This is a genomic window from Hydrogenophaga sp. SL48 (assembly GCF_021729865.1).
Taxonomy (GTDB): Bacteria; Pseudomonadota; Gammaproteobacteria; order Burkholderiales; family Burkholderiaceae_C; genus Hydrogenophaga.
Window position 1 is genome coordinate 619,825 of the sequence record NZ_CP063400.1, and the last position, 55,992, is coordinate 675,816.

The following is a 55,992-nucleotide window of genomic DNA, read 5'->3' on the forward strand; positions in this document are numbered from 1 at the left end:
GGGCGCGCAGGTGGTGAAGATCTCCAGATCGAAGGGCTCGGTGCCTTCGGGCAGGTTTTCCAGCACCAGGGTCTGGCCGTCCATCTTGAACGAGCAGCCGCCACCGTTGAGCATCACGCGGGCCAGATTGAGGTCTTCACCGTCCAGGCGCAGCGCCTGCGCGGGCACGTCGGGGTTGCGGCGCAAGCGCATCTTGTTGAGCACGCGCGTCTTGAGCGGGTCGAGGTCGAAACTGAGATCGACGGTATCGATCCAGAAAGCCGGCGGCGCGTAGTCTTCTCGGCGGACCACCGTGGTTGGGCCATTGGCCTCACGCAGAAGGTTCATAGCTTCTCCAGGAAACGGGATGTGATCAGGGCATGAAAATCGGGAACCCGGGCGAGCACGTGCGGCCCACCGAGTTCGTCGGCTGGGTGCGAGCTGCAGATGGCGACGGCGCGCATGCCGGCGCGCCGAGCGGCCTCGATGCCCAGCGGAGCGTCTTCGAACACGATGCAGTGTTCGGGCGACACGCCGAGGCGGCGTGCCACCTCCAGAAAAATGGCGGGTTCGGGTTTGCCCGGCAGGCCCTCGTCGCCGCCCACCGTGGGCAGCGTCTGTCCCAGCGCCAGGTGCTGGTACGCGAACGCCTGGTTGTGGCGGTCGCCCGCCGTGCCCACGCCGACCGCCAGGCCACGTTGTTGCGCGGCCCCGAGGAAGGTCTTGAAGCCTGCGACCTCGCTGAAAACGGGGGCAAACAGCTCGCGGTAGACGGCTTCCTTTTCATCGACGTGGGCCTGGGCCTGTTCGTGCGAGATGTCGCCGAACAGCGCCTGCATGCACTCGACGCCGGTGCGACCGGTGGTGCGGCGCATCAGGTCGGCCACATCAATCTCCAGGCCACGTCGTCGCGTGAACTCGACCCAGCTGCGCTGGTGCGACGGCATGGAATCGATCATGGTGCCGTCCATGTCGAAGATCAGGGCCTGGACCATTTACACGCCTTGCTTCAGCGAGGCTTCGATGAAGGCGTCGAGGTCGCCGTCCAGCACCTTCTGCGTGGCCGAGATCTCGACGTTGGTGCGCAGGTCCTTGATGCGGCTGTTGTCCAGCACGTAGCTGCGGATCTGATGACCCCAACCCACATCGGTCTTGGTGTCTTCGAGCTTCTGCTGCTCTTCCTGCTGCTTGCGCAGCTCGTGGTCGTACAGGCGCGAACGCAGTCGTTTCCACGCCACGTCGCGGTTGCTGTGCTGGCTGCGACCGTCCTGGCACTGCACCACGATGCCGGTGGGGATGTGCGTCAGGCGCACGGCCGAGTCGGTCTTGTTGATGTGCTGGCCACCCGCGCCCGATGCGCGGAAGGTGTCGGTGCGCACGTCGGCCGGGTTGATGTTGATCTCGATCGAGTCGTCGATTTCGGGGTACACGAACACCGACGCAAACGAGGTGTGGCGCCCACCCGAGCTGTCGAACGGGCTCTTGCGCACCAGGCGGTGCACGCCGGTTTCGGTGCGCAACAGACCAAAGGCGTAGTCGCCCTCGATCTTGATCGTGGCGCCCTTGATGCCGGCGGTGTCGCCCGCGGTCTCGTCTTCGATCGTGGTCGTGAAGCCCTTGCGCTCGCAGTACTTCAGGTACTGGCGCAGCAGCATGCTGGCCCAGTCGCAGGCCTCGGTGCCGCCGGCGCCGGCCTGGATGTCCAGGAAGCAGTTCAGCGGATCGGCCGGGTTGTTGAACATGCGGCGGAATTCGAGCTTCTCCACCTCGACCGCGACCTTGGCGGCCTCGCCTTCGATGGTGATCAGCCCGGCGTCGTCGCCGTCTTCGCTCGACATCTCGAACAGTTCGCTGTTGTCCGAAAGCTCACCGGTGAGGCGGTCGAGCACCAGCACCACGTCTTCGAGCGATTTCTTTTCTCGCCCCAGGTCCTGGGCGCGCTTGGGGTCGTTCCAGACCGTCGGGTCTTCCAGCGCGGACTCGACTTCCTTCAGTTTCGATGCTTTGGCATCGTAGTCAAAGATACCTCCGTAACTCGACCACGCGGGTGGTCAGGTCGGCGAGTTGGCTACGGATGGTGTTGACGCGTTCTGCTTCCATGATGGGACCTTGATTCGATTTGGGGGGAGGGCACGCCCTTGGACACCGTGGTGGCCATGGGTGGGTAAACCGCGATTTTCTCACGCGAACGGTGAGAAGCGGCCGGTGCCCGCCGATCCCGCCGGGAGGACGCGTGTTCAGAAGCGCAAAGCGGTGCCCAGCATGATGCCGGCGGTGCCCAGCAGTTGCAGCTCCACACTGACCGCTGGCGTCAACCGGTACCCCAGGGCGGGGATCAATCCCGGGGAAAAACCGTGGTTGTTGGCCGGGACTTTGCCCTCGTAGCGATCCACATAGCCGAACAGCACGCCCGCGCTGACCGAACCGTACAGCTTGGGCAGGCTCGGCACGAACGCGTTCCAGGTTTTCCCCAGATAGACATAGCCCGAAGGTTGACCGAAGGAGTTGCGGAACAGGCTGAAGCCGCAGAACCGGTCGTCGGGCAGCCGCTGCGTGAAACCCAGCGCGTACACGGGCTTGTGTTCGTCAGACAGCGTCCAGTGCCGGGTGAAGGGCGAGATGAACAGCTCGTGGTGCCGGTCCTTGGCGTCTGGCGGGTTCCAGCCCGGGCACGGCGCGTAGTCCTGGGCGCCTGCGCGGGCGGCGAGCATGGAAACCAGGAGAAAAGCGAAAAAGGCTCGCATGCAGTGCCAAGGAGGGGGTGAGGGGTGCTGCAAAATTGTGCCATTGATGCTTTGACTGACCCCATGACCGTTTTCAGCGCCTCCGTGTCGCCCGCCCAGCGACGCATTCACCTGGCCCTGTGGGTCCTTGGACTGGTTCTTCTGCTCCCGGCTTGTGCCGGGGTGGACACCTGGCAGCGCGAAAAGATCTACCGTCCCACCGCGCTGCAGAACGACGCCGAGAAGCAGGTCCTTCAGGCGGCGAATCCCGACGTCAGCGTGTTGCGCGTCCCTTCCGGCTCGTCCGGGGAGTGGGTGGAGGTGCTGCAGGTGCCCGCCCTCGGCAGCCCGTCGCGGGACATCCGGGTGTTGTACCTGCACGGCACCTTTCGCCATGCGTACCAGAACCTGCCCAAGACCCTGCCCATGCGGCGCGCGGGAATGGCTGTGTGGCTGCCCGACTACCGGGGCTGGGGCGGCTCCAGCCCGCGCTTGCCCGATGAGCCGGGCATCCACGACGACGCGTGGGTGGTGTGGCAGTTCCTGCAAGCTCAAGGGCCGCGGGACCCTTCGGTGCGTTGGGTGATTTACGGACACTCCATGGGCACGGCCGTCGCCACCCGGCTGGCGGCGCGCCTGAAGGGAACGAACGGCTATTGCGCCCTGGTGCTGGAGAGCGGATTCACCAGCTTCTCCGACCTGGCGCAGGCCAGCGTGGGCTGGGTGGGGCGCGCGCTGGTGGGCATGGGCTCGCAGCGCATGGCGGCCAGCGAGGACATCACCGGGGTCCACGGGCCGGTTTGGTTCCTGCACGGATCGCAGGACACCACGGTGCCGATGGCGCAGGGGCGGCGCCTGTACGACATGGCACCACCGCCGAAGTTCTGGCGGGACTGGCCGCTGGGCCACAGCAACCTGCACACCGACACCACCGGCTCTTACGATCAGGCCTGGCGAGACATCGCTACGAGCTGCTTGTGACCCACCCCTGCGCCGCCTGCAGCGTCACCCCCTCAAGGAGGTGATGCGCGCGGCCCGGCGGAGCCGGTTCCACCGCATCCTGGGTCGGGCAGCCGCTCAAGCTGTGTCGGCGAGGAAGCCTTCGATCAGTTGGGCCAGCCGCTCCGGCTGGTCGTGGTGCAGCATGTGAGCCGCGTCTTCGATCACGGCGTTGTGCAGGTTCGGCACGGCCTTCAGGCGCTCGTGGTACTGCTCCAGCGTGAAGCGGCCCTTCCACCACTGTGAGAGGCTGTCATCGCTGGCGGTGACACTGAGCACCGGCGCCGCGATGCGCTCGTAGATGGCCAGTGTCTCGGGCAGCTGGTAGAGATGGGCGTTCACCACCTTGTGTGCCGCGTCGCCGAGGATCGCCCATCGGCCCTCTGCGTCGGGTGCGGCCCACTGGCGCGCCAGCCAGCCGGCCTTGTCGGCGCCCAGGCGGGGGTTGGTCTTCATCAGGCGACGCGCCACGCCCTCGACCGAGTCGTAGGTCTTGAGGTCCATCTCGCCGCGGCGCAGGGCCTTGAGCTCGTCCAGCCACTGCGCGTATCGCCCGGGCGCCTGCGCGGGTCGCGTTTCGGGCATGCCGAAGCCTTCGAGGTTGACCAGGCGTCGGATGCGCTCGGGCCGCACGCCCGCGTACATCATGGCCACGTTGCCACCCATGCTGTGGCCCACCAGGTTCACCGCCGCGCCGGGCGCGAAGTGGTCGAGCAGGGCGTCGAGGTCGGCCAGGTAGTCGGCGAACCAGTAGTTGTCGGGTTCAGGCCCGGACCCTTTCGTCAGCCCATACCCCCGCCAGTCGGGCGCGATGATCCATTGGTCATCGGTCAGCGCGTCCACCATGAACTGCCAGGACGCAGCCACGTCCATCCAGCCGTGCACGAGCACCAGTGGTGCCTGACCGGCTTGGGGTTCACCCCACTGTCGCACGTGGTACTCGAGGTGGCGGATGGGCACAAACGTGCTGCGCGAGGCTTTGAGTGCTTGGTACATTCGATTCATCATAAAGACGAGCAGGAGACACCGCATGCCCCAGCGTCAAGGCCGTGACACCCCCGCGTCCGCCGTGGACCATTACGACCAGCTGCACCGCCGCTTTGGCTGGCAGGTGCCCAGGCACTTCAACATGGCCGAGGTCTGCTCGCGCCGCTGGGCAACCGATCCCGAGGTCGCGGCCCGCACCGCCGTGATCGCCTGTGCCGCCGACCGCCCCGACCAGCGCCACAGCTACGCCGAACTGCAGCAGCAAGCCAACCGCCTGTCCAACGCGCTCTCCGCGCTCGGCGTGCGGCGCGGCGACCGCGTGGCCATCGTGATGCCGCAGCGTTTCGAGACCGCCGTGGCCTACATGGCGGTGCTGCAGATGGGCGCGGTCGGTGTGCCGCTCTCGCAACTCTTCGGCCCCGAGGCGCTGGAGTTCCGCCTGCGCGACAGCGAAGCCCTGGTGGCGATCTGCGACGCGAGCACGCTGGCGGCCGTGCAGTCCGTGAGCGCGCAATGTCCTCAACTGCACAGCGTGATCGCGGTGGATGCGCCAGAGAGCAGCGTGCTGCACTGGGCGCCGGTGCTGGCGCAGGAGCCGGCCGCGTTCGACGCGGTGAACACACTGGCCGACGAGGCGGCGGTGCTGATCTACACCAGCGGCACCACCGGCAACCCCAAGGGCGCGCTGATTCCCCATCGCGCGCTGATCGGCAACCTCACCGGTTTCGTGTGCAGCCAGAACTGGTTCGGCTTCGACCCTTGGGACGCGTCGGTGCCGAGCGAGGCGGTGTTCTGGTCGCCGGCCGACTGGGCCTGGACCGGTGGCCTGATGGACGCGCTGCTGCCCACGCTTTACTTCGGCCGCACCATCGTCGGCTTCAACGGCCGCTTCACCCCGCAGACCGCGTTCGAGCTGATGCAGCGCCACGGCGTGACCCACACCTTCCTGTTCCCGACCGCGCTCAAGGCCATGATGAAAGCCTTCCCCGAGCCGCGCCAGCAATACCGGCTGAACCTGCAGGCCATCATGAGCGCGGGCGAGGCCGTGGGCGACGCGGTGTTCGCCTACTGCCGCGAGCAACTGGGCGTGACGGTCAACGAGATGTTCGGCCAGACCGAGATCAACTACATCGTGGGCAACTGCGCGCGGCTCTACCCCGCGCGAGCGGGTTCCATGGGCAAGGGCTATCCGGGCCATCGCGTGGCGGTGATCGACGACGACGGCAACGAGTGCCCCGTCGGCGTGCCAGGCGATGTCGCGGTGCACCGGCTCGACGTGCACGGCGACCCCGACCCGATCTTCTTCCTCGGCTACTGGAAAAACGAGGCCTCGACCCGCGCCAAGTTCACCGGCGACATGGCCGACAGCTGGTGCCGCACCGGCGACCTCGCCACCCGCGACGCCGACGGCTACCTCTGGTACCAGGGCCGCAGCGACGACGTGTTCAAGGCCGCGGGCTACCGCATCGGCCCGAGCGAGATCGAGAACTGCCTGGTCAAGCACCCGGCGGTCGCCAACGCGGCCGTGGTGCCCAAGCCCGACGCCGAGCGTGGCGCGGTGGTCAAGGCCTATGTGGTGCTGGCCCAGGAGTACCTCGCGGCGCCGGGAAGGCGTGTGGGCGACGCGGATTTCGAAGCACGGCTGGTGAAGGAGTTGCAGGCGCATGTGAAGGGCAAACTCGCGCCGTATGAATACCCCAAGGACATCGAGTTCGTCGAATCGCTGCCGATGACCACCACCGGCAAGGTGCAACGCCGCGTGTTGCGGCTGCAGGAAGAGTCGAGGGCGCGACCGAGCGCCTGATGCGCTGCGGGGGTTTTCACTTCCCTTCGCTGATGCGAAGTTCCAGCTGTCGGCCTCCGGCCTTGCCTTCGGTGGTGAGGCGGGTGACGTCGGCGCCGCGCGCGAGCAGGTAGTCGCGCACGCTCAGGGCGCGGTCCTGCGCGAGCAGGCGGTTGGCCGCGTCGCTGCGGCCTTCGTCGCCGTTGCCCACGATGTGCACGCGAAACGTGGGCCGGCTTTCGAGCCGTTTGCCGAGCTCGTTGAGCTGGCGTGCCAGACCAGGCTTGACCGCCGAACGGCCTTTGTCGAAGGCCGATGCGGCGGGCAGAACCATGGACGAGGGCGGGGCGGAGGCGCGTGGCGCGGCCGGTGCGCCGCTGCCACGCGGCGGGGTCGAACAGGCCGCCAGTGCCAGGAGCAACAAGGGCGGAATGGCGCGGAGGGCGGGCGACAAGCGGGGCATACCTGGACTCCTGGTGGGGGCGCCGCCGGTGGCGACAGGGCCGGCGCGGGCACGGCCCTAAACTTATAGATCGGTTTTTCCTCCGATTGTCCTTTCATACGCATTTGCACACCCCTCCATGAACTCTGTTGCACTCGGCGCCAGCGGCCTGCAAGTCACCCCCATCTGCCTGGGCACCATGACCTTCGGTGAACAGGTCAACGAAGCCAGCGCCCACACCATCCTCGACCGTTCGCTGGAACGCGGGGTCAACTTCATCGACGCCGCCGAGATGTACTCGGTGCCGGCCAAGGCCGAGACCTGCGGCGCCACCGAAACCATCATTGGCAACTGGTTCGCGAAACACCCCGGCGCGCGCGAGAAGCTGGTGGTGGCGACCAAGGTCGCCGGTCCCGCGCGCGGCATGCCCTGGATGCGCCCCGAGGTCAGCAAGGCCGGCATCATCGAAGCCTGCGAAGGCAGCCTCAGGCGCCTGCAGACCGATGTGATCGACCTGTACCAGATCCACTGGCCCGCGCGCAACGTGCCGGTCTTTGGTGCGGTCTATTTCGACCCCGCCAAGGACAAGCCCATGCCCTCGGTGCTGGAACAGCTGGAAGCGCTGTCCGGGCTGGTCCAGGCCGGCAAGGTGCGCGCCGTCGGCCTCTCGAACGAATCGCCCTACGGCGTGCACGAGTTCGTGCGCCTGGCCGAACAGCACGGCCTGCCTCGCGTGGCGACGGTGCAGAACCCTTACTGCCTGATCAACCGGACCTACGAGAACGGGCTGGACGAAACCTGCCACCGCCTGGGCGTTTCGCTGCTCGCCTACTCGCCGCTGGGCTTCGGCCTGCTGAGCGGCAAGTACGACGAGACGGGTCTGGTCGGCGACCACGGCCGCATGGCGATCTACGACAGCATGAAGGCCCAGCGCTGGGGCCGGCCCGAGGCGCTGGCCGCGGCGAAGCGCTACAACACGCTGGCGCGCGACCACGGCATGACGCCCTCACAACTGGCGCTGGCCTTCTGCTACCGCAACCCCAAGGTCGCCAGCACCATCATCGGCGTGACCTCGCTGGCGCAGCTGGATGAATGCCTGGATGCGTGGGACACCCAGCTCTCCCCCGAACTGCTCAAGGCCATCGACGCCATCCGCTGGGAACTGCGCGACCCCGCGCAGTGAGGGCGCCACCCCCGTCGCGCTGCGCGCGACCCCCTCCAGGGGGCGATGCGCGTGGCCCGACGGAGCCGGTTCCACCGCATCCTGAGTCAGACACTGTCCTCGTTGCATCTGTTCATGGCGAAAAAAACGCACATCTCCGAGACGCCTGCCACCGCCTGGCTCAAGGCGCATGGCGTGGCTTTCACCGAGCATCCCTACGAATATTTGGAGCATGGGGGCGCCCAGCACAGCGCGGCCGTGTTGGGCTTTGACCCCTTCGCCGTGATCAAGACCCTGATCATGCAGGACGAGGCGGCCAAGCCGCTGGCCATCCTCATGCACGGCAACCGCACGGTGTCCACCAAGAATCTCGCGCGGCAGATCGGCGCCAAATCGGTCGAGCCCTGCAAGCCCGAGGTGGCCAACCGCCACAGCGGCTACCTGGTGGGTGGCACCTCGCCGTTCGGGCTGAAGCGCGAGATGCCGGTGTACGTGGAGTCCACGGTGCTGGCGCTGCCGAAGATTTGGATCAACGGTGGACGCCGCGGTTTTCTCGTCGGCATCGATCCGGCGGTGCTGGCCGCCCCGCTGGGGGCGAAGCCGGTGCAGTGCGCGCTGGCAGAATAAGTGCCAGTGTCGCGCCGCGTGCGCGGCCTCAGAACCACAACGAGGGCATCGCCTTGGCATTCATCACCCCCATTCTCGCCACCGTCCTGGCCTACCTGATCGGCTCGCTCTCGTTCGCGGTGCTGGTCAGCAAGCTCATGGGCCTGAACGACCCGCGCACCTACGGCAGCAAAAACCCCGGCGCCACCAACGTGCTGCGCTCGGGCAGCAAGAAGGCGGCCATCCTCACGCTGCTGCTCGACGCCCTCAAAGGCTGGGTGCCCGTGGTGGCGGTGAAGTGGTGGGGGGAGTCCTGGGGCCTGGGCGACGGCACGGTGGCGCTGGTCGGGCTGGCCGCGTTTCTCGGTCACCTCTGGCCGGTCTTCTTCCGCTTCCAGGGCGGCAAGGGCGTGGCCACGGCGGCGGGCGTGATCATCGGCTTCGAGCCCTGGCTCGGGCTGGCCGTGTTGCTGACCTGGGTGATCGTGGCCTACGCGTTCCGTTATTCGTCGCTGGCGTCCATCGTCACGGCGGTGTTTGCGCCGGTCTTCTTTCTGTTTGGCAACCACGTGGCCTGGCGCGCGCCTGGCATGCTGGTGCTGAGTCTGGCGGTCATGGGCCTGCTGCTGGTGTGGCGCCACGCCGAGAACATCAACCGCCTGGTGGCGGGCAAAGAGAGCAAGCTGGGAGCGAAAAAACCATGAACCAAGAAATCCACCGCATCGGCATGGCCTCACGCTACAGCGAGGCCGCCGTGTTCAACGGCGTGGTGTACCTCGCCGGCATGGTGCCCGAGCGCGGCGACACGGACATCGCCGGTCAGACGGCCGATGTGCTGGCGCAGGTCGAGCAGCGGCTCAGGGAAGCGGGCAGCGACAAGTCGCGCATCCTGCGCGCGCAGATCTATCTGACGGACATCCGGGAGATCGGTTTGATGAATGCCGTGTGGGACGCGTGGGTGGTGCCGGGCACCGCACCACCCAGGGCCACGATGCAGGCCGCGCTGGCCGACCCGGCCTGGAAGATCGAGATCGTCGTCACCGCCGCGCAGGCGAACTGACGGCAGCTTCCGGTGCGAATCTCCCCACCCAGGAGGCGGTGGAACCGCCCTTCGACAAGCTCAGGACGGGCCGCTCGCATCGCCCCCTTAAGGGGGTGACGCGCGCAGCGCGGCGCAGGGGTGGGCAGTTTCAGAACCGCTTCTCCAGCGTCAGCTGGTCGTTCGTCTTCTGCATCTGGAAGCGGTTGAGGAAGCTGTTGCCCAACAGCACAAAGGGCATGGGCTGGGGCGACACCACGGCTTCCACGTCGTAGGCCACCACGTCACCGACGCGCACCGAATCCAGGCGGATCAGGTAACCCGTGGAGGTGCCGTTGGCGGTGTTCATGCGGACCTTCTGGCCGTGTTCGTACTTCAGGTTGATGCGTCTGGCATCGGCTGCACCGAGAGCGACCGTGGTGGCGCCCGTGTCGAGCAGGAACTGGACCGCCTTGCCGTTGATCTGCCCTTGCGGCACGAAGTGGCCACTGGGATCGGCGGTCAGCACGATGCGCTGCCCACCGCCACCAGAGCGCGCTTTGCCCACGCTCACCGGCGCGCCGCCCACCTGCAGCGTCTGGCGCTTGCCGTCCGTTTCAACGGTGGCGGTGTCACCCTCCACCGACAACAGCTTCACACCGCCCACGGCCTGCCCGATGGACAGGAACTTGGGGGGCGCGCCATCGACGATGAGCAATGCCTTGCCTCCCGCCACACCCGAGAGCGCGACCTGGGGCCCGGTCTGCGCATGGGCGGCCAGACCGGCTGTCGTCAGACACAGGATCAGCGACAAGGTCGGCCAGCGGATTGGTTTCAAGGGGTCTCCCCGTGTGTCGGATGGGACGGTCAGCGACCGCCGACGACCGTGGTGTAGTCACCGGCGTACCGCTTTTCCATGAACTGGCGCATCTTGAGCGCCGCGTTCTTGCAGTTGTTGGCGTTGACGGCGGGGTCGCTGTTGATGCTCATCTCGATGGGGCTGCTCAAGGCGCGGTCGAACTGGGCCAGGGCGTCGACCCGTTCTGTCGCGGTCAGGTACTTTTCCATCAGGCGCTCGCTGGCCGCGATGGCGGCAGCGCGTTCGCTGCGCCAGCCGTCGAGCAGGCTCTGCATCACCGGCACCTGTTCGGGCGCGTGTTTCTGGCAATGTTCGATGCGCTTGCGCAGCCCCGATTGCAGCCCGGTGATGTGGACGGCGGCGTCGAGGCGGCGCTTGTCGTGTGGGTTCTTGACGCGCTGATCCAGGGGCAGCGACAGGTTGACGTGAGGGCCGTCGTTCGCCGCAGCGGGGTGCAGCGCTTGGGTGCTGGGGCCACAGGCGCGGTCCTGGAGCACCAGGGTGCCGTCGGCGCCTTTGCATTTGAAGACCGCAGCATGGGCCGCGCCGGTCACCGCGACGGCCCCGACGGCGATCACCAGCCAGCGGCGCATGAAGAAACGCGATCGCATGGAAACGGCGCGCAGGGTCAGTCGCGGAAGTTGTTGAAGCTCAAAGGCAGGTCTTTCAGCTCGCTCTTGATCAGGGCCATGGCGGCCTGCAGATCGTCGCGTTTGCCGCCGGTCACGCGCACCGCGTCGCCCTGGATGGCGCCTTGCACCTTGAGCTTGCTGCCCTTGAGCACCTGCTGGATCTTTTTGCCATCTTCGGTGCTGACGCCGTTTTTCACCTTGACCACCTGCTTGACCTTGTCGCCGCCGATTTTCTCGACCTTGCCGGCGTCGAGGAAACGCACGTCCACGCCGCGCTTGACGAGTTTGCCCAGCAACACGTCGTTGACCTGGGTGAGCTGGAAATCGGCGTCACCGAACAGGGTGATTTCTTTTTCCTTGTCTTTGAGTTCGATGGCGGCGCTGGTGCCTTTGAAATCGAAGCGCGTGCCGATTTCGCGCGCCACCTGCTCGACGGCGTTTTTCACTTCCACGAGATCGGCTTCCAGAACGGTGTCAAAAGAGGGCATGGTGCGGGCTCCACAGAGCGTGAATGAGACAATCGACAGATGTTAGTCGAGAACAACGTGGCGCTACAGGCGCTCAACACCTTTGGCATTGCCGCGCGCGCACAACGTTTCGCGCGGCTGCGCTCTGAAGCCGATCTGGCCGATCTCATGGCCAATGCCGAGTGGAGCGTGCCGTCGCCCACGGCGCCGGTGTTCGTGCTGGGGGGCGGCAGCAACCTGGTGATCACCGGCGACATCAAGGCGCTGGTGCTGAAGGTGGACATTCCCGGCAAACGCCTGTTGGAAGAAACGCCCAAGGGCTGGCTGGTGGAGGCGGGCGCGGGCGAAAACTGGCACGATTTCGTGGCCTGGACGCTGGCGCAGGGCTGGCCGGGGCTGGAAAACATGGCGCTGATTCCCGGCTCGGTGGGCGCCTCGCCGGTGCAGAACATCGGGGCTTATGGGGTGGAATTGCAGGACCGTTTCCATTCGCTGGACGCCATCGACCTGCACACCGGGAAAGGCTTCACGCTGGACGCCGCGCAGTGCGGCTTTGGCTACCGCGACTCGGTGTTCAAGCACACGCCGTCGGACCAGCGCAGCTTCGGGCTGGCAGGCCGCGCGCTGATCACCCGCGTGCGCTTCTTGCTGCCCAAGCCCTGGAAGCCGGTGCTGGGTTACCTGGACCTGGAGCGCAAGATGGCCGAGACCGGCATCCACTCGCCCGATGCGCAGCAGATCTTTGACTGGGTGGTGGCGATCCGCCGCGCCAAGCTGCCCGACCCGGCGGTCATCGGCAATGCCGGCAGCTTCTTCAAGAACCCGACCGTGACGCCCGATCAGTGCGCCGACATCATCGCGCGCGAACCGAAGGTGGTGCATTACCCGATGGCCGACGGCAGCATCAAGCTGGCCGCGGGTTGGCTGATCGACGCCTGCGGATGGAAGGGCAAAAGCGTGGGCAACGCCGCTGTGTACGAGAAGCAGGCGCTGGTGCTGGTGAACCGCGGCGGGCCCGCCCACCCCTGCACGGGGGGAGAGGTGATGACGCTCGCCAAGGCCATCCAGACCAGCGTGTACGAGCGCTTTGGCATCCGACTGGAGCCTGAGCCTGTGGTGGTCTGAGGCAACACTGTCCCCTTCTTCGGACATGAAAAAGCCGCTCCAAGGAGCGGCTTTTTTGTGGGAGACCCGCGAGAGGCTTACTCCCCTTTGTCGCCTTCCAGCCGCAGCATCTGGGCGCCTTCGCCCAGCGACAGCAGGCCGCTCTTGGCGTAGATGCCGAGCTTGGCGCGCGTGTCCACGATGTCGAGGTTGCGCATGGTCAGCTGGCCGATGCGGTCCAGCGGCGTGAACGGCGCGTCTTCCACCTTCTCCATTGACAGGCGCTCGGGCGCATACGTCAGGTTCGGGCTCTCGGTGTTCATGATCGAGTAGTCGTTGCCGCGGCGCAGTTCGACGGTGACCTCGCCGGTGATGGCGCGCGCCACCCAGCGCTGGGCGGTCTCGCGCAGCATGATGGACTGCGGGTCGAACCAGCGGCCCTGGTAGAGCAGACGGCCGAGTTTGAGGCCGTTGATGCGGTACTGCTCGATCGTGTCTTCGTTGTGGATGCCGGTCACCAGGCGCTCGTAGGCGATGTGCAGCAGGGCCAGGCCCGGGGCTTCGTAGATGCCGCGGCTCTTGGCTTCGATGATGCGGTTCTCGATCTGGTCACTCATGCCCAGGCCGTGGCGACCGCCGATGCGGTTGGCTTCCAGGATCAGGTCCACCGGGCTGTCAAAGGTCTTGCCATTCAGGGCGACCGGCTGGCCTTCTTCGAAGCGCACCGTCACGGTTTCGCGCTTGACCTCGACCTCGTCTTTCCAGAACGCCACGCCCATGATGGGGTTGACGATGGTGATGCCGCTGTTCAAGTGCTCCAGGTCTTTCGCTTCGTGCGTGGCGCCCAGCATGTTGCTGTCGGTGGAGTAGGCCTTTTCGGCGCTCATCTTGTAGCCAAAGCCGTTGGCCGTCATGAACGCGCTCATCTCAGCCCGACCGCCCAGCTCGTCGATGAACAGCTGGTCGAGCCAGGGCTTGTAGATCTTCAGGCTGGGGTTGGTTAGCAGACCGTAGCGGTAGAAGCGCTCGATGTCGTTGCCCTTGTAGGTGCTGCCGTCGCCCCAGATGTGGACGTCGTCTTCCTTCATCGCGGCCACCAGCATGGTGCCGGTCACGGCACGACCCAGCGGCGTGGTGTTGAAGTAGGTCACGCCCGCGGTGCTGATGTGGAAAGCGCCGCACTGCAGCGCGGCAATGCCTTCGTGCGCCAGCTGGGTGCGGCAGTCGATCAGGCGTGCCTGCTCGGCGCCGTACTGCATGGCCTTGCGTGGGATTTCGTCGTAGTCCGGCTCGTCGGGCTGGCCGAGGTTGGCGGTGTAGGCGTAGGGGATCGCGCCCTTCTGCTTCATCCACAGCAGGGCGGCGGAGGTGTCCAGGCCGCCGGAAAAGGCAATGCCGACTTTCTGCTGGGTGGGCAGGTTCTGAAGAATGGTGGCCATGTTGTGGGTAACCGTGGATTTAGCCGAAATGGCAGATGTAGTGGTAGGGCTCGGTCACGCGGATGTCGAAACTGCTGTTGCCGGGGATGCTGAACTTCTCGCCCGGGCCGGACTTGATCCAGGCGTCCGTGCCGGCCAGCTTGTATTCACAGCCGCCGGCCACGCACTCCATGATCTCGGGCGCACCGGTGTTGAAGGTGAGCGTGGCGGGCAGCACCACACCGACCGACTTCTTGGTGCCGTCGGGGTACGTGATGCCGTGGCTGACGCATTTGCCGTCGAAATAAACGCTGGCCTGGGTGTTGACGGCGACGCCGTCGATGCGGGAGGTGGTCATGGTGCGGTCGAGGAAGGGGATGCCCCGGTGGGGCGCTGGCAAATTCTCTATTTTAGGCCGCGGCTGTGACGGGTCTCATGGCGGGAGGTTGGTCCAGTAGATCCCGGACAGCGAGGAAATATAAAGACGGTCACCCCTGATGGCTAGTGCATTTACGCTGCTTAGACCAGCGGGTAGTGCCCCAAAAAACACGCCGGCGTTGTAGCAGGTTCCCAAAACGGTGGTCACATCCCCAGTTGGGGTAATGCGCCTGACCGTATAGGAATTGAGATCCGACATATAAACATCGCCTGTCGGCCTGTGCACGGTGATCGCATATGGATTGTCGAATTTCGCACTCATCCCCGACCCATCAGCACAACCACGGGTTGCCTGTCCCGCAAGTGTCGTCACCAAGCCGCTTGGTGAAATTTTTCGCACTCTATGGTTGAACTGGTCCGTCACATACAGATGATCGCTTGCGTCAATAGCCAACTGCCCCGGACTATTGAACCGGGCTGTTGTGCCTTGACCATCTACAAACCCGGATGCTGCAGCAGATGCACCGCCGGCAAATGTGCTTACAACTCCAGTAGGAGATATTTTGCGAATGGCATGATTGTGATATTCACTGACGTAGAGATTTCCAAAGCTGTCTTTGACTATTCCTCGAATTCGATTGAATCGGGCGGATTGAGGCTGGCCATTTGCGTTTCCAGCTTCTGTCATGCTGCCGGCGATTGTTGTAACCAATCCGTGTGGTGATACTTGTCGAACAGTTCTATAGTCACCTATGTGCATGACTCCAGTTGAGTCAATTGTCATAGACGTCAATGCGCCAAATTGAGCTTCGCTTCCCACACCATCCTTGTATCCGCTGTTCTGTATGTTTCCTGCAAAGCTTGAGACGACTCCGCTCGGTGAAACAACGCGAATTTCAGATGGAACGGTTGCATCACCGCCATACCAGTTGAAGTACCGGTCGACCAAGTACAGGTTTCCTGAGGAGTCAAAATTCATTCCCGCCAGGTTGCCGAAACGTGCGCTTTCCCCTTGTGCATTGACATATCCCGGTGAATTCGCTCTTCCAGCAAAAGAAGCCAGCGCTCTGTTGTAATTGCCAATGGAGCTCTTGACGTAGTAACCGATTCCCTCGTACTGATACACCGCCCCCAGGTTGGCAATGATCGAATCCCGTTCAGCGGCGCTGGCAGTGTAGAAGTGGAATCCCCGCTGCAGGTTGTAGAAGCGGAAGAGCGGTATCGTGCCGGTCAGTGCGGTTTTGCTCGCGTAATAGGCGGGGCCTTCGAGCTGAAAGTTTGGCTGTGTGGCGACGATGCTGTTTTTCTCGGCTTCGCTGATGGTGAAGAAGTGGGTGCCTGTGGAAACGTTGTAGAAGCGGTAGACCGGTGAAAGCCCAGTGTCGGTGCTGCTCCAGGCCGAGAATACCGCGCCCTCGTAGCGGAATTGCGGCAGGGTGTTGAGGGTGCGGTCGCGCTCGGTGAGGTCGCGGGTAAACAGGTGCGCACCGGTCTGGATGTTGTAGAAGCGGTAGAGAGGGGCGCTCGGCGCGGTGATGGCTTTTGGGCTGATCCGAACTGCCGACGGAGTGGCATCTCCCTCGACCGGTTCCTGCTGCACTTCGGCGCGGTTGAGCGAGGCCGACTCGGCCCAGGCCTGAGACGTTGCCGCAGACACCGGTGGGGTTGCGCTGGCGCGAGACGCTGGAGGTATGGTTTCCTCAGTGACCGCTGTGGTGGCTGTGCGTTCGGTGGCAGTGGACGACGCGGGGTCCTGTCCGCCGCCGCAAGCGGCAAGGATGGCGCTCAGGCACAGCAGTGCCAGCGCCCGTGTGGTTTGACGGGTCATGTTTTCCCTCCCTGGGATTGGTTGAAATCAGGGGAGGATTTTATCGTTGATAAAACTTACGAATTAAACTGAAAGCGTTTTTCGCGGGAAAATGAGGTCCAAATGGACGGCCTTCCCCAATGGGGGTGGCTGTTGCGTGTTCAAGCTTGCCTAAGCACCGAGGGGCTGACGTCTTTCAACGTCAGCCCCTCAGGTGGGTGGTTCAATGACCGGTTGGCTTCAGTTCATTGGCCAAGCCAGGTAGGCCACGCCTTCATAGTTGTAGTACTGGCCCAGTGTGTTGATGATGTTGTCGCGCTCGGCCACGCTGGTGGTGTAGAGGTGGGTGCCGGCCGACTTTCTGAAGAATCGGTAGACCTCGACGGTCCCGGCGGCCGGTGCGTTGGCCTTGCGCGCGTACCAGCCAATGCCTTCGAAGTTGTAGGTGGCGGTGTTGGCCTGAACGACGGCTTTTTCACCCTCATCGATGGTGTAGAAGTGAACGCCGGTCCGCCTGTTGTAGAAGCGGTAGACCGGGCTCAGGCCTGCGCCCGTCGCAGGCGAAACCATGAACATCGGCGCTTCGTAGGTCAGGGCGGTGTTGGTGGCGCGCACACTGTCGCGTTCATCCACGCTGGCGCTGAAGAAGTGGGCCCCGCTACCGGTGTTGTAGAACCGGAACACCATGCGGTAGCCGGGGTTGAGCCAGTTGATCAGGCCGTCTTCATAGGCGAGATCGAAACGGCCATAGAGGTCGGGGGCGGTGGGGGCGGAGCAACTGCTGGATCCTCCCCACAATTGACCGATGATTTTGGGGTTGGAGCTCAAGCCATCGGCAAAAAGAGCCGAGCCACTGCTGCCGCCTTCTGTGATGCCCGAGTTGAAAGTCACTTGGTACATGGGGTAGCTGGCGTTGGCTCCCGACGCACTGGTGAAGTAACCCTGTGAATCAATCGCGAGCAGGATCCCGTAGTTGGTCAAACGACCATCGCTTCGCCGCAAAGAGTCGCTGAGATCCGTGGCTTCATCAAAGGGATGATGCAAGCCGATGTAGTTGGTGCCGGTGTTGATGGCGTGCCGCTGAAAGCTCCAGCCCGCATACACCGCACCCGCCGGTGGCAGTGAGTTCAATTTCAAGAGCGTCGTGTCCGTGCCGATCGGTGTCCTGGCGGAACCGGACAGTTCCGGGCGGTTGAAAAGCAACGTGCTTCCATTGGAGTCTGCGGTGTAGGAAGACGCGGCTGCGCCGCATGCGTTGCTGCGGTAAAACCACCAGGTGGTCAACGAACTCGCAGCCGCCTGGGTGTTGATGCAATGGTTGGCCGTCAGGAAGTAACCTTGTTGGGTCGCACCGCGGTTGGCGATGAGGGTGCCTGTGCACACATAGCTATATCCGCCTTCAACGATGTCCATTGCCGCCACTGCATTGGCTGCGGGCGGCAATGGCGTCGTGCAGGTGGCTTGCGGAGTCAGGGCGCAGGTGGCCTTTTCCCTGATGGTTGAAAGCTCGGCTTCCACAGCGGTCTCAGCCAGATGGGTCAGTGTCGGAATGGAGAAGACCACTGCGGAGGTGTCGCCTCCTTTGGGAACTTCCACTTCGAGCACGGAGGTCTCGCCCAGCGTCGTTGGCGTCCAGTAGGTGCGCGCGGCCGGAGAGTCGCCGTCCGTTTTGATATTGGCCTGGATAATCGAATTGATGTGCTCGCCGGTGGTCTGAACGGCCTCTGAACTGCCGCTGGCATAGAAGCGCAATATGGCCTCGCTTGGAATCTGCTGAACCAGCAGCCCCAGGCGAATGCCCTTGGCGCCCTCGGACCGCAGACTCATTGAGGTTCTCTGAGCGCCCGTCTCGGTCGTGCTCCAGTTCAGCAGCGTTCGAAGGCTCTTGCTGGTACTTGCAGAGTGGACGGGCCGGGGAAACCCGGTCTGGTATGCCTTGGCAGAAAACTGGGCTCCGGTTCGTTGGTTTTTCCTGGCCCGCTGTTCTTGTTGGGCCGCAGAGGGTGCGCCCAGATCAATGCTGGCGCCGACCTTGCGGGCCGAGGTGGTGTCGAGTGTGACCGGCTTGACGGGACCCGCTTCTCCCTCAGCCGCAGCCTTTGCCGGCTGGGTCACTGCGTTCGCACTGTTGGAACCCACCGGTTCAGCAGCGGTTTCTGCGGCGGACTCCGCTACCGTGTTGCTGGAGGCTGACTTCGACTGGGCGGATTGCGCCGATTCACCGGCGCCCCCGCAAGCCGCAAGCCCCAGCACGGCTGTGAAAGCCAGCCATCGCATGTGTTTTCCTGACATGGGTACCCCGGGATTGAACAAGCACGCTATTGTCACGCCCCGTGATCGTTCGATTCCCTGTCGCCGGCCTGATGAACACTTTGTATCGATTGTTTCCTTCGCATCCACCTCCCGGTTCTGGGTGGCCCTGTGGAGGTCTTTTCAAAGCCGATCTCGCCAGTCGGCGGCGTCGAAGCCGACGCTGATGCTGCCGTCTGCCCACTCCACCACCGGGCGTTTGATCACGCTCGCGTGGGCCAGCAGCAGGGAGTGTGCGCTGGCGTTATCCACCACCGCGCTACGTGTGGCCTCGTCCAGTCCGCGCCAGGTCGTGCCCTTGCGGTTGACGAGCTGTTCCCAACCCGCCGCAGCGAGCCAGCGGTCGAGTTCACGCTCGGGAACGCCCTGTTTTTTTAAGTCGTGGAACGTGTGCGTGACGCTGTGTTCCGTCAGCCAGGTGCGGGCCTTCTTGACGGTGTCGCAGTTGGGGATGCCGTAGAGTGTGGTCATCCCCGAATTCTGGCACGCTGCCCTCTGGCTGCGTGCCCTCTACCCCAGGTTTCAAGATGACGCTGCGCGACTTTTACCCACCCATCGAGCCGTTCAGAACCGGTGTGCTCGACACTGGCGACGGCCACCAGGTCTTCTGGGAGCTGTGCGGCAATCCGGCGGGCAAGCCCGCGGTGTTTTTGCATGGCGGCCCGGGCTCGGGCTGTTCGCCCGACCACCGCCGCCTGTTCGACCCGGAGCGTTACTGTGTGTTGTTCTTCGACCAGAGAGGTTGCGGGCGCTCCCAGCCCGCGGCCTCGCTGGAAAACAACACGACCTGGCACTTGGTGGCGGACATGGAGCGGCTGCGCACGATGCTGGGTGTGGAGCAGTGGCTGGTGTTCGGCGGTTCCTGGGGCAGCACATTGGCGTTGGCCTATGCGCAGACGCACACCGAACGCGTGTCGGCGCTGATCGTGCGTGGCATCTTCACGCTGCGGCGCGAGGAGGTGCGCTGGTACTACCAGGAGGGGGCGTCCTGGCTGTTCCCGGATTTGTGGGAAGGTTTCGTTGCGCCGATTCCCGTGGCCGAGCGGGGCGATCTGCTCTCCGCATATCGGAAACGCCTGACGGGTGACGACCCGGCCGAGCAGCTCGCCTGCGCCCGCGCCTGGAGCCTGTGGGAAGGCCAGACCATCCGCCTGCTGCCCGACGCGGCCAACACCGCCAAACATTCGAACGACGCGTTCTCGCTCGCTTTCGCCCGCATTGAAAACCACTACTTCGTGCACGACGGGTGGATGGACGAAGGCCAGCTCATCCGCGACGCGGGCCAGCTGGCCCACATTCCCGGCGTGATCGTGCAGGGGCGCTACGACGCCTGCACCCCCGCCCATACGGCCTGGGCGCTGCACCGCGCCTGGCCGCAGGCCGAGTTCCACCTGGTGCCGGACGCCGGGCACGCGTTCAACGAGCCCGGCATCCTCACGAAGCTGATCGAGGCGACCGACCGATTCGCCCTCTGAACCTGCGGGCAGCGGGTGGTGCGAGACAATCCGGGGTGTATGAACACCCTTTCTGAATGGCTCGCCCACTGCGAGCGTCTGCACCCTCAAGGCATCAGCGGCATCGAACTCGGGTTAGACCGCGTGCAACGTGTCGCGCAGCGCATGCAGCTGAACCTGGCCTGCCCCGTGATCACGGTGGCCGGCACCAACGGCAAAGGCTCCACCTGCGCCATGCTGGAAGCGATTTACGGTGAGGCGGGCTACCGCACCGGCGTGTACACCTCGCCGCACCTGGTGCGCTTCGAAGAGCGCTGCCGCGTCGCGGGCGAGGCGGTGGACGCGCAGGCCCTGGTGCCCGCCTTTGCCGAGGTCGAGGCCGCGCGGCTGGGGGTGGCGAGCGACGACGGTCTGGGCGAGGTGCAGCTCACTTACTTCGAATTCACCACCCTGGCCATCCTGCGCACACTCGCGGCCAGCGGGATCGATGTGGCCATCCTGGAAGTGGGCCTGGGCGGGCGGCTGGATGCGGTGAACATCGTCGATTCCGATTGCGCCGTCATCACCTGCATCGCGCTGGACCACATGGCCCTGCTGGGGCCGGACCGCGAAGCGATTGGCTACGAGAAGGCCGGCGTCATGCGCACCGGCCGCCCGGTGGTGGTGAGCGACCCGGTGCCGCCGCAAAGCGTGCTCGACCGCGCGCTCGAAGTGGGTGCCAACCTGTGGCGCCTGGGCAGGGACTTTCACTTCGCTGGGGACCAGCAGCAATGGGGCTGGGCCATGCACCCTTCGCACGGCGGGCGGCGCTACAGTGGGCTGGCCTACCCGGCGCTGCGGGGCGCCAACCAGCTGGTCAACGCGTCGGGGGTGCTCGCGGCCATCGAGGCCCTGCGCCCGCGTCTGCCGGTGACCGCGCAGGCGGTGCGCAACGGGCTGGCCATGGTGGAGCTGCCCGGGCGCTTCCAGATCGTGCCCGGCACGCCCACCCTGGTGCTGGACGTGGCGCACAACCCGCACTCGGTGGCCGCGCTGGCGGAAAACCTCGATGCCATGGGCTATTACCCCACCACCCATGCGGTGTTCGGTGCCATGGCCGACAAGGACCTGGGCGCCATGCTGGAGCGCATCGGTCCCCTGATCGACCGCTGGCACCTCACCGATCTGCCGCTCCCGCGCGCGAGCACGGCCGAGGCGCTGGCCGAGCAGCTGGACGCCCACGCAGCCACCGCGCCCGGCGGCAAGAGCCGGGTGGCCGGCCGCCATGCCACGCCCATGGAGGCGCTGCGCGCGGCGGTGTCGCTGGCGGACCCCGCTGATAGAATCGTGGTCTTTGGTTCCTTCTTCACCGTGGGTGGTGTTTTGCAGAACGGGGTGCCCCGTCTGTCGGCCAAACACCTCGCTGCCTGACCGCTCCCGCAGCCCTTTGCCAGGGTCCGACCCCGAATGCTCACATCCCGCTCCGGTACCCAGGGCCACCCGGCCCCTCAGCCGCCCCAAAGCATTGAGGCTGTGCGCCGCAGGGCGCGCCACCGCCTGATCGGGGCGGCGGTGCTGGTGCTGGTGGGCGTGCTCGGTTTCCCTTTGCTGTTCGACACGCAGCCTCGCCCGATCGCGGTGGACATTCCGATCGAAATCCCCTCGCGCAACCCGGCGTCTTCCGCTTCGTCTGCCAAACCTGCCGCCTCAGCCGCCTCTGACAGCGCCAAGGCGTCCGTAGGTGGCGTGTCCACCGGCGACAGCCTCAGCGCGCGCGAGGAGGAGGTGGAGACCAGACCCACGCTCGTGGCCAAGGCAGACAAGGTGGAAACGGCCAAACCAGACGCGACGGATACCGCCGTCCCTGCTGCCAAACCTGCGCCGAAAGCCAGCGACAAGGTCGCGGGCGATGCCGACGACAAGCCCGCCACAGGCAATGAACGCATCGTGGTGCAGGTGGGGGCCTTTGCCGAAGCCGAGCGTGCTCGCGAGGCACGTCTCAAGCTGGAGCGCGCCGGGCTCAAGACTTACACCCACGTGGCCGAAACCTCTCAGGGCAAGCGCATCCGGGTGCGCATGGGGCCGTTTGCCACCCGCGCCGAGGCCGACAAGGCAGCGGCCCGCGCCAAGGCGCTGGGCCTGCCGGCGGCCTTGTTGTGGCTGTGATGCCTGACCGCGTGACCCGGATCGGCTGGGCATGAACGGGGTCGACGGCGTTCTGCTGGCGGTCCTGTTGCTGTCGGCCGTGGTGGGCCTGTGGCGTGGACTGGTCTACGAGGTGCTGTCGGTCGCTGCCTGGGTGGCTGCGTTTGTGGTGGCCCAGGCGTACGCGGGCGTGGTGGCCGGGCTGCTGCCCATGGGGGATGCATCGCCCGCCCTGCGACTGGCGGCGGGGTTTGCGCTGGTCTTCATTGCCACGGTCTTTGCCGGAGGGCTGGCGGCTTGGGTGGTGAAGCGCATGGTGTCGGCCGTGGGCTTGCGACCGATCGATCGGGTACTGGGTGGCGCGTTTGGTCTCTTGCGGGGCGTGGTGATTTTGCTGGCCCTGGCGGTGGTGGTGGGCATGACGCCGCTGAAGTCCAACCAGCAGTGGGAGGCGTCGATGGTGGCGCAGGTGTTGGCCGACGGGCTGCACACACTCAAGCCGTTGCTGCCGCCGTCGGTGGCGGGATATCTGTCCTGAAATTTTTGTCAATGTTTCGCTGAGGATCCAATCATGTGTGGAATTGTGGGCGTGGTGAGCCAGACGCCGGTCAACCAGTTGATCTATGACGCGCTGCTGCTGTTGCAGCACCGCGGCCAGGATGCGGCCGGTATCGTGACCGAGCAAGGTCGCAAGTTCTTCATGCACAAGGCCAAGGGCATGGTGCGGGACGTGTTTCGCACCCGCAACATGCGAGCCCTGCCGGGGAACAGCGGCCTCGGGCAGGTGCGTTACCCGACCGCCGGCAACGCCTTCAGCGAGGAAGAGGCGCAGCCGTTCTACGTGAACGCCCCGTTCGGCCTGGTTCTGGTGCACAACGGCAACCTGACCAACGCCCAGGCGCTGAAGCAGGAGCTGTTTCAGACGGACCACCGCCACATCAACACCGACAGCGACTCCGAGGTCTTGCTCAACGTGCTGGCGCACGAGCTGGAGAAGGTGTCGCGCGGCATCAAGCTCAAGCCCGCCGACGTGTTTGCCGCCGTGCGCGGCGTGCACCAGCGGGTGCGCGGCTCTTACGCCGTGGTGGCTCTGATCGCAGGGCACGGGTTGCTCGCGTTCCGTGATCCCTATGGCATCCGCCCGCTGTGCGTCGGCCGCCATGGCGACAGTGTGATGGTGGCCAGCGAGTCGGTGACGCTCGAGGGCAACGGCTTCGAGCTGGACCGCGACATCCAGCCCGGCGAGGCGCTGTTTGTGGACCTGGCCGGCAACATGCAGTTCCAGCAGTGCGCTGAGAAGACCAGCCACAACCCCTGCATCTTCGAGTTTGTCTACCTGGCGCGGCCCGACTCGGTGCTCGATGGCATCTCGGTGTACCAGGCGCGCCTGAACCTGGGCAAGACGCTGGCCAAGCGGCTGGTGTCCACCGTGCCGCCGAACGAGATCGACGTGGTGATCCCAATCCCCGAGTCGTCGCGCCCCAGCGCCATGGAGCTGGCCCAGTTGCTGGGCTTGCCGTACCGCGAGGGCTTCGTGAAGAACCGCTACGTTGGCCGCACCTTCATCATGCCGGGGCAGGGGGTGCGCAAGAAGTCGGTGCGCCAGAAGCTCAACGTGATCGCCAGCGAGTTCAAGGGCCGCAACGTGCTGCTGGTGGACGACTCCATCGTGCGTGGCACCACCAGCCGCGAGATCGTGCAGATGGCGCGCGACGCCGGTGCCCGCAAGGTGTACCTGGCCAGCGCTGCGCCGCCGGTGCGTTTTCCCAACGTCTACGGCATCGACATGCCCACGCCCGACGAGCTCGTGGCGCACGACCGCACGGTCGAGCAGGTGCGCGAGAGCATCGGTTGTGATGCCCTGATCTACCAGGACGTGGACGCGATGAAGCAGGCCATCGGCTCGCTCAATCCGTCGCTGGCCGGTTTTGACGCTTCGTGTTTCGACGGCGTGTACGTCACTGGCGACATCACGCTGGAAACCATTGCGCGCATGAACGCCGGACGTGGCTCGGCCGAAGAGGGCGAGGAAGACAGCTCCCGCCTGGCCTTGCCCAATGCGCAGACCGCCTGATCGAGGAGTGCGCGATGAGCCATGACAACGTCTCCCCCGGGACCCGCCTGCATCGCGAAACGCTGGCGGTGCGCCAGGCCGTCGAGCGCAGCCAATACGGCGAAAACTCGGAGGCCCTGTACCTGAGCACCGGTTTCGTGCAGCCTTCGGCCGAGGCCTCGGCGCGCCGCTTTGCCGGCGACGAAGACGGCTACACCTACGGCCGTTCCGGCAACCCCACGGTCACCAGCTTCGAGCAGCGCCTGGCGGCGATGGAAGGCGCCGAGGCCTGCATGGCCACCGCCTCGGGCATGGCGGCCGTGATGCTGATGTGCTTCAGCCTGCTGAAGTCGGGCGACCACGTGATCATTTCTCAGTCGATGTTTGGCTCGACCCTGAAACTCATCGGATCCGAATTCGGGCGCTTCGGAGTTGAGACCTCCGTGGTGCCGCAGACCGATCTGGCGGCGTGGCAAGCGGCCATGCGGCCCACCACCCGGCTGCTGTTCGCCGAAACGCCGACCAACCCGCTGGGCGAGGTGTGCGACATCCGGGCCCTGGCCGAGCTCGCCCACCAGGCCGGCGCGCTGCTGGCGGTGGACAACTGTTTTGCCACGCCCGCGCTGCAACGCCCCATCGAACTGGGGGCCGACATCGTCATGCACTCCGGCACCAAGTACCTCGACGGACAGGGGCGCGTGATGGCCGGCGCCCTGTGCGGCACCGAAGCCATGGTGCGTGAGAAGTTCCTGCCGGTGCAGAAAAACTCGGGCATGGTGCTTTCGCCCTTCAACGCCTGGGTGGTGCTCAAGGGCCTGGAAACGCTGGACCTGCGCATGAAGGCGCAAAGCGCGCAGACGCTGAAGCTGGCGCAGTGGCTGGAATCGCACCGCGCCGTGGGACGCGTGTATTACCCCGGTCTGCCCAGCCATCCTCAGCACGAACTCGCCATGCGGCAGATGGGCGGCATCGGTGGGGCGGTGGTGTCCTTCGACGTGCGCGCCGACAACGCGGAACAGGCACGCCAGCGCGCTTTTCATGTGCTTGACCAGCTCCAGGTGCTGTCCCTGTGCACGAACCTGGGCGACACCAAGACCTTGTGCACCCATCCAGCGAGCACCTCGCACGGCAAGCTCTCCGAAGCGCAGCGCCAAGCGGCCGGCATCGGGCAGGGCCTGATCCGCGTGGCGGTGGGGCTCGAACACCTGGACGACATCTGCAAGGACCTCGACCGCGGTCTGTCCAGCCTCTGACTTTTCTGAACCCTTCCATGACCGTCCGCACCCGCTTCGCTCCATCGCCCACCGGCTTTATCCACCTGGGCAACATCCGCTCGGCGCTGTATCCCTGGGCTTTCGCCCGCGCCACCGGCGGCACCTTCATCCTGCGCATCGAAGACACCGACCTGGAGCGCTCGTCGCAGGCGGCGGTGGATGTGATCATCGAAGGCATGAAGTGGCTGGGCCTGGATCACGATGAAGGCCCGTTCTACCAGATGCAGCGCATGGACCGATACAAGGCGGTGCTGGCCGAGATGGTCGCCGGGGGCCATGTGTACCCGTGCTACATGAGCATGGCCGAACTCGACGCGCTGCGCGAGCGCCAGATGGCCAACAAGGAAAAGCCGCGTTACGACGGCACCTGGCGTCCTGAACCCGGCAAGGTGCTGCCGCCCGTGCCCGAAGGCGTCAAGCCCGTTCTGCGTTTCAAGAATCCGCAGGGCGGTGTCGTGGCCTGGGACGACAAGGTCAAGGGCCTGATCGAGATCCGCAACGACGAACTCGATGACCTCGTGATCGCGCGCCCCGACGGCACACCCACCTACAACTTCTGCGTCGTGGTGGACGACATCGACATGGCCATCACGCACGTGATCCGCGGCGATGACCACGTGAACAACACGCCGCGCCAGATCAATATCTTCCGTGCCCTCGGCAAAGAGCCGCCGGTCTATGCCCACCTGCCTACCGTGCTCAACGAGCAGGGCGAGAAGATGAGCAAACGCAACGGCGCCAAGCCCGTCACGCAGTACCGCGACGAAGGCTACCTGCCCGATGCGATGGTGAACTACCTCGCGCGCCTGGGCTGGAGCCATGGCGATGACGAGATATTCAGCCGTGCGCAGTTCCTGGAGTGGTTCAACCTCGACCACCTGGGCCGCAGCGCCGCGCAGTTTGACGAAGCCAAGCTGCGCTGGGTCAACGCCCAGCACCTGAAGGCCATGGACGACGCCGCGCTCGCCCCCCTCGTGGCGGAGCAGCTGCAAAAGCGAGGCATCACCGCCGATGAGCGCTTGCCGCGCATCTGCGGTCTGTTCAAGGACCGCTGCGACACGACGGTGGCGCTGGCCGGTTGGGCCGCGGCGTTTTACGCTGATGTGACCCCTGGTGCCGAAGAGCTCGCACAACATGTCACGGACGCGATCAAGCCTGCGCTGGCGACCCTGGCGCAGAAGCTGGCCGCGTGTGCCTGGGACAAGCCCGGCATTTCGGGTGCCATCAAGGAAACCATTGCCGCCCATGGCATCAAGATGCCGCAACTGGCCATGCCGGTGCGTGTGCTGGTGATGGGAACGGCCCAGACGCCGTCGCTCGATGCGGTGCTCGAACTGCAAAATCAACAAACAGTTTTGGCGAGACTTCAAAACGCCTGAAAAATGTCCTATAATTTGAGGCTTGCTGATTCGCACCAAGCAGTGACATGCAAAGCGTGAATCGACAAACCCTGTGGGGGTATAGCTCAGCTGGGAGAGCGCTTGCATGGCATGCAAGAGGTCAGCGGTTCGATCCCGCTTACCTCCACCAAATTGAAGAATTGGGCATTGTGGTTTTGCTATAATGCACAGTTCGGTTCCAAAGGCTACGACCCTATCGTCTAGAGGCCTAGGACATCACCCTTTCACGGTGAGTACCGGGGTTCGAATCCCCGTAGGGTCGCCAAGTTTGTGGCACTTGGCCTGAAGCTTCAGAGCATCAGGCAAAAGCTGCACCACTGCGGAGTGGTAGTTCAGTTGGTTAGAATACCGGCCTGTCACGCCGGGGGTCGCGGGTTCGAGCCCCGTCCACTCCGCCACAAAATGAAACACCGCCCCGGTCGCAAGGCTTGGGCGGTTTTTTCATGTCTGCGTCGCGTGCGACGCCCGCTGGATGCGCGAACGCTGTGTCGCAAGCGACAGACAAGACGGACAGCCGCCGGTTCAGGTTGTGCGTTCCAGTCTGGCCCAACGCACCAGTCCGGTGGACAGCGCGGTCCCGCACATGATCACCAGTCCACAGAACACCATCCAGGGTGTGATGGTTTCGTTCAGGAACAGGGCTCCGTACATCAGCGCAAAGACGGGCACCAGAAAGGTGACGGTGAGGGCCTTGCTTGGACCGGCTTTTTCGATGATGCGGAAGAACAGGATGTAGGCCAGCGCGGTGCACAAGAGGGCGACGGCCGCCATGGCACCCCAGGCGCCGGTGCTGACCGCGTGATCGGGCCAGAGCCACAGCGTGGGCAGGGCCAGTCCGAGCGTGGCGCCCATCTGGCTGCCCGCCGCGGTGGCGAGCGGGTGTGCGCCGGTGAGGTGGCGTTTGGTGAAACTGGCGGCGATGCCGTAGCACATCGTCGCGAGCAGGCAGGCACCCATGGCCAGCAGCGTCATGCCCGTTGACGAGGCGCCGGGCATCGGGCTGAACCCCGACTTGCCGATCACCAGCAGCGTCACCCCGATGAATCCGATCGCGAGACCCAGCATGCGGGAGCCGCCCGGGCGGTCATGGAGCCAAACCCAGGCGACCAATGCCCCAGTCAGCGGCACCGTGGCGTTGAGGATCGAGGTGAGGCCTGTCGTGATGTGCGCCACCGCGAACGCGAACAACACAAACGGGATGCCGGAATTGAGCAGGCCGACGAACAGGATCGGTCGCGCGCGCTGCTTGAAATCAGCCCACACCCCTTTGACCAGGAACACCGGCATGAGGAACAGGGCGGCCAGCGCGACGCGCACGCCTGCAGTGGGGAGTGCACCGAGCTCGGCGACGCCCAGGCGCATGAACAGGAAGGACGCACCCCAGAGGGCAGCCAGCAACAGGAATTCGGCGATCAGCGAAGGAGGCATGGGGTGACTCAGAATGGCTGTGGGATGACACCTTCGAGCCGCAACAACGCCGCCTTGCGGTCAAGCCCACCAGCATAGCCGGTCAACGCGCCGCTCGCACCGACCACGCGGTGGCAAGGGACGATGACGCTCAAGGGGTTGCGTCCGATGGCCGTGCCGACGGCGCGGACGGCGGCGGGGCGGTCCATGCGGCGCGCCAGTTCGCCATAACTCAGCGTGTGACCCGAAGAAATGCCCAGCAAGGCGTTCCACACCGACTGCTGGAAGGGTGTACCACCCGTGAGATCCAGTGGCAGGTCGAATGCTTGACGCTCTGACCGGAAGTACATGGACAGTTGCTCGATGGCAGCGAGCAACAGTGGGTGCTCGGGCACGAGCGGCCAGCTGGCCATGTGATCGTCTGGGGGCAGGTGGCGCTGCCCCGTGACGAACCAGGCGCCGGTGAGGCCAGCGGCGCTGGCCGCCAGTCGCATGTCGCCCAGCGGCGTGGGCAGGGTGGTCTGGACCCATTGTGTGTGGTTTTTCATATAGGAGCTTTTGGTGATGTGGGATGGTGGGTGCCCGCCCAGGCACGAACCACGGCGTAGCTGCGCCAGGGTTGCCAGTGGCTCGCTTGAAGGGCGGCCTCGCGCACGGCGGCGTTCCCTTTGAGGTGACCCAGCCCCAGCGCATGGTGCAGCGCCACGTCGCCGGTGGGCCAGGCGTCAGGCCAGCGCAGGGCGCGCATGGCGATGTACTGCGCGGTCCAGGGACCGATGCCGGGGAGGGCCTGCAGCGTTTGCACGGTCTTCTCCACAGGGGCGCGGCCATCCAGCTCCAGGCCATCGACCACCGCGCGGGACAGCGCCTGCAGAGCGGCCTGGCGCTGGCGCACGATGCCAAGCTCGCCCAGGCTGGCCGGGTCGGCTGTGGCCAAGGTGTGGGGGTCGGGAAACAGGCGGCTCAGCGCGCCCGCAGGCGTCACCAGAGGGGTGCCAAAGCGGTCCAGCAGGCGGGTGGCCAGGGTGCGGGCGGCGGCCACGGTGATCTGCTGTCCCAGCACGGCGCGCACGGCCAGCTCGAACCCGTCGAAACACCCCGGAACCCGCAAACCATCGCCTTCGGGGAAGTCGGTGTGCAGGGTCGCATTGATGGTCGCGGGATCGGCGTCCAGATCGAACACCTCGCGCACCCGCCAGATCACGCTCGGCAACACCGGGAGCAGCCCGTCGCTCACACGCAGGATGAGGTGGTGGGCGTCGGGCACCAGCCGCACCGACAGCCATCCCGTGTGCACCCGCTGGGCGACCGTCAGTTGAAGGGTTCGCTGAAGACTGAGCGCATCGGGGTTCACCTGCTCCACGCCCGGCAATTGCCGGGTGGCCAGGAAGTTCAGCATGGCCTTGGCATCGAAGGGTGGGCGCCACGCGAGCCGCACGTCGCCGGTGCAACCATCGGCGCCTCCGGGGGGCGTGGTGGTTTGACCGCGCCGCATCTGCGTGGGGTTGAGGCCGTAGTGCTCAAGGAACGCCGCGTTGAACCGGCGCAGGCTGGCGAAGCCGCTGGCCAGGGCGATCTGGGACACCGGCATCGCGGTGTCCGTCAGCAACTGTTTGGCGGCGAGCAGCTTGCGCGTCAGCAGGTACTGCAGCGGCGACACGCCGAGCTGGCTGCCAAAGACCCGGCGCAGGTGGCGGTCGCTCACGCCGAGCCGGGCCGCCAGCATGCCCATGGCGGCACCTTCGGTCGCCGGGTCGAGCCAGGAGGGCGGTGCGTCGAGCAGGCGGCTGGCCTGCTGCACCAGGATGGCGCTGGCGTCTTCGTTGGACCAGTGGCGGTCCAGCGGCGCCAGCTCCGGCCGGCAGCGCAGGCAGGGCCGGAAGCCGGCCTGCTCCGCCTGCGTCGCGTGCTCAAAAAACCGGCAGTTCTCCCGTCGCGGCGTGCGCACGCGGCAGATCGGCCGGCAGTAGATGCCGGTGGAAGTGACCGCGGTGAAGAAGCGTCCGTCGAACCGCGCGTCGTGGGCGCACAAGGCCCGGTAGCGGGCTTCGTCGTCCATGAGGGCTGTGCTGTTCATGGCCGTCATGGTAGGCCTTCGGGAGGGTGCCGGCTGGCCGTTTCCGGACATGTGCAGCTTCGGGGCTGCCCGCCCCGCCACCTACAATGCAGGGTTTGCGTCCACAGAGAGCCCCCATGCAGTTGACCGCGTCCATCTTCAAGGCCTATGACATCCGCGGCATCGTGCCCGGCGCCCTCAATGAATCCGTCGCGGAAGCACTGGGACTGGCCTTTGGCACCGTGGCGCGGCAGCAGGGCGAGCAGACGGTGGCCGTCGGGCGCGACGGGCGTCTGAGCGGGCCGGGCCTGTCGGCGGCGCTGATTCGCGGGCTGGTGGCGGCGGGGATCGACGTGATCGACATCGGCCTGGCCACCACGCCCATGTTGTATTTCGCGGCCCACACGCTGTGCCACAGCGGCATCCAGGTCACCGGCAGCCACAACCCCAGGGACTACAACGGTTTCAAGATGGTGCTCGGGGGCCGGGCGATCTACGGCGAGGACATCCAGGCCCTGCGACGCATGATGGAGACCGAAAGCCACCAGACATCGGACGGTGGCCGCGTGCGCCACGTGAACGTGCTGGAGCCCTACACCGACCGCATCGTCGGTGATGTGAAGCTGGCGCGCCCGATGAAGGTGGTGGTGGACTGCGGCAATGGTGTGGCCGGGGCTTCGGCGCCCGCGTTGTTCCGGGCACTGGGTTGCGAGGTGATCGAGCTCTTCAGCGAGGTGGACGGCAACTTTCCGAACCACCACCCGGACCCGAGCAAGCCGGAAAACCTGCAGGACGTGATGCGAGCCCTGCGCGAGACCGATGCCGAACTGGGCCTGGCCTTCGACGGCGACGGTGACCGCCTGGGCATCGTCACCAAGGACGGCCACAACATCTTCCCCGACCGCCAGATGATCCTGTTCTCGCAGGACGTGCTGTCGCGCGTGCCGGGCGGCAACATCATCTTCGACGTGAAATGCTCGCAGCGCCTGGCCCCGGCCATCGAGGACGCGGGTGGCGTGGCGCACATTTACAAAACCGGTCACTCGCTGATCAAGGCCCGAATGAAGGAGCTGGACAGCCCGCTGGGCGGCGAGATGAGCGGCCACATCTTCTTCAAGGAACGCTGGTTCGGCTTCGACGACGGCAGCTACGCAGGCGCCCGCCTGCTGGAGATCCTCAGCCGCAGCCCCGACGCGAACGCCGTGCTCCATGCCTTGCCCACCAGCCACAGCACGCCGGAGCTCAACGTGGCTTGCGCCGAGGGTGAGCCCCACGCGGTGGTGGACCGCCTGATGGCGCTCGCGCGTTTTGACGCCCCCGCCAAAACCTCGACCATCGATGGCGTGCGGGTGGACTGGCCCGATGGCTTCGGTCTGATCCGGGCATCGAACACCACGCCGGTGCTGGTGCTGCGCTTCGAAGGCCACACGGCCGAGGCCCTGCACCGCATCGAAACCGCCATGCTGGCGCTGCTGCGGCAGGCCAAGCCCGACGCCGTGGTGGGCGCGAGCGCGCACTGAGGCGCCGGTTTTGCCCATGAGCATTCCCGTTCCAGAGGAAGCCGATCGCCTGTGCGGCGGCGCCATGGACACCGTCACCGTGGTGGTGGTCACCCACGAGAGCGCGCACTGCCTGCGCGCCCTGGACACCTTGTTGTCCCGTTGCCCCAACGTGATCATTTCCGACAACGGCAGCGGCGACGGCACGTCGGCGATGGCGCGCCAGTTCTGGGCGCACGCGATCGTGCTGGACCATGGCCGCAACCTGGGTTTTGGCGCGGCCAACAACCGGGCCCTCGCGCGCGTCCAGACACCCTTTGCCTTCCTGCTCAACCCCGACTGCGAAATCAGCGTCGAAGGCTTGCGGGGGCTGCTGCAGGCCGCCGAGACTTTTCCGCAGGCCGCCGTGCTCGCGCCGCAACTGGTCAGCCCGTCCGGCAAACCTGAGGTGAACTACCGCTGGCCTCAGAACGTGTGGGCCTCCCGCGGGCCAGCGGCCGAAGGCCCGCTGTGCGTGGGCTTCGTCTGTGGTGCCGCGATGTTGTTTCGCATGGCCGCGTTCCGGGACGTCGGGTTCTTCGACGAGCAGTTTTTCCTGTACTACGAGGACGACGACCTGTGCCTGCGGCTGTTCAGGGCCGGTCAGAACATCGTGGTCGTGCCGTCGGTGCAGGCCGTGCACCACTCGCGCGGCTCGGTGCGGGGGGCGAACCCCTGGCGCCATGAATACGGTCGGGGTTACCACCACGCACAGTCGAAACTGCTGTTTGCGAGCAAGTACCGCTCGCGCGAAGAAGCGATGCGGCTGCGCCGCTGGCTGGTGCTGACGACCACCCTCGGGTTGCCATTGCGGGCCATTGTGTTTTCACCCAAGCTGCTGGCCCGGATGTTCGGACGCTGGCGCGGGCTCATCAACTGGAGGGCGCGTGGCTGAAACCCGAACCCCTTTGCCGACGCTGTGCATCGGCATTCTCACGCTCAACGAGGCGCACCGGATCGCACAGTGCATCCAGAGCGCTTCGTTCGCCGACCAGGTGCTGGTGATCGACAGCGGCAGCAGCGACCGCACCCGCGAGATCGCCGAAGAGCTGGGCGCGCAGGTGCATGCCTACCCCGCTTGGCAAGGGTTTGCCGAACAGCGCAACCGCCTGTTGTCCCACGTGAAGACCGACTACGTGTTCTTTCTCGATGCGGACGAGGTCATTCCCGAGGGGCTGCAGAAAGAGATCCGGGCGGCGGTGGGCACGGGCGACAACGCGGTCTGGAAGATTTACTGGGACCAGGTGGCCTTTGGGCGCACTCTGCACCTGATGGCCAAGACCGAGGGCGGCGTGTGGCGCCTGTTCCGCACCGACCAGCTGCTGCGGTACGAAGGCGTCGTGCACGAGCACGCCGTGTTGCGCGATCCGCTGACGCCGGTCAGGACCTTCCAGACCCGCCTGCTGCACCATTCCCGGGAGACGGTGTATGGCGGCTTGCTCAAGATGGCGCAGTACGCGCAGCTGGGTGCCGTGCGGCGGGTGCAGATGGGGCGTCGCGGGGGTGTGTGGCGTGGGCTCGCGTCGGCCCTGAGCAACTTCATTCGCCTGTATGTGTTCCGCAGGGGTTTTCTCTGTGGCGCCCAGGGGTTCCTGTTTTGCCTGCTGGTGGCGATGGAGTGCTTTTTCCGCTACGTGATCATCAAGTACGACCGGCCGGTGCCCGGTCCAACCATGGTGAAGCGGTGAATGCAAGGTATGGCGTTGCTCGGAAGACCGACCGATGAAGTCGGCACAGAACACAAGGCACAGATGAGTTTCCGTCAATTGACCCGCAGGGCCGCGATCTACAGCCTGGCGCTGATGTTTGGCGCCTTTCCGATCTCGGTGGCGCTGGCCAACAGCCTGATGTTCCTCTCGGTCGTGCTCGGGTTGCTCAGCTTCACTGGTGCGGATGTGCGGGAGTTTGTCGCCCGCTCCTGGAGCAACCCGGTGGTCAGGCCCGCGTTGGCGCTGGTGGCCCTGATCGTGGTCGCTTCGTTCTGGTCGCCGGCCTCGTGGGCGGAGATCGCCGGCTACTACAAGAAATACGCGAAGTTTCTCGCGCTGCCGGTGTTCATCTACCTGCTCGCGCGTCGCGAGGACCGTGTCCACTGCTGGCGAGCTTTTGGCCTGGCCATGTTGTTCACGCTGATTTCCACCTGGCTCAACGTCTGGTTGAAGCTGCCCTGGTCGCGCACCATGAACCAGGGTTTTGGCGTGGACCACACCGTGTTCAAGGACCACATCTCGCAGGGCATCATGATGGCCTTCTTTGTGTGCCTGTGCGCGCACTGGGCCTCCAAGTCGGCGTCGCGCCTGCAGGCCTTGCTCTGCTGGAGCGTGGCCACGCTGGGCGCGATCAGCATCCTGTTTCTGTCGCAAGGGCGGACCGGCTACCTCAGCCTGTTGTTCTCGGCCCTGGTGTTTGCGCTGGTGGCCCTGGGCGGGCGGCTCAAGGCCCTGCTGGGCACGGTCACCGTCACGGCCATGTTGCTGGTGATGGTGTACGCCTTGTCGCCGCAGTTCCAGCAGCGCACCGACCTGGCCCTGAAGGAGGCGCGCACCAGCAGCCTGAAGTCGGTGACCTCGGTCGGCGCGCGGGTGGAGGTCTGGCGTTTCATGGCCAGCAAATCGACCCGGACGACGGTGTTCGGGGAGGGCACGGCCTCGTACCCGGTGCTGGCGCAGTCGTACTTCAAGGACCCGGAGTTCTGTTCGGTGGTGTGTCCGCACCCCCACAACCAGTTCCTGCTGTTCTACTTTGAACTGGGCCTGGCCGGGCTCGCGCTGATGTTCTGGTTCATGTTGTCCATCGTGCGCCAGGCGTTTGAGCACCGTGCGACCCACCGCGCGTTGATGCTGGCCTTCGTGGTGATCATGGTGATCTCGAACATGACCCACAGCTCGTTGTGGCTGTCCACCGAGAGCCACTTCTTCATCATGGTCACCGCGCTGCTGATGGCCTCGGCCAGCCGGGCGGTGCCCAGGCCGCCGCCGGCACCGGCTCCCACACCGGCGTGACACCGCCGCCGCGGCGGCCCGGCTGTCAGGCCGTGCCGGGTCCGTCCAGGCGGTAGCCTTCCAGCAGCACCGCCCAGTGGGCTTCGTCCCACTGGAACCCTGGGCGCCGTGCCTGTTCCTTGCGCAGCGAACGCTGCAGGCGTGCCAGGTTCTGCGCTTTCCAGCTGTCACCCGCACGCCGTTCGCATTTGTCGAAATCGACGATCCAGGCCTGCCCCTGTGCATCGAGCAGCAGGTTGTGGCAGTTCAGGTCGGCGTGGAACACCTGGCGTTCGTGCATGGCGCGGATCGCCGCCCCCAGGGCCTTCCAGGCGTCGCTGGGCAAGGGGGCTTCGGAGAGCCGTTGGGCCACGTTGCGCGTCTGCGGAATCATCGCGACCACGATGTCGGCCTTGTAGCTCCAGCCGGCGCGCTGCTGGCGCGCCGCCACCGGTGCCGGCACCGGCAGGCCCCAGGCGCGCAGGCGCCTGAGCAGCGTGAACTCGGCCATGGCGCGGCTGTCCCGTGGGCTGCGGCCCAGGTAGCGGTCCGGGCTGAGCCGGGCCATCAGGCCACCGCGCCGGTAGTGGCGCAGCACGCCTTCCCCGCTGTCGAGCGCGATGCGGTGTGCCTGGCCGCGACCGCTGCCCGTGGCCAGCGCCGAACCTGCGATCGACGGGGCCTGGAACACGGTCGCATCGCAAATGGCCAGCTGTTGCGGGTCGTGCCACACGGTCTGGGTGCCCGCATCCCGCGCCAGGACCGGCGTCAGGAGCGGGGGACAAATCGGTGCCCAGACCTTGCGCAGCGCCTCCAGGCTGCGCTGGCTGCTGCCTTGCTGGCGCAGCACGAAGTCGCGGGCCAGCTGGCCCTTTCGCTGCAGCAGGGCCTTGTCGCGCATCCACTGTGCGGCGGTGCGCATGAGCAGGCGGGCCGAGTCGACGCGTTCGCCTGCGCCGCTGGTTTCCACGTCCTGGTACAGCTCCTGGAAATGCTGGGTGTGTGGGCCGAAGAGCACGGGCTTGGCGCAGGCCATCGCCTCCAGCGCGTTGTGTCCGCCGATCGGCACCAGGCTGCCACCGATGAAACAGACGCTGGCGTGCAGGTACCACAGCGTCAGCTCGCCCATGGTGTCGGCCAGCAGCACGCTGGTGTTGTCGGCGGGCGTCTCACCACGGCTGCGCCGGACGAAGCTCAAACCACCTTCTTCCAGCTGTTGCGCGACCGCATCGAAGCGCTCGGGGTGGCGCGGCACCAGGATCAGCAGCGCGCCCGGAATCTGGCGCGCCAGTTCGTGCCACGACGTGATCAGCGCACTTTCTTCACCCTCGTGCGTGCTGCCCGCCACCACGATGGCACGGCGCGTGAGCCAGGGCAGCCGGCTGGCGTCATCGGGCGTGTCGCGCTGGTCGAATTTCAGGTTGCCGGTGTGCAGCAGGCGTTCGGGCGGCACGCCCAGGGCCGCGTAGTGCGCCTCGCTGGGTGCGTCGGCCGCGGCCACCACCGCCAGCTGCGACCACACCGGGCGCATCAATGCACGCCAGCGCTCGTAGGACGCGGCCGAGTCCGCCGACAGGCGGGCGTTCACCAGCGCCACGGGGATCAGGCGCTCGCGGCATTGCCTCAGCCACTCGGGCCAGATTTCCCGCTCGATCAGCACCAGCATCGACGGCTGCAGCCGGTCCAGGAAGCGGCCGGCCGTCCCTGGCGTGTCGATGGGGGCGTACACGTGCTGGATGGCGTCACCCCAGTGGTTGTGCAAGGTGCGAGCGCCGTTGGGCGATTGCGTGCTGACGGTGATCGCGTGGTCGGGCCACTCGGCACGCAGGGCCGCGATCAGCGGCCGGGCCGCCTGGACTTCGCCGACGGAGGCCGCGTGGATCCAGAGGCCGCCGGCCGAGGCGGGTGTGGGGTCGATGAAGCCGAGACGTTCACCCATGCGCTCCCGGTAGCCCGCGTCCTTGTGGCCGCGCAGCCAGAGCCAGCCCAGCACCGGCAGCGTCAGGGTGCGCATCAGCACCCGGTAGCCGCGGTGCGCGAGGGCGGCGCGACTCAGCGCCAATGGTCGGCGACCCATTGGGTCGGCATGACACGCCGGTACCACTTGCCGCTCACGCCGGCGATCGCGTCGGGCGGGTTGGGCTTGCCGTGGAAGGCGATGATGCGCGCTCCTTCGGGGATCGTGGGCGGCTTGAACCACCCCATGAGTCCGCGCTGGAGGCAGTGGCGCTTGAAGCTGCGGCACCACGCGTCGGGCCAGTAGCTGAGCTTGCCCTGGCGCGCGAGGTACAGGGTGATGAACTCCTGTTCGTTGCGCACGGTGCTGATCGATGCCGGGTAGTCGTTTTTCAGGTGGTCCAGCGCGTCGGTGTGGGCGCCGATGGTGTAGACGTAGCACGAGGTGTTGCCCGTGCCGTCCTTCTTGTCCCACTCCTTGATCACGACGAACTCGCCAGGCTGTTCAAAGAAGGGGTCCAGGCTGTCCACGATCACGATGTCCAGATCAAGGAACAGCGTGCGGCCTTCCAAGTCGTACAGCGGATTGGCGAAGCTGGTGAGCTTGAGCCAGCCGTGGCCGAAGGTCCAGGGCTTGCGCTGGTCGAATTCGTCGAATCCGACCATGGGAATGGGCTTGACCTCAATCGCCGGGTCGATGCCCACGGCGTCGTCGGTCAGGCAGACAAACCGGAACGGCCGGTGCAGGTGACGGCGGACCATGCTGTGCAGCTTGTTGACGTACTCAGGGCCATACTTTTTGCCCCATTTGATGCACAGCACATTGACCGCTTGCATGAATCACCTTTGTCTGTTGCCCTCTGTGGTCGGACGACATGTCCGCCGCAGTGCACCCGGCAGTTTATCCCAGCACACATCCGGCCCAGCCCGTCCAACCCCTCTCCGGAGCACGTGCCTTTGCCAGCGCACGCCGAAGATCCGGCTTTGCCGGTCCAAGGGCGTGGTCCCCCTGGGGGGGAAGCCGCGCAGCGGCGCAGGGGGGTTACTTGAACAACGCGTTGACAGGCTGCAGGTCTTCGGCCTTCAGCACGCCGCCCGCCTGCTTCAGCCGCAGCTGGCCCACCAGCACGTTGTAGCGCGCCACGGCGAGGTCGCGCTTGGTCTGGAACAGCTGGCTCTGGGCGTTGAGCACGTCGATGTTGATGCGCACACCGACCTGGTAACCCAGCTTGTTGGCGTCGAGCGCGCTCTGGCTGGAGGCTTCGGCCGCTTCGAGCGCCTTGACCTGGCCCATGCCGGAGAGCACACCGAAGTAGGCGCTGCGGGTGGCCTGGCTGATGGTGCGCAGCGCGGTTTCCCGGTCGGCGCGCGATTTTTCCACGAGGGCCAGCGCCTCTTTCACCCGGTTCTGGATCGCGCCGCCCGCGTACAGCGGCAGGTTGAACTGCAGGCCCACGCTGGCGGTGTTGCTGCGCACGTTGCCGGCGGTGGGGAAACTGGAGCTCGGTCCGCGGGCGACCTGGTACTGCCCCACGAGGTCGAGCGTCGGCTTGTGGCCGGCCTGGGCCTTCTGTGCCTCGATCTCGGCGATCTCGAAGGCCTTGTCGGTCTGCCGGACCACGGGGTGCTGGCGCAGGGCGTCCTGCACCCAGGCTTCGGGGTCGGCGGGCAGCACGGTCGGCAGGGTGACCGGCGCGGCCAGCGCGCGGGGGGTGGCGCCGCTGCGACCCACCAGCTGGTCGAGGGCCAGCTTCTTGACCAGCAGGTCGTTGCTCGCGGCGATTTCCTGGGCGACCACGAGGTCGAAGCGCGCCTGGGCCTCACGGGAGTCGGTGACGGTCGAGGTGCCGACCTCGAAGTTGCGCTTGGCAGAAGCCAGTTGCTCAGACACAGCGGATTTCTGCGCCTGCACGAAGGTCAGGGTGTCCTGGGCCGCCGCCACGTCGAAATACGCCTGCGCGGTGCGAACGATCAGGTCCTGTTCGGCGGCGTCGAGTTGGGCCTTGGCGATGTCGATCGACAGTTGGCCTTGCTCGTTGTTGAATTGGTTGACCGGCCGGTACAGGGGCTGGCTCGCCGAGAGGGCGACGTTCTGCGAGTTGCTGGTCTTGCTGGTGTCGGTGACGCTGTTGCTGCTGTTGGCCCAGCTGGCCCCGGCGCCCAGGCCCGCCTGGGGGCGCAGCCCGGCCTTGGCCTGCTCGGCCTTGGCGAGCGCAGCGTCGTGCTGGGCGCGCGCCGATTGCAGCGTGGAGTCGAAGCCCCGCGCCGCTTCGTAGAGATCGACCAGGCTCTGCGCTTGCGCGCTCGCAGCGCCGCCCAGCGTCAGTGCGATGGCCAGCGCCAGGTGGCTGAGCACGGGGTGAGGGAAGGGCAGGGCTGTCATGGTCGTTCCTTGGGACTTCGGAGTGGCGCGGTGGTGGTCAGTACAAGGGCACGCCGGGGTCGCGCTGCTGCGACCAGGCGTTGATGCCACCGTGGATGTTGACGACGGCGCTGAAGCCGTTCTGCATCAGGAAATGCGCCACCTGCGCGCTGCGGGCGCCGTGGTGGCACAGGCAGGCGATGGGGCGGTCGCGGTCGAGTTCGAGGTAGCGCGCGGGCACGCTGCGCATGGGCATGGCCACGAGGTCAAACCCCTCGGCCTTGACCGACGCCGTCTGCATTTCCCAGGGTTCGCGCACGTCCAGCACCACCGGTGTGACACCGGGTGTCTGGCCGCTGGCGCTTTGCAGCCATTCGTCGATCTGTGCGGGGTGGATGGATTGCATGGTGGGCTCGCGCGGTGTGACGCTCAGAACTGGAAACGCGAGGGCTCGGAGAAGTTCCGCAAGCGGGGCGCCACGGTGTCCCAGGGCTGCGTGGTGCCGAAGGCAGCGTCGCCGGTGCGGGTGATGAACGAGGCGCGCATCACCGGCTCGTGGCCCACGATGGCGGCGAGGCGTCCGCCGGGGGCCAGCAGGTTCAACAGGGCGGCGGGCACCTCGGCCACCGAACCGGCGATCAGGATCACGTCCCACGGGCCTTCGAGCGCGCAGGCTGCGAAGCCGTTGGCGGTGGCGTCGGCCACGCGCACCTCGGCGTTGGTGATGCCGGCCTGCTGCAGGTGGGTGCGGGCGGTGCGGGCGGTGGCGTCGTCAATCTCCAGCGACACCACGCGCTGCGCCAGGCTGGCGAGCAGGGCCGTGGTGAAGCCGCTGCCGGTGCCGATCTCCAGCACCTTGTCGGTCGGCCTGACGGCCAGGTCCTGCACCAGGCGGGCCTGCACGCGCGGCGCCAGCATCACCTGGTCGGCCCCCTGGCCGAGCGGCAGCTCCATGTCCACATAGGCCAGCGCCTTCTGTGCGGCGGGCACGAAATGCTCGCGCTTGACGCTGTCGAGCAGCGCCAGCACGGCCGGGTCCAGCACTTCCCAGGGGCGGACTTGCTGTTCGATCATGTTGAAGCGCGCCTGGTCAAGGTTCATGGGGGCGATAGAGGTCATTTTTGATACTCCGGTGGGTATGTTAGCCGAACTGTGTCCATTTTACCGAGCGGGGGTTTCTGCCCCGCTGACGCCGCGCCCCATCAGGCGCCGTGCCCAGTTCGCCAGATCGTCCATGTAGCAATAGACCACGGGCACCACCACCAGCGTCAGGATCGACGAGGTGATGACGCCGCCGATCACGGCCTGGCCCATGGGCGCGCGCTGCTCCGAGCCTTCGGTGAGCGCAAAAGCCAGCGGCACCATGCCGAACACCATGGCCAGCGTGGTCATGAGAATGGGGCGCAACCGCACCTTGGCCGCCAGCAGCAGGGCGTTTTCGCGGTCCAGTGGCGGCTGACCTTCGAAGCCCTCGCGGGCGCGGATGGCGAAGTCCACCAGCAGGATCGCGTTTTTCGTCACCAGGCCCATCAGCAGCACCACGCCGATCACCGAGAACATGCTCATGGTCGAGCCGAACATCAGCAGCGCCAGCACCACGCCGATCAGCGTGAGCGGCAGCGCGGTCATGAGCGCCAGCGGCTGCAGGAAGCTCTGGAACTGGCTGGCCAGGATCATGTAGATGAAGATGATGGCCAGCGCCAGCGCCGACACGGCGTAGCCGAACGACTCCTGCATGTTCTTGGTCGAACCGCCGAACTCGTAGCGGTAGCCCGGCGGCATGGCGATGGTGTCGAGCACCTGGCGGATCTCGGTGGACACATCGCCCGCCGAACGGCCGAACACGTTGGCGTTGATGGCGACCTCGCGGTTCAGGTTGCGGCGGTTGATCTGGTTCGGGCCGGTCGATTCCAGCACCTGCGCCACCTGGCCCAGGCGCACCACGCGCGCCGTGCCGTCGGCGGCGGTGCCGACCACGAAGGGCAGTTGCTCCAGGTCGCTGGTGCGCGCGCGTTGCTCGGGCGCCAGGCGCACGTTCACGTCGTAGCTCTCGCCGTCGGCCGCGCGCCAGTTGCCCACGGTCTGGCCCGCCACCAGGGTGCGCAGGCTGCCCGCCACCGACGCCGCGCTCAGGCCCGCGTCCGACGCGATCTCGCGCCGCATCACCACGTCCACCGTCGGCTTGTTGGGCTTGACGCTGGCGTCCAGGTCGACGAGCCCGACGATGGGGCGGATGCGCTCCATCACGGTCGCCGTCAGGCGCTCCAGCTCGGCCAGGTCGTCGCCCTGCAGCGAGAACTCGACCTGCTTGTTGCCGCCCACCGGGTCGAGCAGGCCCGCGTGCGTCACGTTGATGCCCGGCACCGTGCGCAGCCGGTCGCGCAGCCTCGCGGCCATGGTGTCGGCGTTGAGGCTGCGGTCCTGGCGGTCCACCAGGCGCACATAGACGCTGGCGTACATGGTGCCCTGCGCGTTGCCGGTGTTGATGGTCGAGAGCGTGTACTTCACCTCGGGAAACTCGCGCAGGATGGCCTCGACCTGTTTCGTCTTGGCCTCGGTGGCCTCCAGCGACGAGCCGACCGGCGTGTGGAACGAGAGCGAGGTTTCGGAGAAGTCGGCCTTGGGCACGAACTCGGTGCCGAGCAGCGGCACCATGAAAACGCTGCTGACGAACACCACCAGCGCCAGCGCCAGCGTGGCCAGCTTGTGGGTCAGCGACCAGCGCAGGGCGCCCTGGTAGGTCTCGGTCATGCTGTCCTGCAGGCGGTCGAACCAGCCGGTCACGCGGCCGATGGTCTTGTCGTACAGCGTGACGGGCGCGGCGTGCCGGCCGTGTTTCTCGATCTCCGGGTCGTGCCAGATCGAGGACAGCATCGGGTCGAGCGTGAAGCTCACGAACATCGAGATCAGCACCGCCGCCACCATGGTGATGCCGAACTCGTGGAAGAACTTGCCGATGATGCCGCCCATGAAGCCGATGGGCAGGAACACCGCCACGATGGACAGCGTGGTCGCGAGCACCGCGAGGCCGATTTCCTGCGTGCCGTCCATGGCGGCGTCGAAGGGCTTCTTGCCCATCTGCACGTGGCGCACGATGTTTTCGCGCACCACGATGGCGTCGTCGATCAGCAGGCCCACCGAGAGCGTGAGCGCCATCAGCGTGATCATGTTGATGGTGAAGCCGAACAGGTTCATGAAGAAGAAGGTGCCGATCACCGAGATCGGCAGCGTGAGGCCGGTGATCACGGTCGAGCGCCACGAGTTCAGGAACAGGAACACGATCAGCACGGTCAGCAGCGCGCCTTCGATCAGCGTGCGCCGCACGTTGTCCACCGAGACGCGGATCGGCCGCGAGCCGTCGGCGATCGGCTCCAGGCGCACGCCCGGTGGCAGCTCGGCCTTGAGCGACTCGATGGTGGCCTTCAGACCGTCGGTCACGGCGATGGTGTTTTCGTCCTGCGCCTTCTGCACCTGCAGCAGCAGCGTGCGCTGGCCGTTGTACAGCGCGAGGCTGGACACCTCCTGCGTGCCGTCGCTCACCTTGGCCACCTGCGAGAGCCGCACCGGGCTGCCGCCCCGGCGCGCGACGATGATGTCTTCAAAGTCTTTCGGGTTCTGCAGGCGCGAGAGCACCTGCACCACGCGGTCGCGCTCGGTGGTCTTGAGCGTGCCGACCGGGAGGTCCTGGTTGTCGTTGCGCACCGCCGTGGCGATCTGGTCGGCGGTGATGCCCAGGGCCTCCATGGCCGAGGGATCGAGGTCGATGTTGACCGCGCGGCGCGTGCCGCCGACCAGCGTCACCGAGCCCACGCCGCGCACGTTTTCCATGCGCTTCTTCAAGGTCTGTTCGGCCCAGGTGGTCAGCTCCACAGCAGAAGGCGCTTTGCCGTTCACGGCCTCCGGGAGGACCGCGACCGACCAGATCGAGCGGGCCGACGGGTCGAAGCGCAGCACGCGCGGTTCTTTCACGTCGGTGCGGAAGGTCGGGCGCAGGATGGCGATTTTCTCGCGCACGTCGTCGGCCGCCTTGCGCCCGTCGATGTGCAGCTGGAACTCGATGATGACGACCGACTGGCCTTCGTAGCTGCGCGAGGTGAGGGCGTTGACGCCGGCGATGGCGTTGACCGCTTCTTCCACCTTCTTCGTGACCTCGCTCTCCACGATCTCGGGCGAGGCGCCGGGGTACTCGGTGGTGACCACCACCACGGGGAAGTCGATGTTGGGGAACTGATCCACCTTGAGGCGCTGGAACGAAAACAGCCCCAGCACCGTCAAGGCAAGCATCACCATGGTCGCGAAGACCGGGTTGCGCAGCGAAACCTGGGTGAACCACATGGCGCGGCGCTCAGTTCGACGCAGCCGGGGGAGCGGAGCCAGCGGCCGGGGTCGCGAGCTGGACCTCGGTGCCCTCGCGGATCAGCCCGGCCTGTGCGCGCAGCAGTTGCGTGCCCACCGGTGCCGCCTTCACGCCGTCCACGATCAGCATGGGCTCGCCGTTCAGCACACCCTGGCGTTCCACCGTCACCGGCACATGGGCGACCTTGCCGTTCTGAACCACCTGCAGGTAGGGCTGCGGCTTGTCGTTGCGCACGGCCGAGAGCGGCACCGCCGGTGCGTTCAGTCGGCCGGTGACGATTTCGCCCTGTGCGAACAGGCCCTGGCGCATGCCGGCCGCGGCGGGCACGCGCAGGTAGATCAGCACGCTGCGGCTGCCCGCCTGCACGCTGGGGTTGATGCGTGCCACGGCCGCGTCCACCGGCGCGGCCAGACCCTCGACCGTGAGCCGCGCCTTCTGCCCCGCGATCACGCCCGCGGCGTCGGCCGGGGCCAGCGCGGCCTCCAGCTCGAAGCCGGAGAGATCAACCACCTCCAGCACGCGCGCGTCCAGCGCCACCCGCTCGCCGTTCTGCGCCAGCCGCGCCGATACCTGGCCACTCAGCGGCGAGCGCAGCGTGGTGTCGCCCAGTGTCTTGCGCGCGATGTCCAGCGCCGCCATGGCGGCCATGTGGTTGGCCTCGGCCGCCGCCAGGCTGGACGACGAGGTCTCCAGCGCGGTGGCCGAGATGAAACCCTGCTTCACCAGCGACTGGTTGTTGTCCTGCGTGCGGCGGGCGATGGTCACCTGGGCCTGTGCCGATTTGGCCTGCTGCTCGGCCTGGCGCACCCGCGCCTGCGCCTCGGTGCTGTCGATGCGCGCGACCACTTCGCCCGCCCGCACCGTCTCGCCTTCGCGCTTGCTCAGGCCCTGCAGCTCGCCCGCGACCCTGGCCTTGATGGCGGCCGTCTGCAGCGCCCTGAGCGAGCCCGAGACCGCCACCGACTGCGCCAGGTCCAGCTGCTGCACCACCGCCACGTCCTGAGGCGAGAGCTGGTAGACCGGGGCCTGCTGCGCGGCCACCGCCGCCGCGCTGGCCGCGTCGTTGCGTGCCTGGCGCTGCTTCAGCGCGCGCCCGACGCCCAGGGCGATGGCCAGCACCAGCAGGCCCAGCAACAACCACTTGATCCAGGCGGAACGCGACGAGGGGCTCATGGGGGGGACGTTTCAGGTGAAGAAGGGGGGCGGAGCAGCATGCCGTTGAGCAGCAAGCCCACTTGGGTGTCGATGAAGCTGACCGGGTCGATCTGCTGGCTGGAGGGGCAGCAGGGCGCCATCGAGTGTTTCCACATCAGCAGAAAGATCATGGGGGCGATCAGGCTGTAGATCGCGTACTCGAGTTCCATGGTTCGGAACTCGCCGCGGTCCATGCCCCGTTGCAGCACCCGCTTGAGCAGGTCGTGGCCCGGACCGATCACTTCCTGCTGGTAGAAGGCGGCGATCTCGGGGAACGTGCCCGACTCGCTCATCACCAGCTTGGTGATGCCCGAGGCCGTGGTCATGCCGATGCGCTCCCACCACGATTGCATGGTGTAGCGCAGCAGCTCGGCGCTGTCGCCCTGGAACTGGTCCAGCTCCTGGTTCCATTCGCTGAACCGGCCCGCGATGCTTTCGCGCACCACCGCCTTGAACAGCTCTTCCTTGCTCGGGAAATAGAGGAACAGCGTGCCCTTGGAAACGCCCGCGCGCGCGGCGACTTCTTCGACGCGGGTGGCGGCAAAGCCTTTTTCAACGAACAGGGCGAGGGCGGCGTCCAGCAGTTCGCCGGGGCGCGCTTCTTTGCGGCGCTCCCGTTTGCCGGTGGGTGAGGAGGTGTCCATTTTTTAGTGACTGACTGGTCAGTAATGTAACCAGTCGGCCCGGGCGGTGTCAACGCGAGGCCGGCACCACGATGCCCTCGCAGGCGGCAATGCGCGCGCCCTCGTCGAACACAAACTGCTTGAAGGCCAGGTTGACGCCGCTCAGGCCGGTGTCGCGGCGGTGGATGAAGCACCAGTCGATGAACTTGGGCATGTCCACCACGTCGAGCATCGCGATGCGGCCCGCCGCCAGCTCCACCTGGACCACGTGGGCCGAAAGAAAGCTGATGCCCAGGCCGCACATCACCGCGTGTTTGATGGTTTCGTTGCCGGCCAGCTCCATGCCCAGCCGCACCTGGATCGACTGCGCCTGCAGCAGCTGCTCAAGGAACGAACGGGTGGACGAGCCCTGCTCGCGGAAGATGAAGTCCTCGTGCTGCAGCTCGGCCCACGGGATGCCCTGCCTGCCGACGAGAGGGTGGTCGGGGGCCGCCACGATGCAGTGCGGGTGGCGCGCGAAGCTTGATGCGTCGAGGTCGGCCTCGGACGGCGGGTAGCCGGTGATCGCGATGTCGAGCTGGTGCTCGACCAGCATGGCCAGGATCTCCGGGCGCTTGGCCACGGTCAGCTTGAGCCGCACGTCGGGGAAGCGCTGGTGGAATTCGTGCAGCAGCCGGGGCGCGAAGTAGTGCGCGGGCGAGACCACGCCCAGGTGCAGCAGGCCGCGCGGGCCGCGCGCCCCGTCGCCGGCGGCGCCTTCTTCGTGGAAGGCCATGGCGTTTTCGGCGTCCTTCACCTGCGCGAGGATGCGCCGCGCGTGCAGCACGAGCTCGCGCCCGGCCTCGCTCAGGCGCTTGCGGTCGTTCGGGTCGAAGAGGGCGATGCGCAGCTCTTTTTCGAGCTGGCGCACGAGCATGGACACGGCGGGCTGCGTCATGCCCAGCTGTTCGGCCGCGCGGGAAAAGCCGCCGAGCCGCGCCACGGCCTCAAACACCTTGAGCTGGCGGATGTTCATCGAAGCCGTCACGGAAGTTTTTCCCTATGGGTTACCCGAATGGATGGGCGGGTTTGGCTGTCTGGCGGCCATGGAAACGCCGCAGTGGCGAATTTTATAAGTGATCATGATGGTTTTCATAAGTTTTCATAAATTGCTCGTATGGGTTTGCGTGCCTACCATCGCGCCCCATGAACACACCGACCCCTGCCCACGCCTTCCCGAGCTGGAACGACGCCGCCACCGCCGGCATGGACGAACCCCAGCTGCTGCTCTACCGCTCCAACCTGCTGGGCTCCGACCTGCGCATCACCAACTACGGGGGCGGCAACACCTCCGCCAAGATCTGGCAACAAGACCCACTGACCGGCGAGCAGGCCGAGGTGCTGTGGGTCAAGGGCTCGGGCGGCGACGTGGGCTCGATGAAGCTCGACGGCTTCTCCACGCTCTACATGGACAAGCTGCGCGCCTTGAAGGGCCTGTACCGGGGTCTCGAGAACGAAGACGAAATGGTGGGCTACCTGCCGCACTGCACCTTCAACCTCAACACCCGCGCCGCCTCCATCGACACCCCGCTGCACTCCAGCCTGCCCTACGTGCACGTGGACCACATGCACCCCGACGCGGTGATCGCCATCGCCGCCATGGCGAACTCCGAGGCCATCACGAAGCAGGTGTTCGGCGGCACCGTGGGCTGGATGCCCTGGTTGCGCCCCGGCTACGAGCTGGGCCAGCAACTGGCCGCCTGCAACGCCGCGAACCCGGGCCTGCGCGGCATCGTGCTGGGCGGCCACGGCCTGTTCAGCTGGGGTGACAGCTCGAAGGCCTGCTACGAGAACACGGTGGACCTGATCCAGCGCGCCCAGACCTGGCTGAACCAGGAGCGCACCGCGCGCAACGTGCCCGTGTTCGGCGGCGCGGCCGTGGCCCCGCTGGCCGACGCCGAGCGCGACGCGGCCCTGGCCCGCGTGTTGCCGGTGCTGCGTGGCCTGTCGGCCGAAGGCGCGCCGAAGCTGCTGCACCTGAACACCTCGGCCGAGGTGATGGAGTTTGTGAACTCCAAAGACCTGGAGCCGCTGGCCGCGCTCGGCACCTCGTGCCCCGACCACTTCCTGCGCACCAAGATCCGCCCGCTGATCGTGCCAGAAGCCGTTTACCAGCTGCAGGGCGCCGAGCTGAAGGCGCGCCTGAGCGAGCTGCTCGCGGGCTACCGCGCCGACTACGCCGCCTATTACGAGCGCTGCAAGCGCGCCAACAGCCCGGCGCTGCGCGACCCGAACCCGGTGGTGATCCTGTTGCCGCGCATCGGCATGGTGACGATCGCCAAAGACAAGGCCACGGCCCGCATCGCCGGCGAGTTCTACGTCAACGCCATCAACGTGATGCGCGAGGCCAACGCGGTGGACCGCTACGTGGGCCTGCCCGAGCAGGAGGCGTTTGACATCGAGTACTGGCTGCTCGAAGAAGCCAAGCTGCAGCGCATGCCCAAGCCGAAGCCGATGGTGGGCAAGGTGGCGCTGGTCACCGGTGGCGCCGGTGGCATCGGCCAGGCGATCGCGAAACGCATCCTCGCCGACGGCGGCTGCGTGGTGCTGGCCGACATCGACCAGGACGCCCTGAACACGGTGGGCGCCGAGCTGGCCAAGGCCCACGGCAAGGACCATGTGCGCGGCGTGCGCTGCGACGTGACCGACGAAGCCAGCGTGATCGCTGCCTTCGACCGCGCCGCCATCGAATTCGGCGGCGTCGACATCCTGGTGAGCAACGCCGGCATCGCCTCGGCCGCGCCCATCGAAGACACCAGCCTCGCGCTGTGGAACAAGAACCAGAGCATCCTGGCCACGGGCTACTTCCTCGTGGGCCGCGAGGCCTTCAAGCAGATGAAGGCGCAGGGCACGGGCGGCGCCATCATCATGATCGCCAGCAAGAACGGCATGGTCGCGAGCAACCAGGCCACCGCCTACTGCGCGGCCAAGGCCGCCGAGATCCAGCTCAGCCGCAGCTTCGCGCTGGAAGGCGCGCCGCTGGGCATCCGCTCCAACGTGGTGAACCCTGACGCGGTGATCCGCGGCTCCAAGATCTGGACCGGGAAATGGAGCGAAGAGCGCGCCGCCGCCAACAAGATCGAAGAGGGCGACCTCGAAGCCTTCTACCGCGACCGCAGCATGCTCAAGCGCAGCGTGTTCCCGGAAGACATCGCCGAAGCCACCTATTTCTTCGCCGCCGAGCACCTGAGCGCCAAGAGCACCGGCAACATCCTCAACGTGGACGCCGGCAACCTGGCCGCTTTCACCAGATAACCCCCTGCGCCGCGCTGCGCGCGTCACCCCCCAGGGGGCGACGCCAGCGGCCCGGCCAAGCCGGTTCCGCGGCGTCCACGGACGAGATGGGCGCGCAGGCACCCGCACAACAAGGAAGAGACATGAAGACCATCGACAACGGATTGCTGGAATCGCACAACGAGCAGCTGCTGCGCCACGTGCGCAACGACTACGAACACCTCGGCGAGCAGCTGGCCCGCCGCAACATCGACATCGACGTGGTGCGCCAACAAACGGCCACCTTCGGCGTCGCCATCCCCAGCTGGGGCGTGGGCACCGGCGGCACGCGCTTTGCCCGCTTTCCCGGTCAGGGCGAGCCGCGCAATGTGTTCGACAAGCTGCAGGACTGCGGCGTGATCCAGCAGCTCACGCGCATCACGCCCACGGTGTCGCTGCACATCCCCTGGGACAAATGCAGCGACTGGAGCGAGCTGCGGGGCGCCGCCGCCGCGCAGGGCCTGGCCTTCGACGCCATGAACTCCAACACCTTCTCCGACCAGGCCGGCCAGGCGCACAGCTACAAGTACGGCAGCCTGAGCCACACCGACGCCGCGACCCGCGCGCAGGCCGTGGCGCACAACCTGGAGTGCATCGAGATCGGCCAGGCCCTGGGCTCCAAGGCCCTGACGGTGTGGGTCGGCGACGGCAGCAACTTTCCCGGTCAGCAGCACTTCCGCCGTGCCTTCGACCGCTACCTGGACAGTGCCCGCCAGATCTACGCCGCGCTGCCCGGCGACTGGCGCATGTTCCTCGAACACAAGATCTGCGAGCCGGCGTTCTACAGCACGGTGATCCAGGACTGGGGCTCGAGCTTCCTCGCCGCCAGCACGCTGGGCCCGAAGGCGCAGTGCCTGGTGGACCTCGGCCACCACGCGCCCAACGTCAACATCGAGCTGATCGTGGCGCGCCTGATCGCGGCCGGCAAGCTCGCCGGCTTCCACTTCAACGACAGCAAGTACGGCGACGACGACCTGGACGCCGGCAGCGTCAGCCCCTACCGCCTGTTCCTGGTGTTCAACGAGCTGGTGGCCGCAGCCAGCGAAGGGGTGGCGTTCGACCCGGCCTACATGCTGGACCAGAGCCACAACGTGACCGACCCGATCGAGAGCCTGATGACCAGCGCCGTGCAGTGCCAGCGCAGCCACGCGCAGGCCCTGCTGGTGGACCGCGCTGCGCTCGACGCCGCCCAAGAGGCCAACGACGCGCTGACCGCGACCCACCTGCTCAAGACCGCGTTCCAGACCGACGTGACCCCGTTGCTGCAACAGGTGCGCCTGGACGCGGGCGCCGCCATCGACCCGGTGGCCGTGTACCGCGCCAGCGGCTACCGCGCGCGCATGGCCGCGGCCCGGCCCGCCGTGGCCGGCGGTGGGGGCGGCATCGTCTGACCGGCTTCTGTGTCCTGGTCGCTGGTGCCGAAGGGGAGGCCAGCGACCCAGGCAGGACCACCGGCCGTGTCGGGGCCGCACCTGCCGAGACGCTTTTCCCCGTGCTTCGTTTCAACAACCCTGGAGACATTGATGAACAAAAAACTTTCCCTGCTGGCCGCTGCGGCCCTCGCCCTGTCGCTCGCCCAGCCCGCGCTGGCCGCCGACAAGATCGCGCTCGTGGTCAAGAGCCTGGGCAACGGTTTCTTTGACGCCGCCCACCAGGGTGCGCTCGAAGCCGCCAAGGAGCTCAAGGACGTCGAGATCATCTACACCGGCCCGGCCAAAGCCACGGCCGAAGGCCAGATCGAGATCGTCAACGCCCTGATCGCGCAGAACGTGAAGGCCATCGTGATCTCCGCCAACGACCCCGACGCGCTGGTGCCCTCGCTCAAGAAGGCCATGGCCCGTGGCATCAAGGTGATTTCGTTCGACTCGGGTGTCAAGAAAGAAGGCCGCCTGATGCAGCTGAACCCGTCGAACAGCGCGCTGATCGGCGAGAAGCTGGTGAAGATGAGCGAGCAGGTGGTGGGCAAGACCGGCGAGATCGCCGTGCTGTCGGCCACCGCACAGGCCACCAACCAGAACATCTGGATCGCCGAGATGAAGAAGGTGCTGGCCCAGCCCGCCTTTGCCGGCCTGAAGCTGGTCAATGTGGTCTACGGTGACGACCAGACCGACAAGAGCTACCGCGAAGCGCAGGGCCTGTTCAAGAGCTACCCCAACCTGAAAGCCATCGTGGCCCCGACCACGGTGGGCATCGCCGCCGCGGCCAAGGCCGTGCAGGACGAGAAGAAGGTCGGCCAGATCTTCGTGACCGGCCTGGGCCTGCCGTCTGAAATGGCCGGCCACGTGAAGAGTGGCGCGGTGAAGTCGTTCGCGATCTGGAACCCCATCGACCTCGGCTACTCGTCCATCATGGCCGCCAGCGCCTTCATCAAGGGCACGGCCAAGGGCGTGGCCGGCGAGAAGATTTCGCTGGGTCGTGTCGGCAGCACCACGCTGGACAAGGACCTCGAAGGCGCGATGGCCGAGCCGTTCACCTACGACGCGGGCAACGTGGACAAGTTCGCAAAAATCTTTTGAAACACCCCCCGCGCCGCTTCGCGTCACCCCCCTCAAGGGGGGCGGCACCAGAGGCCCGGCGAAGCCGGTTCCTCGGTGCCCCCGGTGGGCGCTGCTTCATGCGGTGCGGGTGGCGCTCCGGCGCCGTGGAAACCGCTTACCCCGACTCCTGACGGCCGTTGATGGTGCTGCGGGGGAACCCGTCGTACCCTTGCCCAGTCTCTTGCCCCCAACGCGCTGCCATGAACCCTGATTCCCCTCCCGCGTGGCTCTCGCTGCGTGGCATCCACAAACGCTTCGGCCCGACCCATGCCCTCAAAGGCGTGGACCTGGAGCTGGTGCCGGGCCAGGTGCTGGCCCTGATCGGTGAAAACGGTGCCGGCAAATCCACGCTGGTGAAAACGCTCACCGGCGTGCATCAGCCCGAAGAGGGCGAGATCCGCATCGAAGGCCGGCCGGTGCGTTTTGCCAAGGCGCAGGACGCGCAGGCCGCCGGCATCGTGGCGGTGCACCAGGAAACGGTGATGTTCGAGGAGCTGAGCGCGGCCGAGAACATCTTCATCGGCCGCCAGCCCACGCGCGGCGCGGGCCTGTTCAAGGTGATCGACTGGGCGCGCATGAACGCCGAGGCCCAGGTGGTGCTCGACCGCGTGGGCGCGGGCTTCGCCGCCACCACGCTGGTGAAGCAGCTGAGCCTGGCGCAGCGCCACCTGATCGAGATCGCGCGCGCCCTGTCGCAGAACGCCCGCGTGGTGATCCTCGACGAACCCACCGCCGCCCTGTCGCAGGCCGAGATCCGCGACTTCTTCGGCCTCGTGCGCGGCCTGAAGAACGAGGGCGTGGCGGTGCTCTTCATCACCCACAAGTTCGACGAGATTTTTGCCGTCTGCGACCGCTACGTGGTCTTGCGCGACGGCGCGTCGGTGGGTTCGGGCGCCATCGCCGACGCCGACGAACCCGCGCTGGTGGGCCTGATGGCCGGCCGCGCCATCGAACAGATCTACCCGCCCATCCACAGCCAGCCGGGCGAGGTGGTGTTGCAGGTCAAGGGCCTGAGCCACCCGACCGAATTCGCCGACCTCGGCTTCGAGCTGCGGCGCGGCGAGATCCTGGGCTTCTACGGCCTGATCGGCGCCGGCCGCAGCGAGGCCATGCTCGCGCTGATGGGCCTGAACCCGGCGGCCACCGGCGAGGTGGTGGTGGAGGGCCGCCGCATCGAGATCCGCCGGCCCGGCGACGCCATTGCCGCCGGCCTGGCCTACGTGCCCGAAGAGCGGCAGCGCCAGGGCGCGGTGCTGGGTTTTTCGGTGCGGCACAACATCAGCCTGGCCGGTCTGGCCAGCGGCGTGTCGGCGCTGTCGCGCGGGCCCTGGTTGTCGGCCGCGCGCGAGTCCGATCTCGCGGCCCGCATGATTCAACGCCTGCGCATCAAGACCGCGAGCCAGGACACGCCGCTGTCGGGGCTGTCGGGCGGCAACCAGCAGAAGGTGGTGATCGCCAAGTGGCTGGGGCTGAACCCGCGCATCGTGATCCTGGACGAGCCCACCAAGGGCATCGACGTGGGCGCCAAACAGGCCGTCTACCACCTGATCGCCGAGATGGTGGAGCAGGGCCTGGCGGTGATCCTGGTGTCGTCCGAACTGCCCGAGGTGATGCACCTCGCGCACCGCGTCATCGTCATGCGGCGCGGCCGCATGGTGAGCGAGTTCGCCATGGGCTCGGTGGACGCCGAGACCATCGTGTCCGCCGCGTCGGGCCTGGGGCTGGGACACGCCGCCGTGCCGCCGACCGCTGCCGCGGTGCCCCCCGTCCGTCTGCCCACCGAGGTGCACCCATGACAACCAACCCCCTGACCGCGCTGGCGCAGGTGCGGCGCGAGTGGCTGCTGCTGGCCATCATCGCCGTCATCGTGCTCGCGGTGGGCGCGCGCGCGCCCGTGTTCCTGACCCTGCGCAACGCGCTGGACATCGGCAACGACTCGGCCATCCTCGCCATCCTGGTGATGGGCCAGATGCTGGTGCTGCTGACGCGCGGCGTTGACCTCTCGGTGGCGTCCAACCTGGCGCTCACCGGCATGTTGTGCGCACTGGCCGGGCGGGCCTGGCCCGGCATTCCGCTGGTGGCGCTGATCGCCATGGCCTGCGCCATCGGCGCGGCGCTGGGCTTCGTCAACGGCTGGTTGATCATGCGGTTTTCGCTGCCCTCCATCGTGGTCACGCTGGGCACGCTGTCGCTCTACCGGGGCGCGGTGTTCGTGGCCAGCGGCGGCGCCTGGGTGTCGGACCACGAGATCCACCCGCTCATCAAAGGCCTGCCGCGCGAGACCCTGCTCGGCCTGCCCATGCTGATCTGGTTCGCCGCCGTGGTGGTGGCGCTGACCTTCTGGCTGCTGCACTGGCGGCGCGAAGGGCGCGAGCTCTACGCCTACGGCGGCAACCCCTCGGCCGCGCTGTACGCCGGCATCCCGGTGCAGCGCCGGCTGGTGATGGCCTACACCGTGTCGGGCCTGCTGGCCGGGCTGGCGGGCCTGCTCTGGGTGGGGCGGTATTCGATTGCGTTTTCCGAGCTGGCCTCGGGCTACGAGCTGACGGTGATCGCGGCCTGCGTGATCGGTGGCGTGAGCATCGGCGGCGGTGTCGGCACCATTGGCGGCGCGGTGCTCGGCGTGTTGTTCATCGGCGTGGTCAACGGCGCGCTGCCGGTGATACAGGTTTCGCCGTTCTGGCAGCAGGCGATTGCGGGCGCGGTGATTTTGGTTTCGGTGGTGCTCAACGCCACGGCCGACCGCAAAAAAGGGCGGCAGATTCTGGACCGCTCGGCGGTCCCACAAGGAGGAATGGCATGAGGGCACTCGACACCTGGGAGCGCGTGCTGATCGCGCTGATCGTGCTGGTCTACCTGGGCTTCGGCTTGGGGCTAGAGGGCTTCTTCTCGCCCTACGCGCTGGCCGACAGCACCTACAACTTTTCAGAGAAGGCCCTGATCGCGCTGGCGATGGCGCTGCTGGTGGTGTCGGGCGAGATCGACCTCTCGATTGCCGCCACCATGGCGCTGGCCTCGCTGGCCATGGGCCTGGCGATGCAGGCAGGCGCCAGCCTGCCGCTGATGCTGTGCGCCGCGTTGGCCACGGGCGCGCTCTGCGGCGGACTCAACGGCTGGCTCGTGACGCGCTGGAAGCTGCCGTCCATCGTGGTCACCATCGGCACGCTCTCGCTCTACCGGGGCCTGGCGCAGGTGGTGCTGGGCGACCAGGCGATCACCGGTTACCCCGAGACGCTGAGCACCTGGGGCAACGGCAGCATCGGCGACCTGATCGGCCAGCCGGGGTTCATCGTGCCCATCGAGTTCGGCGTGATGTTGCTGATGGCAATCCTGGTGGGCCTGTTCCTGCACGCCACGGTGCACGGCCGGCGGGTTTACGCCATCGGCGCCAACCCGATTGCGTCGCGTTTTTCGGGCATCTCGGTGGACCGCTACCGCCTGATGCTGTTTGTGTTCGCCGGCATCATGGCGGCGCTCGCGGCCATCCTGCTCACCGGGCGCATCGGCAGCACGCGGCCCAACCTGGCCATGGGCTGGGAACTGGACGCGGTGACCATCGTGATCCTCGGCGGCGTGGCCATCGAGGGCGGGCGCGGCAGCATCGTGGGCGTGATCCTCGCGGCCGTGCTGCTGGGCAGCTTCAACTTCGCGCTGGGCATGCTCAACGTGTCGGGCATCGTGATGTCGATGATCGTGGGCGCGCTGCTGATCGTGGCGATGGTGCTGCCGCGCTGGCTCAGGGTGTTGCGCCGGCCGTCCGCCGCCGTGCTCAAACCAGCCTGAACACGGAGTCCACCATGACCCCCGAAAAGATCGCTTTCCGCATGTTCCTGAACCCCGGCTGCGAGGCCGAGTACCAGCGGCGCCACGATGCCATCTGGCCCGAGCTGTCGGCGCTGTTGAAAGAGCGCGGCGTGTCCGACTACAGCATCTTTCTCGACGCGCCGCGCGGCGTGCTGTTCGCCGTCTTGCGCCGCAGCGCCGGCCACGGCATGGACAGCCTGCCGCAGCACCCGGTGATGCAGCGCTGGTGGCAGCACATGAAAGACCTGATGCGGACGAACCCCGACGGCTCGCCCGTGGCCGAGCCGCTGCCCTGCGTGTTCCATCTCGAATGACCCACACCCTCATCCTCGACATCGGCAAGACCAACGCCAAGCTGCTGCTCATCAGCGAGGCCGGTGAGGTGCTGGCCCGCGAGGTGCAGGCCAACAAGGCGGTGCAGGGTGCCGATTACCTGGAGCTCGGCGTGGGCGCGCTCGAAGCTTGGTTGCTGCGAACCATCCCCGCCTTGCCACAGCGCGAGCACATCGCGCACCTCCACGTCAGCACCCACGGCGCGGCCTTTTGCGCCATCGACGGCGAGCGCCTCGTGCTGCCGCCCATGGACTACGAATGGGACGGCTACGGTGCGCACCGCGAGGCCTTTCAACGCCTCGCCGACGGCTTCGAGACCACCGGTTCGCCCGACCTGCCACTGGGCCTGAACGCCGGCCTGCAGCTGTACTGGCTGCAGCAGACGCAGCCTGCCGCGTGGCAGCGCATCCGCCACTGGCTGCCGTACCCGCAGTACTGGGCCTGGTGGTTCAGCGGCGTGGCCGCGAGCGAGGTGTCCTCGCTCGGTTGCCACACCCACCTGTGGTCACCCGCAGAGCAGCGGCCGGCCGCGTGGACGCAGCGCGCCGGCATC

At 66.5% G+C, this 55,992-nt stretch carries 52 protein-coding genes and 3 tRNA genes (2 of these 55 cut by a window edge); 29 read left to right on the top strand and 26 right to left on the bottom strand.

All coding sequences use genetic code 11. From position 1 onward, the window contains the following. From pepN to IM738_RS02980, 4 genes are all read right to left on the bottom strand, one after another. Positions 1 to 327, bottom strand: the beginning of a protein-coding gene (gene pepN / locus IM738_RS02965; protein ID WP_236964409.1) for an aminopeptidase N. Its footprint begins 2,376 nt before the window's first position; 327 of the gene's 2,703 nt are visible here — the first part of the coding sequence; the start codon lies at positions 325 to 327; its stop codon lies off the left edge, out of view. Then, a complete protein-coding gene (locus tag IM738_RS02970) occupies positions 324 to 974 on the bottom strand; it encodes an HAD family hydrolase (protein WP_236964410.1) in 651 nt (216 codons plus the stop codon). Before IM738_RS02970 ends, pepN begins: the two co-directional genes overlap by 4 nt. Beyond that, a protein-coding gene (gene prfB, locus IM738_RS02975; protein ID WP_236964411.1) for a peptide chain release factor 2 occupies positions 975 to 2,079 on the bottom strand; the annotation gives its coding sequence in 2 pieces (ribosomal slippage) (positions 975 to 1,997 and positions 1,999 to 2,079; 1,104 coding nt in all). Between the two features lie 137 nt (positions 2,080 to 2,216). Then, the gene (locus tag IM738_RS02980; protein ID WP_236964412.1) at positions 2,217 to 2,690 is read right to left on the bottom strand and encodes a hypothetical protein; all 474 of its coding nucleotides are present in this window, start codon (positions 2,688 to 2,690) and stop codon (positions 2,217 to 2,219) included. Positions 2,691 to 2,786: 96 nt separating this feature from the next. Here IM738_RS02980 and IM738_RS02985 point away from each other — a divergent pair, with 96 nt between their 5' ends. Next, entirely contained in the window at positions 2,787 to 3,683 is an 897-nt protein-coding gene (locus IM738_RS02985; protein WP_236964413.1) for an alpha/beta hydrolase, read from the top strand. A gap of 96 nt (positions 3,684 to 3,779) precedes the next feature. On the opposite strand, the gene IM738_RS02990 is transcribed toward IM738_RS02985, so the two are convergent. Continuing rightward, positions 3,780 to 4,697, bottom strand: a complete 918-nt coding sequence (locus tag IM738_RS02990) for an alpha/beta fold hydrolase (protein WP_236964414.1) — start codon at positions 4,695 to 4,697, stop codon at positions 3,780 to 3,782. A gap of 34 nt (positions 4,698 to 4,731) precedes the next feature. Between IM738_RS02990 and IM738_RS02995 the strand changes: the two genes are divergently transcribed. After that, complete coding sequence (locus IM738_RS02995; protein WP_236964415.1) at positions 4,732 to 6,492, top strand: acyl-CoA synthetase; 1,761 nt, start codon at positions 4,732 to 4,734, stop codon at positions 6,490 to 6,492. A gap of 16 nt (positions 6,493 to 6,508) precedes the next feature. On the opposite strand, the gene IM738_RS03000 is transcribed toward IM738_RS02995, so the two are convergent. After that, positions 6,509 to 6,934 (bottom strand): OmpA family protein, encoded by a 426-nt coding sequence (locus IM738_RS03000; RefSeq protein ID WP_236964416.1) that lies wholly within the window; start codon positions 6,932 to 6,934, stop codon positions 6,509 to 6,511. A gap of 118 nt (positions 6,935 to 7,052) precedes the next feature. Here IM738_RS03000 and IM738_RS03005 point away from each other — a divergent pair, with 118 nt between their 5' ends. The 4 genes from IM738_RS03005 to IM738_RS03020 all read left to right on the top strand — a co-directional run bounded on the left by IM738_RS03005 (position 7,053) and on the right by IM738_RS03020 (position 9,741). After that, complete coding sequence (locus tag IM738_RS03005) at positions 7,053 to 8,096, top strand: aldo/keto reductase (protein ID WP_236964417.1); 1,044 nt, start codon at positions 7,053 to 7,055, stop codon at positions 8,094 to 8,096. Between the two features lie 114 nt (positions 8,097 to 8,210). After that, positions 8,211 to 8,702: an aminoacyl-tRNA deacylase gene (locus IM738_RS03010; RefSeq protein ID WP_236964418.1), complete on the top strand. Its 492-nt coding sequence runs from the start codon at positions 8,211 to 8,213 to the stop codon at positions 8,700 to 8,702. Between the two features lie 53 nt (positions 8,703 to 8,755). Further along, the gene (gene plsY, locus IM738_RS03015) at positions 8,756 to 9,385 is read left to right on the top strand and encodes a glycerol-3-phosphate 1-O-acyltransferase PlsY (RefSeq protein ID WP_236964419.1); all 630 of its coding nucleotides are present in this window, start codon (positions 8,756 to 8,758) and stop codon (positions 9,383 to 9,385) included. After that, on the top strand, positions 9,382 to 9,741 hold the full coding sequence (locus IM738_RS03020) for a RidA family protein (RefSeq protein WP_236964420.1): 360 nt from the start codon (positions 9,382 to 9,384) through the stop codon (positions 9,739 to 9,741). Before plsY ends, IM738_RS03020 begins: the two co-directional genes overlap by 4 nt. A 130-nt stretch (positions 9,742 to 9,871) precedes the next feature. On the opposite strand, the gene IM738_RS03025 is transcribed toward IM738_RS03020, so the two are convergent. From IM738_RS03025 to IM738_RS03035, 3 genes are read right to left on the bottom strand one after another with little or no spacing between them, the layout of a single operon-like run. After that, positions 9,872 to 10,537 carry a retropepsin-like aspartic protease family protein gene (locus IM738_RS03025; protein ID WP_336886547.1) on the bottom strand — a complete coding sequence of 222 codons (666 nt, stop codon included), beginning with the start codon at positions 10,535 to 10,537 and terminating at the stop codon, positions 9,872 to 9,874. Positions 10,538 to 10,566: 29 nt separating this feature from the next. Beyond that, complete coding sequence (locus IM738_RS03030; RefSeq protein WP_236964421.1) at positions 10,567 to 11,169, bottom strand: hypothetical protein; 603 nt, start codon at positions 11,167 to 11,169, stop codon at positions 10,567 to 10,569. A gap of 17 nt (positions 11,170 to 11,186) precedes the next feature. Further along, the gene (locus IM738_RS03035; protein WP_236964422.1) at positions 11,187 to 11,678 is read right to left on the bottom strand and encodes a YajQ family cyclic di-GMP-binding protein; all 492 of its coding nucleotides are present in this window, start codon (positions 11,676 to 11,678) and stop codon (positions 11,187 to 11,189) included. Between the two features lie 39 nt (positions 11,679 to 11,717). Here IM738_RS03035 and murB point away from each other — a divergent pair, with 39 nt between their 5' ends. After that, positions 11,718 to 12,782: a UDP-N-acetylmuramate dehydrogenase gene (gene murB / locus IM738_RS03040; protein ID WP_236964423.1), complete on the top strand. Its 1,065-nt coding sequence runs from the start codon at positions 11,718 to 11,720 to the stop codon at positions 12,780 to 12,782. A gap of 77 nt (positions 12,783 to 12,859) precedes the next feature. On the opposite strand, the gene argG is transcribed toward murB, so the two are convergent. The 5 genes from argG to IM738_RS03065 form a co-directional block, all read right to left on the bottom strand. Continuing rightward, a complete protein-coding gene (argG, locus tag IM738_RS03045; protein WP_236964424.1) occupies positions 12,860 to 14,200 on the bottom strand; it encodes an argininosuccinate synthase in 1,341 nt (446 codons plus the stop codon). 19 nt (positions 14,201 to 14,219) lie between these two features. Further along, positions 14,220 to 14,537 carry a pyrimidine/purine nucleoside phosphorylase gene (ppnP, locus tag IM738_RS03050; protein WP_236964425.1) on the bottom strand — a complete coding sequence of 106 codons (318 nt, stop codon included), beginning with the start codon at positions 14,535 to 14,537 and terminating at the stop codon, positions 14,220 to 14,222. A 75-nt stretch (positions 14,538 to 14,612) separates the two neighbouring features. Then, positions 14,613 to 16,385 carry a hypothetical protein gene (locus IM738_RS03055; RefSeq protein WP_236964426.1) on the bottom strand — a complete coding sequence of 591 codons (1,773 nt, stop codon included), beginning with the start codon at positions 16,383 to 16,385 and terminating at the stop codon, positions 14,613 to 14,615. Between the two features lie 219 nt (positions 16,386 to 16,604). Continuing rightward, positions 16,605 to 18,641 carry a hypothetical protein gene (locus IM738_RS03060; RefSeq protein WP_236964427.1) on the bottom strand — a complete coding sequence of 679 codons (2,037 nt, stop codon included), beginning with the start codon at positions 18,639 to 18,641 and terminating at the stop codon, positions 16,605 to 16,607. 156 nt (positions 18,642 to 18,797) lie between these two features. Beyond that, positions 18,798 to 19,145, bottom strand: coding sequence for an arsenate reductase (locus IM738_RS03065; RefSeq protein WP_236964428.1), 348 nt, complete (start codon positions 19,143 to 19,145; stop codon positions 18,798 to 18,800). Between the two features lie 56 nt (positions 19,146 to 19,201). Between IM738_RS03065 and pip the strand changes: the two genes are divergently transcribed. The 10 genes from pip (at position 19,202) to IM738_RS03115 (ending at position 27,377) form a co-directional block, all read left to right on the top strand. Continuing rightward, on the top strand, positions 19,202 to 20,149 hold the full coding sequence (gene pip / locus IM738_RS03070) for a prolyl aminopeptidase (protein WP_236966450.1): 948 nt from the start codon (positions 19,202 to 19,204) through the stop codon (positions 20,147 to 20,149). A 39-nt stretch (positions 20,150 to 20,188) separates the two neighbouring features. Next, complete coding sequence (gene folC, locus IM738_RS03075) at positions 20,189 to 21,538, top strand: bifunctional tetrahydrofolate synthase/dihydrofolate synthase (RefSeq protein ID WP_236964429.1); 1,350 nt, start codon at positions 20,189 to 20,191, stop codon at positions 21,536 to 21,538. Positions 21,539 to 21,574: 36 nt separating this feature from the next. Then, complete coding sequence (locus tag IM738_RS03080) at positions 21,575 to 22,273, top strand: SPOR domain-containing protein (RefSeq protein ID WP_236964430.1); 699 nt, start codon at positions 21,575 to 21,577, stop codon at positions 22,271 to 22,273. Positions 22,274 to 22,304: 31 nt separating this feature from the next. Further along, positions 22,305 to 22,790, top strand: coding sequence for a CvpA family protein (locus IM738_RS03085; protein WP_236964431.1), 486 nt, complete (start codon positions 22,305 to 22,307; stop codon positions 22,788 to 22,790). A 33-nt stretch (positions 22,791 to 22,823) separates the two neighbouring features. Further along, complete coding sequence (gene purF / locus IM738_RS03090; protein ID WP_236964432.1) at positions 22,824 to 24,326, top strand: amidophosphoribosyltransferase; 1,503 nt, start codon at positions 22,824 to 22,826, stop codon at positions 24,324 to 24,326. Positions 24,327 to 24,340: 14 nt separating this feature from the next. Further along, entirely contained in the window at positions 24,341 to 25,558 is a 1,218-nt protein-coding gene (locus tag IM738_RS03095) for an O-succinylhomoserine sulfhydrylase (protein WP_236964433.1), read from the top strand. A 17-nt stretch (positions 25,559 to 25,575) separates the two neighbouring features. Continuing rightward, a complete protein-coding gene (gltX, locus tag IM738_RS03100) occupies positions 25,576 to 26,958 on the top strand; it encodes a glutamate--tRNA ligase (protein WP_236964434.1) in 1,383 nt (460 codons plus the stop codon). Positions 26,959 to 27,033: 75 nt separating this feature from the next. Next, positions 27,034 to 27,109: transfer RNA gene (locus tag IM738_RS03105), tRNA-Ala, on the top strand. 59 nt (positions 27,110 to 27,168) lie between these two features. Beyond that, a tRNA-Glu gene (locus IM738_RS03110) sits at positions 27,169 to 27,244 on the top strand. 56 nt (positions 27,245 to 27,300) lie between these two features. Then, positions 27,301 to 27,377, top strand: a tRNA-Asp gene (locus IM738_RS03115). A 124-nt stretch (positions 27,378 to 27,501) separates the two neighbouring features. Here the strand turns inward: IM738_RS03115 and IM738_RS03120 are convergent. From IM738_RS03120 to IM738_RS03130, 3 genes are read right to left on the bottom strand one after another with little or no spacing between them, the layout of a single operon-like run. Beyond that, positions 27,502 to 28,407, bottom strand: a complete 906-nt coding sequence (locus IM738_RS03120) for a DMT family transporter (RefSeq protein ID WP_236964435.1) — start codon at positions 28,405 to 28,407, stop codon at positions 27,502 to 27,504. 8 nt (positions 28,408 to 28,415) lie between these two features. Beyond that, on the bottom strand, positions 28,416 to 28,934 hold the full coding sequence (locus IM738_RS03125; RefSeq protein ID WP_236964436.1) for a methylated-DNA--[protein]-cysteine S-methyltransferase: 519 nt from the start codon (positions 28,932 to 28,934) through the stop codon (positions 28,416 to 28,418). Next, positions 28,931 to 30,463 (bottom strand): DNA-3-methyladenine glycosylase 2 family protein, encoded by a 1,533-nt coding sequence (locus IM738_RS03130; protein ID WP_236964437.1) that lies wholly within the window; start codon positions 30,461 to 30,463, stop codon positions 28,931 to 28,933. Before IM738_RS03130 ends, IM738_RS03125 begins: the two co-directional genes overlap by 4 nt. Positions 30,464 to 30,579: 116 nt before the next feature. On the opposite strand from IM738_RS03130, the gene IM738_RS03135 reads away from it, so the two are divergent. The 4 genes from IM738_RS03135 (at position 30,580) to IM738_RS03150 (ending at position 34,982) form a co-directional block, all read left to right on the top strand. Then, a complete protein-coding gene (locus tag IM738_RS03135; RefSeq protein ID WP_236964438.1) occupies positions 30,580 to 31,962 on the top strand; it encodes a phosphomannomutase/phosphoglucomutase in 1,383 nt (460 codons plus the stop codon). A 16-nt stretch (positions 31,963 to 31,978) separates the two neighbouring features. Beyond that, the gene (locus tag IM738_RS03140; RefSeq protein WP_236964439.1) at positions 31,979 to 32,875 is read left to right on the top strand and encodes a glycosyltransferase family 2 protein; all 897 of its coding nucleotides are present in this window, start codon (positions 31,979 to 31,981) and stop codon (positions 32,873 to 32,875) included. Then, complete coding sequence (locus IM738_RS03145) at positions 32,868 to 33,668, top strand: glycosyltransferase family 2 protein (protein ID WP_236964440.1); 801 nt, start codon at positions 32,868 to 32,870, stop codon at positions 33,666 to 33,668. The genes IM738_RS03140 and IM738_RS03145 overlap by 8 nt, the downstream gene beginning before the upstream one ends. 63 nt (positions 33,669 to 33,731) lie before the next feature. Next, positions 33,732 to 34,982: an O-antigen ligase family protein gene (locus IM738_RS03150; protein WP_236964441.1), complete on the top strand. Its 1,251-nt coding sequence runs from the start codon at positions 33,732 to 33,734 to the stop codon at positions 34,980 to 34,982. A gap of 25 nt (positions 34,983 to 35,007) precedes the next feature. Here the strand turns inward: IM738_RS03150 and IM738_RS03155 are convergent, their stop codons facing one another. From IM738_RS03155 to IM738_RS03195, 9 genes are all read right to left on the bottom strand, one after another. Next, the gene (locus IM738_RS03155) at positions 35,008 to 37,038 is read right to left on the bottom strand and encodes a 3-deoxy-D-manno-octulosonic acid kinase (RefSeq protein ID WP_236964442.1); all 2,031 of its coding nucleotides are present in this window, start codon (positions 37,036 to 37,038) and stop codon (positions 35,008 to 35,010) included. Then, positions 37,014 to 37,754, bottom strand: coding sequence for a glycosyltransferase (locus IM738_RS03160; protein WP_236964443.1), 741 nt, complete (start codon positions 37,752 to 37,754; stop codon positions 37,014 to 37,016). The genes IM738_RS03155 and IM738_RS03160 overlap by 25 nt, the downstream gene beginning before the upstream one ends. Before the next feature lie 205 nt (positions 37,755 to 37,959). Beyond that, positions 37,960 to 39,300 (bottom strand): TolC family outer membrane protein, encoded by a 1,341-nt coding sequence (locus tag IM738_RS03165; protein ID WP_236964444.1) that lies wholly within the window; start codon positions 39,298 to 39,300, stop codon positions 37,960 to 37,962. Between the two features lie 37 nt (positions 39,301 to 39,337). Next, positions 39,338 to 39,685 carry a rhodanese-like domain-containing protein gene (locus IM738_RS03170; RefSeq protein WP_236964445.1) on the bottom strand — a complete coding sequence of 116 codons (348 nt, stop codon included), beginning with the start codon at positions 39,683 to 39,685 and terminating at the stop codon, positions 39,338 to 39,340. Positions 39,686 to 39,708: 23 nt separating this feature from the next. Continuing rightward, a complete protein-coding gene (locus IM738_RS03175; protein WP_442908537.1) occupies positions 39,709 to 40,380 on the bottom strand; it encodes a protein-L-isoaspartate O-methyltransferase family protein in 672 nt (223 codons plus the stop codon). 60 nt (positions 40,381 to 40,440) lie between these two features. Next, positions 40,441 to 43,614 (bottom strand): efflux RND transporter permease subunit, encoded by a 3,174-nt coding sequence (locus tag IM738_RS03180; RefSeq protein ID WP_236964447.1) that lies wholly within the window; start codon positions 43,612 to 43,614, stop codon positions 40,441 to 40,443. 10 nt (positions 43,615 to 43,624) lie between these two features. Continuing rightward, positions 43,625 to 44,809 (bottom strand): efflux RND transporter periplasmic adaptor subunit, encoded by a 1,185-nt coding sequence (locus IM738_RS03185; protein ID WP_236964448.1) that lies wholly within the window; start codon positions 44,807 to 44,809, stop codon positions 43,625 to 43,627. Further along, positions 44,806 to 45,474, bottom strand: a complete 669-nt coding sequence (locus tag IM738_RS03190; RefSeq protein ID WP_236964449.1) for a TetR/AcrR family transcriptional regulator — start codon at positions 45,472 to 45,474, stop codon at positions 44,806 to 44,808. Before IM738_RS03190 ends, IM738_RS03185 begins: the two co-directional genes overlap by 4 nt. A gap of 49 nt (positions 45,475 to 45,523) precedes the next feature. Further along, entirely contained in the window at positions 45,524 to 46,480 is a 957-nt protein-coding gene (locus IM738_RS03195; protein WP_236964450.1) for a LysR family transcriptional regulator, read from the bottom strand. Between the two features lie 158 nt (positions 46,481 to 46,638). Here IM738_RS03195 and IM738_RS03200 point away from each other — a divergent pair, with 158 nt between their 5' ends. The 8 genes from IM738_RS03200 to IM738_RS03235 all read left to right on the top strand — a co-directional run. After that, positions 46,639 to 48,747: a bifunctional rhamnulose-1-phosphate aldolase/short-chain dehydrogenase gene (locus tag IM738_RS03200; RefSeq protein ID WP_236964451.1), complete on the top strand. Its 2,109-nt coding sequence runs from the start codon at positions 46,639 to 46,641 to the stop codon at positions 48,745 to 48,747. Between the two features lie 122 nt (positions 48,748 to 48,869). Further along, on the top strand, positions 48,870 to 50,156 hold the full coding sequence (gene rhaI / locus IM738_RS03205; protein ID WP_236964452.1) for an L-rhamnose catabolism isomerase: 1,287 nt from the start codon (positions 48,870 to 48,872) through the stop codon (positions 50,154 to 50,156). A 132-nt stretch (positions 50,157 to 50,288) separates the two neighbouring features. Further along, positions 50,289 to 51,281 carry a rhamnose ABC transporter substrate-binding protein gene (gene rhaS, locus IM738_RS03210; protein ID WP_236964453.1) on the top strand — a complete coding sequence of 331 codons (993 nt, stop codon included), beginning with the start codon at positions 50,289 to 50,291 and terminating at the stop codon, positions 51,279 to 51,281. Between the two features lie 221 nt (positions 51,282 to 51,502). Beyond that, positions 51,503 to 53,098, top strand: a complete 1,596-nt coding sequence (locus tag IM738_RS03215; RefSeq protein WP_236964454.1) for a sugar ABC transporter ATP-binding protein — start codon at positions 51,503 to 51,505, stop codon at positions 53,096 to 53,098. Then, a complete protein-coding gene (locus IM738_RS03220) occupies positions 53,095 to 54,105 on the top strand; it encodes an ABC transporter permease (RefSeq protein WP_236964455.1) in 1,011 nt (336 codons plus the stop codon). Before IM738_RS03215 ends, IM738_RS03220 begins: the two co-directional genes overlap by 4 nt. After that, positions 54,102 to 55,085, top strand: coding sequence for an ABC transporter permease (locus IM738_RS03225; RefSeq protein ID WP_236964456.1), 984 nt, complete (start codon positions 54,102 to 54,104; stop codon positions 55,083 to 55,085). Before IM738_RS03220 ends, IM738_RS03225 begins: the two co-directional genes overlap by 4 nt. Before the next feature lie 14 nt (positions 55,086 to 55,099). After that, a complete protein-coding gene (gene rhaM, locus IM738_RS03230) occupies positions 55,100 to 55,420 on the top strand; it encodes an L-rhamnose mutarotase (protein WP_236964457.1) in 321 nt (106 codons plus the stop codon). Beyond that, positions 55,417 to 55,992 carry the beginning of an FGGY-family carbohydrate kinase gene (locus IM738_RS03235; protein WP_236964458.1) on the top strand. The gene runs 834 nt beyond the window's last position, so the window shows 576 of its 1,410 coding nt (coding positions 1–576); the start codon lies at positions 55,417 to 55,419; its stop codon lies beyond the right edge, outside the window. Before rhaM ends, IM738_RS03235 begins: the two co-directional genes overlap by 4 nt.

Excerpts from the sequence above, each read along its gene's own strand:
- IM738_RS03185 (WP_236964448.1), bottom strand. The coding sequence starts at position 44,809 with ATGAGCCCCTCGTCGCGTTCCGCCTGGATCAAGTGGTTGTTGCTGGGC.
- IM738_RS03035 (WP_236964422.1), bottom strand. The coding sequence starts at position 11,678 with ATGCCCTCTTTTGACACCGTTCTGGAAGCCGATCTCGTGGAAGTGAAA.
- folC (WP_236964429.1), top strand. The coding sequence starts at position 20,189 with ATGAACACCCTTTCTGAATGGCTCGCCCACTGCGAGCGTCTGCACCCT.
- IM738_RS03165 (WP_236964444.1), bottom strand. The coding sequence starts at position 39,300 with ATGACAGCCCTGCCCTTCCCTCACCCCGTGCTCAGCCACCTGGCGCTG.
- IM738_RS03125 (WP_236964436.1), bottom strand. The coding sequence starts at position 28,934 with ATGAAAAACCACACACAATGGGTCCAGACCACCCTGCCCACGCCGCTG.
- IM738_RS03225 (WP_236964456.1), top strand. The coding sequence starts at position 54,102 with ATGAGGGCACTCGACACCTGGGAGCGCGTGCTGATCGCGCTGATCGTG.
- IM738_RS02985 (WP_236964413.1), top strand. The coding sequence starts at position 2,787 with ATGACCGTTTTCAGCGCCTCCGTGTCGCCCGCCCAGCGACGCATTCAC.
- murB (WP_236964423.1), top strand. The coding sequence starts at position 11,718 with ATGTTAGTCGAGAACAACGTGGCGCTACAGGCGCTCAACACCTTTGGC.
- IM738_RS03095 (WP_236964433.1), top strand. The coding sequence starts at position 24,341 with ATGAGCCATGACAACGTCTCCCCCGGGACCCGCCTGCATCGCGAAACG.
- IM738_RS03175 (WP_442908537.1), bottom strand. The coding sequence starts at position 40,380 with ATGAACCTTGACCAGGCGCGCTTCAACATGATCGAACAGCAAGTCCGC.
- IM738_RS03030 (WP_236964421.1), bottom strand. The coding sequence starts at position 11,169 with ATGCGATCGCGTTTCTTCATGCGCCGCTGGCTGGTGATCGCCGTCGGG.
- IM738_RS02980 (WP_236964412.1), bottom strand. The coding sequence starts at position 2,690 with ATGCTCGCCGCCCGCGCAGGCGCCCAGGACTACGCGCCGTGCCCGGGC.
- IM738_RS03000 (WP_236964416.1), bottom strand. The coding sequence starts at position 6,934 with ATGCCCCGCTTGTCGCCCGCCCTCCGCGCCATTCCGCCCTTGTTGCTC.
- IM738_RS03220 (WP_236964455.1), top strand. The coding sequence starts at position 53,095 with ATGACAACCAACCCCCTGACCGCGCTGGCGCAGGTGCGGCGCGAGTGG.
- IM738_RS03140 (WP_236964439.1), top strand. The coding sequence starts at position 31,979 with ATGAGCATTCCCGTTCCAGAGGAAGCCGATCGCCTGTGCGGCGGCGCC.
- IM738_RS03215 (WP_236964454.1), top strand. The coding sequence starts at position 51,503 with ATGAACCCTGATTCCCCTCCCGCGTGGCTCTCGCTGCGTGGCATCCAC.
- IM738_RS03085 (WP_236964431.1), top strand. The coding sequence starts at position 22,305 with ATGAACGGGGTCGACGGCGTTCTGCTGGCGGTCCTGTTGCTGTCGGCC.
- argG (WP_236964424.1), bottom strand. The coding sequence starts at position 14,200 with ATGGCCACCATTCTTCAGAACCTGCCCACCCAGCAGAAAGTCGGCATT.
- IM738_RS03200 (WP_236964451.1), top strand. The coding sequence starts at position 46,639 with ATGAACACACCGACCCCTGCCCACGCCTTCCCGAGCTGGAACGACGCC.
- IM738_RS03005 (WP_236964417.1), top strand. The coding sequence starts at position 7,053 with ATGAACTCTGTTGCACTCGGCGCCAGCGGCCTGCAAGTCACCCCCATC.
- pip (WP_236966450.1), top strand. The coding sequence starts at position 19,202 with ATGACGCTGCGCGACTTTTACCCACCCATCGAGCCGTTCAGAACCGGT.
- IM738_RS03130 (WP_236964437.1), bottom strand. The coding sequence starts at position 30,463 with ATGAACAGCACAGCCCTCATGGACGACGAAGCCCGCTACCGGGCCTTG.
- IM738_RS03150 (WP_236964441.1), top strand. The coding sequence starts at position 33,732 with ATGAGTTTCCGTCAATTGACCCGCAGGGCCGCGATCTACAGCCTGGCG.
- purF (WP_236964432.1), top strand. The coding sequence starts at position 22,824 with ATGTGTGGAATTGTGGGCGTGGTGAGCCAGACGCCGGTCAACCAGTTG.
- IM738_RS03060 (WP_236964427.1), bottom strand. The coding sequence starts at position 18,641 with ATGCGATGGCTGGCTTTCACAGCCGTGCTGGGGCTTGCGGCTTGCGGG.
- IM738_RS03010 (WP_236964418.1), top strand. The coding sequence starts at position 8,211 with ATGGCGAAAAAAACGCACATCTCCGAGACGCCTGCCACCGCCTGGCTC.
- IM738_RS03055 (WP_236964426.1), bottom strand. The coding sequence starts at position 16,385 with ATGACCCGTCAAACCACACGGGCGCTGGCACTGCTGTGCCTGAGCGCC.
- gltX (WP_236964434.1), top strand. The coding sequence starts at position 25,576 with ATGACCGTCCGCACCCGCTTCGCTCCATCGCCCACCGGCTTTATCCAC.
- IM738_RS02970 (WP_236964410.1), bottom strand. The coding sequence starts at position 974 with ATGGTCCAGGCCCTGATCTTCGACATGGACGGCACCATGATCGATTCC.
- IM738_RS03190 (WP_236964449.1), bottom strand. The coding sequence starts at position 45,474 with ATGGACACCTCCTCACCCACCGGCAAACGGGAGCGCCGCAAAGAAGCG.
- rhaI (WP_236964452.1), top strand. The coding sequence starts at position 48,870 with ATGAAGACCATCGACAACGGATTGCTGGAATCGCACAACGAGCAGCTG.
- IM738_RS03135 (WP_236964438.1), top strand. The coding sequence starts at position 30,580 with ATGCAGTTGACCGCGTCCATCTTCAAGGCCTATGACATCCGCGGCATC.
- ppnP (WP_236964425.1), bottom strand. The coding sequence starts at position 14,537 with ATGACCACCTCCCGCATCGACGGCGTCGCCGTCAACACCCAGGCCAGC.
- IM738_RS03180 (WP_236964447.1), bottom strand. The coding sequence starts at position 43,614 with ATGTGGTTCACCCAGGTTTCGCTGCGCAACCCGGTCTTCGCGACCATG.
- IM738_RS03080 (WP_236964430.1), top strand. The coding sequence starts at position 21,575 with ATGCTCACATCCCGCTCCGGTACCCAGGGCCACCCGGCCCCTCAGCCG.
- IM738_RS03170 (WP_236964445.1), bottom strand. The coding sequence starts at position 39,685 with ATGCAATCCATCCACCCCGCACAGATCGACGAATGGCTGCAAAGCGCC.
- IM738_RS02990 (WP_236964414.1), bottom strand. The coding sequence starts at position 4,697 with ATGTACCAAGCACTCAAAGCCTCGCGCAGCACGTTTGTGCCCATCCGC.
- rhaM (WP_236964457.1), top strand. The coding sequence starts at position 55,100 with ATGACCCCCGAAAAGATCGCTTTCCGCATGTTCCTGAACCCCGGCTGC.
- IM738_RS03155 (WP_236964442.1), bottom strand. The coding sequence starts at position 37,038 with ATGGGTCGCCGACCATTGGCGCTGAGTCGCGCCGCCCTCGCGCACCGC.
- IM738_RS03020 (WP_236964420.1), top strand. The coding sequence starts at position 9,382 with ATGAACCAAGAAATCCACCGCATCGGCATGGCCTCACGCTACAGCGAG.
- IM738_RS03065 (WP_236964428.1), bottom strand. The coding sequence starts at position 19,145 with ATGACCACACTCTACGGCATCCCCAACTGCGACACCGTCAAGAAGGCC.
- IM738_RS03160 (WP_236964443.1), bottom strand. The coding sequence starts at position 37,754 with ATGCAAGCGGTCAATGTGCTGTGCATCAAATGGGGCAAAAAGTATGGC.
- rhaS (WP_236964453.1), top strand. The coding sequence starts at position 50,289 with ATGAACAAAAAACTTTCCCTGCTGGCCGCTGCGGCCCTCGCCCTGTCG.
- IM738_RS02995 (WP_236964415.1), top strand. The coding sequence starts at position 4,732 with ATGCCCCAGCGTCAAGGCCGTGACACCCCCGCGTCCGCCGTGGACCAT.
- IM738_RS03120 (WP_236964435.1), bottom strand. The coding sequence starts at position 28,407 with ATGCCTCCTTCGCTGATCGCCGAATTCCTGTTGCTGGCTGCCCTCTGG.